Source organism: Mycobacterium sp. 852014-52450_SCH5900713 (genome assembly GCF_001667075.1).
Lineage (GTDB): Bacteria > Actinomycetota > Actinomycetes > Mycobacteriales > Mycobacteriaceae > Mycobacterium.
Genome location: NZ_LZIL01000078.1, coordinates 288007 through 344101 on the forward strand (window position 1 = coordinate 288007; position 56095 = coordinate 344101).

The 56095-nt window shown below is 66.5% G+C and carries 58 protein-coding genes and 1 riboswitch (2 of these 59 running past the window's edge); of the genes, 24 read left to right on the top strand and 34 right to left on the bottom strand.

The window, feature by feature from the left end; genetic code table 11:
* The 7 genes from A5773_RS24380 to A5773_RS24410 all read right to left on the bottom strand — a co-directional run.
* A protein-coding gene (locus A5773_RS24380) for an aldehyde dehydrogenase family protein (protein WP_066947960.1) crosses the window boundary here: on the bottom strand, window positions 1–552 show its 5' portion. It extends 933 nt beyond the left edge of the window; 552 of the gene's 1485 nt are visible here — the first part of the coding sequence; its start codon is at window positions 550–552; its stop codon lies beyond the left edge, outside the window.
* A gap of 90 nt (window positions 553–642) precedes the next feature.
* Window positions 643–1857: a cytochrome P450 gene (locus A5773_RS24385; RefSeq protein WP_066947963.1), complete on the bottom strand. Its 1215-nt coding sequence runs from the start codon at window positions 1855–1857 to the stop codon at window positions 643–645.
* Between the two features lie 8 nt (window positions 1858–1865).
* On the bottom strand, window positions 1866–2867 hold the full coding sequence (locus A5773_RS24390) for an SDR family oxidoreductase (protein ID WP_066948259.1): 1002 nt from the start codon (window positions 2865–2867) through the stop codon (window positions 1866–1868).
* The gene (locus A5773_RS24395; RefSeq protein WP_066947966.1) at window positions 2860–4002 is read right to left on the bottom strand and encodes a spirocyclase AveC family protein; all 1143 of its coding nucleotides are present in this window, start codon (window positions 4000–4002) and stop codon (window positions 2860–2862) included. Before A5773_RS24395 ends, A5773_RS24390 begins: the two co-directional genes overlap by 8 nt.
* A gap of 7 nt (window positions 4003–4009) precedes the next feature.
* Window positions 4010–5122 carry an ABC transporter substrate-binding protein gene (locus tag A5773_RS24400; protein ID WP_066947969.1) on the bottom strand — a complete coding sequence of 371 codons (1113 nt, stop codon included), beginning with the start codon at window positions 5120–5122 and terminating at the stop codon, window positions 4010–4012.
* A gap of 33 nt (window positions 5123–5155) precedes the next feature.
* Window positions 5156–5998: a CbbQ/NirQ/NorQ/GpvN family protein gene (locus A5773_RS24405; protein WP_066947972.1), complete on the bottom strand. Its 843-nt coding sequence runs from the start codon at window positions 5996–5998 to the stop codon at window positions 5156–5158.
* Between the two features lie 108 nt (window positions 5999–6106).
* Window positions 6107–7756, bottom strand: a complete 1650-nt coding sequence (locus tag A5773_RS24410; protein WP_156659234.1) for a nitric oxide reductase activation protein NorD — start codon at window positions 7754–7756, stop codon at window positions 6107–6109.
* A 153-nt stretch (window positions 7757–7909) separates the two neighbouring features.
* Here A5773_RS24410 and A5773_RS24415 point away from each other — a divergent pair, with 153 nt between their 5' ends.
* The 8 genes from A5773_RS24415 (at window position 7910) to metE (ending at window position 17568) form a co-directional block, all read left to right on the top strand.
* On the top strand, window positions 7910–8875 hold the full coding sequence (locus tag A5773_RS24415) for an SDR family NAD(P)-dependent oxidoreductase (protein ID WP_066948262.1): 966 nt from the start codon (window positions 7910–7912) through the stop codon (window positions 8873–8875).
* 64 nt (window positions 8876–8939) lie between these two features.
* Window positions 8940–10094, top strand: a complete 1155-nt coding sequence (locus A5773_RS24420) for an acyl-CoA dehydrogenase family protein (protein WP_066947980.1) — start codon at window positions 8940–8942, stop codon at window positions 10092–10094.
* Window positions 10091–11185 carry an acyl-CoA dehydrogenase family protein gene (locus A5773_RS24425; RefSeq protein WP_066947983.1) on the top strand — a complete coding sequence of 365 codons (1095 nt, stop codon included), beginning with the start codon at window positions 10091–10093 and terminating at the stop codon, window positions 11183–11185. The genes A5773_RS24420 and A5773_RS24425 overlap by 4 nt, the downstream gene beginning before the upstream one ends.
* Window positions 11185–11832, top strand: coding sequence for a nitroreductase family protein (locus tag A5773_RS24430; RefSeq protein ID WP_066947987.1), 648 nt, complete (start codon window positions 11185–11187; stop codon window positions 11830–11832). Before A5773_RS24425 ends, A5773_RS24430 begins: the two co-directional genes overlap by 1 nt.
* A 139-nt stretch (window positions 11833–11971) precedes the next feature.
* Entirely contained in the window at window positions 11972–13252 is a 1281-nt protein-coding gene (locus tag A5773_RS24435) for a TetR/AcrR family transcriptional regulator (RefSeq protein ID WP_067261214.1), read from the top strand.
* Between the two features lie 77 nt (window positions 13253–13329).
* Window positions 13330–14172: an SDR family oxidoreductase gene (locus tag A5773_RS24440; protein ID WP_066947994.1), complete on the top strand. Its 843-nt coding sequence runs from the start codon at window positions 13330–13332 to the stop codon at window positions 14170–14172.
* Window positions 14173–14258: 86 nt separating this feature from the next.
* Window positions 14259–14900, top strand: a complete 642-nt coding sequence (locus tag A5773_RS24445) for an NAD(P)H-binding protein (protein ID WP_066947999.1) — start codon at window positions 14259–14261, stop codon at window positions 14898–14900.
* Window positions 14901–14965: 65 nt separating this feature from the next.
* Window positions 14966–15161: riboswitch (cobalamin riboswitch) on the top strand.
* Window positions 15162–15297: 136 nt separating this feature from the next.
* Window positions 15298–17568, top strand: a complete 2271-nt coding sequence (gene metE / locus A5773_RS24450; RefSeq protein ID WP_066948002.1) for a 5-methyltetrahydropteroyltriglutamate--homocysteine S-methyltransferase — start codon at window positions 15298–15300, stop codon at window positions 17566–17568.
* A gap of 75 nt (window positions 17569–17643) precedes the next feature.
* Here metE and A5773_RS24455 read toward each other — a convergent pair whose 3' ends face one another.
* A complete protein-coding gene (locus A5773_RS24455; RefSeq protein WP_066948007.1) occupies window positions 17644–19392 on the bottom strand; it encodes a DUF3556 domain-containing protein in 1749 nt (582 codons plus the stop codon).
* Between the two features lie 124 nt (window positions 19393–19516).
* On the opposite strand from A5773_RS24455, the gene A5773_RS24460 reads away from it, so the two are divergent.
* Complete coding sequence (locus A5773_RS24460) at window positions 19517–19735, top strand: hypothetical protein (protein ID WP_066948010.1); 219 nt, start codon at window positions 19517–19519, stop codon at window positions 19733–19735.
* A 91-nt stretch (window positions 19736–19826) separates the two neighbouring features.
* On the opposite strand, the gene prpD is transcribed toward A5773_RS24460, so the two are convergent.
* On the bottom strand, window positions 19827–21335 hold the full coding sequence (gene prpD, locus A5773_RS24465) for a 2-methylcitrate dehydratase PrpD (RefSeq protein WP_067261217.1): 1509 nt from the start codon (window positions 21333–21335) through the stop codon (window positions 19827–19829).
* A 117-nt stretch (window positions 21336–21452) separates the two neighbouring features.
* On the opposite strand from prpD, the gene A5773_RS24470 reads away from it, so the two are divergent.
* Window positions 21453–22817: a flavin monoamine oxidase family protein gene (locus A5773_RS24470; protein WP_066948013.1), complete on the top strand. Its 1365-nt coding sequence runs from the start codon at window positions 21453–21455 to the stop codon at window positions 22815–22817.
* 16 nt (window positions 22818–22833) lie between these two features.
* On the opposite strand, the gene A5773_RS24475 is transcribed toward A5773_RS24470, so the two are convergent.
* A complete protein-coding gene (locus tag A5773_RS24475) occupies window positions 22834–23343 on the bottom strand; it encodes a DoxX family protein (protein WP_066948016.1) in 510 nt (169 codons plus the stop codon).
* 111 nt (window positions 23344–23454) lie between these two features.
* Here A5773_RS24475 and A5773_RS24480 point away from each other — a divergent pair, with 111 nt between their 5' ends.
* The gene (locus tag A5773_RS24480; RefSeq protein ID WP_369817403.1) at window positions 23455–25128 is read left to right on the top strand and encodes a pyruvate, phosphate dikinase; all 1674 of its coding nucleotides are present in this window, start codon (window positions 23455–23457) and stop codon (window positions 25126–25128) included.
* Window positions 25125–25739, top strand: coding sequence for a hypothetical protein (locus tag A5773_RS24485; protein WP_066948022.1), 615 nt, complete (start codon window positions 25125–25127; stop codon window positions 25737–25739). The genes A5773_RS24480 and A5773_RS24485 overlap by 4 nt, the downstream gene beginning before the upstream one ends.
* Here the strand turns inward: A5773_RS24485 and A5773_RS24490 are convergent, their stop codons facing one another.
* From A5773_RS24490 to A5773_RS24500, 3 genes are all read right to left on the bottom strand, one after another.
* Window positions 25740–26981, bottom strand: coding sequence for a WS/DGAT domain-containing protein (locus A5773_RS24490; RefSeq protein WP_066948025.1), 1242 nt, complete (start codon window positions 26979–26981; stop codon window positions 25740–25742).
* The gene (locus A5773_RS24495; protein WP_066948028.1) at window positions 26982–27887 is read right to left on the bottom strand and encodes an alpha/beta fold hydrolase; all 906 of its coding nucleotides are present in this window, start codon (window positions 27885–27887) and stop codon (window positions 26982–26984) included.
* 111 nt (window positions 27888–27998) lie between these two features.
* Window positions 27999–28472 (bottom strand): VOC family protein, encoded by a 474-nt coding sequence (locus tag A5773_RS24500; protein WP_066948031.1) that lies wholly within the window; start codon window positions 28470–28472, stop codon window positions 27999–28001.
* Window positions 28473–28594: 122 nt separating this feature from the next.
* Between A5773_RS24500 and A5773_RS24505 the strand changes: the two genes are divergently transcribed.
* Window positions 28595–29461, top strand: a complete 867-nt coding sequence (locus A5773_RS24505; protein ID WP_066948034.1) for an alpha/beta fold hydrolase — start codon at window positions 28595–28597, stop codon at window positions 29459–29461.
* Between the two features lie 17 nt (window positions 29462–29478).
* Here A5773_RS24505 and gnd read toward each other — a convergent pair whose 3' ends face one another.
* Together gnd and A5773_RS24515 are read right to left on the bottom strand one after the other, a co-directional pair.
* The gene (gene gnd, locus A5773_RS24510; protein ID WP_066948037.1) at window positions 29479–30501 is read right to left on the bottom strand and encodes a phosphogluconate dehydrogenase (NAD(+)-dependent, decarboxylating); all 1023 of its coding nucleotides are present in this window, start codon (window positions 30499–30501) and stop codon (window positions 29479–29481) included.
* Window positions 30502–30516: 15 nt separating this feature from the next.
* Window positions 30517–31920 carry a glucose-6-phosphate dehydrogenase gene (locus tag A5773_RS24515; protein WP_066948265.1) on the bottom strand — a complete coding sequence of 468 codons (1404 nt, stop codon included), beginning with the start codon at window positions 31918–31920 and terminating at the stop codon, window positions 30517–30519.
* 124 nt (window positions 31921–32044) lie between these two features.
* Between A5773_RS24515 and A5773_RS24520 the strand changes: the two genes are divergently transcribed.
* Window positions 32045–32869 carry an adenylate/guanylate cyclase domain-containing protein gene (locus A5773_RS24520; RefSeq protein WP_067261228.1) on the top strand — a complete coding sequence of 275 codons (825 nt, stop codon included), beginning with the start codon at window positions 32045–32047 and terminating at the stop codon, window positions 32867–32869.
* On the opposite strand, the gene A5773_RS24525 is transcribed toward A5773_RS24520, so the two are convergent.
* Entirely contained in the window at window positions 32821–33030 is a 210-nt protein-coding gene (locus A5773_RS24525) for a hypothetical protein (RefSeq protein WP_066948043.1), read from the bottom strand. The two genes, A5773_RS24520 and A5773_RS24525, sit on opposite strands and share 49 nt — an antisense overlap.
* A gap of 101 nt (window positions 33031–33131) precedes the next feature.
* Here A5773_RS24525 and A5773_RS24530 point away from each other — a divergent pair, with 101 nt between their 5' ends.
* Window positions 33132–33821, top strand: a complete 690-nt coding sequence (locus tag A5773_RS24530; RefSeq protein WP_066948048.1) for a guanylate cyclase — start codon at window positions 33132–33134, stop codon at window positions 33819–33821.
* On the opposite strand, the gene A5773_RS24535 is transcribed toward A5773_RS24530, so the two are convergent.
* The 7 genes from A5773_RS24535 to A5773_RS24560 form a co-directional block, all read right to left on the bottom strand.
* Window positions 33818–34141 (bottom strand): putative quinol monooxygenase, encoded by a 324-nt coding sequence (locus tag A5773_RS24535; protein ID WP_066948051.1) that lies wholly within the window; start codon window positions 34139–34141, stop codon window positions 33818–33820. The two genes, A5773_RS24530 and A5773_RS24535, sit on opposite strands and share 4 nt — an antisense overlap.
* Before the next feature lie 321 nt (window positions 34142–34462).
* The gene (locus tag A5773_RS24540) at window positions 34463–35074 is read right to left on the bottom strand and encodes a peptidoglycan endopeptidase (RefSeq protein WP_369817400.1); all 612 of its coding nucleotides are present in this window, start codon (window positions 35072–35074) and stop codon (window positions 34463–34465) included.
* Between the two features lie 32 nt (window positions 35075–35106).
* Entirely contained in the window at window positions 35107–35352 is a 246-nt protein-coding gene (locus tag A5773_RS24545) for a hypothetical protein (RefSeq protein WP_066948059.1), read from the bottom strand.
* Between the two features lie 93 nt (window positions 35353–35445).
* Window positions 35446–36117 (bottom strand): DUF998 domain-containing protein, encoded by a 672-nt coding sequence (locus A5773_RS24550; protein ID WP_082948383.1) that lies wholly within the window; start codon window positions 36115–36117, stop codon window positions 35446–35448.
* 97 nt (window positions 36118–36214) lie between these two features.
* On the bottom strand, window positions 36215–36613 hold the full coding sequence (locus A5773_RS24555) for a VOC family protein (RefSeq protein ID WP_066948068.1): 399 nt from the start codon (window positions 36611–36613) through the stop codon (window positions 36215–36217).
* A 101-nt stretch (window positions 36614–36714) separates the two neighbouring features.
* Entirely contained in the window at window positions 36715–37098 is a 384-nt protein-coding gene (locus A5773_RS25815) for a hypothetical protein (protein WP_197505336.1), read from the bottom strand.
* Between the two features lie 58 nt (window positions 37099–37156).
* On the bottom strand, window positions 37157–38173 hold the full coding sequence (locus A5773_RS24560) for a hypothetical protein (RefSeq protein ID WP_066948072.1): 1017 nt from the start codon (window positions 38171–38173) through the stop codon (window positions 37157–37159).
* 155 nt (window positions 38174–38328) lie between these two features.
* Here A5773_RS24560 and A5773_RS24565 point away from each other — a divergent pair, with 155 nt between their 5' ends.
* A complete protein-coding gene (locus A5773_RS24565; protein WP_066948075.1) occupies window positions 38329–39264 on the top strand; it encodes a metal-dependent hydrolase in 936 nt (311 codons plus the stop codon).
* A 69-nt stretch (window positions 39265–39333) separates the two neighbouring features.
* Window positions 39334–39996: a TetR/AcrR family transcriptional regulator gene (locus tag A5773_RS24570; protein WP_066948080.1), complete on the top strand. Its 663-nt coding sequence runs from the start codon at window positions 39334–39336 to the stop codon at window positions 39994–39996.
* A gap of 102 nt (window positions 39997–40098) precedes the next feature.
* On the opposite strand, the gene A5773_RS24575 is transcribed toward A5773_RS24570, so the two are convergent.
* The 7 genes from A5773_RS24575 to ychF form a co-directional block, all read right to left on the bottom strand.
* Window positions 40099–40704 (bottom strand): cysteine hydrolase family protein, encoded by a 606-nt coding sequence (locus tag A5773_RS24575; RefSeq protein WP_066948083.1) that lies wholly within the window; start codon window positions 40702–40704, stop codon window positions 40099–40101.
* A gap of 5 nt (window positions 40705–40709) precedes the next feature.
* Window positions 40710–41132 (bottom strand): hypothetical protein, encoded by a 423-nt coding sequence (locus A5773_RS24580; RefSeq protein ID WP_066948086.1) that lies wholly within the window; start codon window positions 41130–41132, stop codon window positions 40710–40712.
* A 64-nt stretch (window positions 41133–41196) separates the two neighbouring features.
* Window positions 41197–42552 carry an MFS transporter gene (locus tag A5773_RS24585; protein ID WP_232001985.1) on the bottom strand — a complete coding sequence of 452 codons (1356 nt, stop codon included), beginning with the start codon at window positions 42550–42552 and terminating at the stop codon, window positions 41197–41199.
* A gap of 74 nt (window positions 42553–42626) precedes the next feature.
* On the bottom strand, window positions 42627–43064 hold the full coding sequence (locus A5773_RS24590; protein ID WP_066948092.1) for a MarR family winged helix-turn-helix transcriptional regulator: 438 nt from the start codon (window positions 43062–43064) through the stop codon (window positions 42627–42629).
* A gap of 203 nt (window positions 43065–43267) precedes the next feature.
* Window positions 43268–43819 (bottom strand): VOC family protein, encoded by a 552-nt coding sequence (locus tag A5773_RS24595; protein WP_066948096.1) that lies wholly within the window; start codon window positions 43817–43819, stop codon window positions 43268–43270.
* Between the two features lie 84 nt (window positions 43820–43903).
* Window positions 43904–44386 carry an SRPBCC family protein gene (locus A5773_RS24600; RefSeq protein ID WP_066948099.1) on the bottom strand — a complete coding sequence of 161 codons (483 nt, stop codon included), beginning with the start codon at window positions 44384–44386 and terminating at the stop codon, window positions 43904–43906.
* 551 nt (window positions 44387–44937) lie between these two features.
* Window positions 44938–46011 carry a redox-regulated ATPase YchF gene (gene ychF / locus A5773_RS24605; protein ID WP_066948102.1) on the bottom strand — a complete coding sequence of 358 codons (1074 nt, stop codon included), beginning with the start codon at window positions 46009–46011 and terminating at the stop codon, window positions 44938–44940.
* A 131-nt stretch (window positions 46012–46142) separates the two neighbouring features.
* Here ychF and A5773_RS24610 point away from each other — a divergent pair, with 131 nt between their 5' ends.
* A complete protein-coding gene (locus A5773_RS24610; protein WP_197505740.1) occupies window positions 46143–47309 on the top strand; it encodes a DUF6542 domain-containing protein in 1167 nt (388 codons plus the stop codon).
* Between the two features lie 22 nt (window positions 47310–47331).
* Here the strand turns inward: A5773_RS24610 and A5773_RS24615 are convergent, their stop codons facing one another.
* Window positions 47332–48330 carry a 4-hydroxy-3-methylbut-2-enyl diphosphate reductase gene (locus A5773_RS24615; RefSeq protein ID WP_066948109.1) on the bottom strand — a complete coding sequence of 333 codons (999 nt, stop codon included), beginning with the start codon at window positions 48328–48330 and terminating at the stop codon, window positions 47332–47334.
* A gap of 89 nt (window positions 48331–48419) precedes the next feature.
* On the opposite strand from A5773_RS24615, the gene A5773_RS24620 reads away from it, so the two are divergent.
* From A5773_RS24620 to A5773_RS24640, 5 genes are all read left to right on the top strand, one after another.
* Window positions 48420–49007, top strand: coding sequence for a lipid droplet-associated protein (locus A5773_RS24620; protein WP_066948112.1), 588 nt, complete (start codon window positions 48420–48422; stop codon window positions 49005–49007).
* A complete protein-coding gene (gene xseA / locus A5773_RS24625) occupies window positions 49004–50254 on the top strand; it encodes an exodeoxyribonuclease VII large subunit (RefSeq protein WP_067793047.1) in 1251 nt (416 codons plus the stop codon). Before A5773_RS24620 ends, xseA begins: the two co-directional genes overlap by 4 nt.
* Entirely contained in the window at window positions 50244–50480 is a 237-nt protein-coding gene (locus A5773_RS24630) for an exodeoxyribonuclease VII small subunit (RefSeq protein WP_066948115.1), read from the top strand. The genes xseA and A5773_RS24630 overlap by 11 nt, the downstream gene beginning before the upstream one ends.
* Window positions 50481–50541: 61 nt before the next feature.
* Window positions 50542–51642, top strand: coding sequence for an NAD-dependent epimerase/dehydratase family protein (locus A5773_RS24635; RefSeq protein ID WP_066948118.1), 1101 nt, complete (start codon window positions 50542–50544; stop codon window positions 51640–51642).
* A 53-nt stretch (window positions 51643–51695) separates the two neighbouring features.
* The gene (locus A5773_RS24640) at window positions 51696–52058 is read left to right on the top strand and encodes a VOC family protein (RefSeq protein ID WP_067261252.1); all 363 of its coding nucleotides are present in this window, start codon (window positions 51696–51698) and stop codon (window positions 52056–52058) included.
* A gap of 17 nt (window positions 52059–52075) precedes the next feature.
* Here the strand turns inward: A5773_RS24640 and A5773_RS24645 are convergent, their stop codons facing one another.
* Genes A5773_RS24645 through A5773_RS24655 form a run of 3 tightly spaced genes read right to left on the bottom strand, consistent with a single transcriptional unit; the run spans window position 52076 to window position 55142 of the window.
* Window positions 52076–53617, bottom strand: coding sequence for a carboxylesterase/lipase family protein (locus tag A5773_RS24645; protein ID WP_067261255.1), 1542 nt, complete (start codon window positions 53615–53617; stop codon window positions 52076–52078).
* Between the two features lie 15 nt (window positions 53618–53632).
* Window positions 53633–54430: a dienelactone hydrolase family protein gene (locus A5773_RS24650; RefSeq protein WP_066948127.1), complete on the bottom strand. Its 798-nt coding sequence runs from the start codon at window positions 54428–54430 to the stop codon at window positions 53633–53635.
* A gap of 13 nt (window positions 54431–54443) precedes the next feature.
* The gene (locus A5773_RS24655) at window positions 54444–55142 is read right to left on the bottom strand and encodes a DUF4245 domain-containing protein (protein ID WP_066948130.1); all 699 of its coding nucleotides are present in this window, start codon (window positions 55140–55142) and stop codon (window positions 54444–54446) included.
* Between the two features lie 55 nt (window positions 55143–55197).
* Between A5773_RS24655 and glpX the strand changes: the two genes are divergently transcribed.
* Window positions 55198–56095: the 5' portion of a class II fructose-bisphosphatase gene (gene glpX, locus A5773_RS24660; protein WP_082948385.1), read on the top strand. The gene runs 155 nt beyond the window's last position; 898 of the gene's 1053 nt are visible here — the first part of the coding sequence; it begins with the start codon at window positions 55198–55200; its stop codon lies beyond the right edge, outside the window.

Here is a 56095-nt window from a genome sequence, read left to right on the forward strand (position 1 = left end):
GGTGTTGCCGGTGCCGAGCGCCTGGCCGAGCTTGTTGAGGGTGACCTCGAAGGGGAAGTTCCACGGCACGATGGCGCCGACCACGCCCACCGGTTCGCGCCAGACCTTGCGGGTGGTCAGCGTGCCGGTCAGGCTGATCACCTTGTCACCCAGGTCGGTCTCCCAGGCGTACTCGTCGATCAGCCTGGCTGGGTACTTCAAGCCGTCTTCCAGTGGGGCGTCCAGCTGCGGGCCGAACGTGATTGCCCGGGGCGAGCCCACCTCCAGGATGAGCTCCTCGCGCAGCTCTTCCTTTTCCGATTCGATCGCCTCGTGCAGCTGCAATAGGCAGCGCTTCCGCAGCTCCCGGTTGGTCGACCAGTCGCTCTCGTCGAAGGCGCGCCGGGCGGCGTCGATGGCCCGGAGCATGTCCTCCTTGGATGCGTCGGCGACCTCCCCGAGCGGCTCCTCGGTCGCCGGGTTGATGTTCGTGAAGGTGCCGGCCTGCCCGTCGACGAGCTTGCCGTCGATCATCATCTTCGGCTCGAAACGAACCTTTACAGCCTCAGTCATATCTGTCACTCTCTTTTGAATCGCGGAGGGGCTATGGAGAGCCTTACCGGAAACTAGCCGATTGGCAAGGCGCAACCTTTTCGGGGCTGGTTATTGAGGGTCGAACAGCACCGGTACCGACGTCGGCGAGCGGAAAACCTGCCCGCGGATATGCGGGTCGTCCGCGTCGGGATCAAGCCGCAGGTTCGGTAGCCGGTCGAGCAAAAGATTGATGGCGGTGCGCATTTCCAGCCGGGCCAGGTGCATGCCGAGGCAGACGTGCACGCCGTGCCCCCAGCCCAGGTGCGCCCTGGCTTGCCGGAAGATGTCGAACGTGTCCGGATCGGGGTAGCGGTCTTCCTGCCGGTTGGCGGATCCCAGCATCGGCATCACCGTCGAGCCTGCGGGTATCGGAACCCCGCCGAGTTCGGTGTCTCGGGTGGCCACCCGGGTGATGGTCAGCAGGGGCGGTTCCCACCGCACGCCCTCCTCGATGGCTTGCGGCAGCAGCGACCGGTCCGCGCGGATGGCAGCGAGCTGCGCGGGATCGGACAGCAGCGCGAGCAGCAGGTTGCCCAGGGACCGGTAGGTCGTTTCCACCCCGGCGGGCAACAGCAGGCGGAGGAACGAGTAGATCTCCTCGTCTGCGAGCTTCTCCCCGTCGATCTCCGCCTCGGCCAGCGCGCTGATCAGATCGTCCTTGGGCTCGGCGCGGCGGGATGCGAGGATCGGCGCGAAGTAGTCGCACAGCGCGGCCGACGCGGCAAGACCGCGTTCGGGATTCAGGATCCAGCTCAACAACGAGATGGACCACCGCTGGAACTGGGGATAGTCCTCCTCCGGCAGGCCCAGCAGGCCCGCGATGATCTGACTCGGATAGTCGAAGGTGAATTCCTTGACCAGATCGGCCTTGCCGTTCGCGGCGAACTTGTCGATCAGGCTATTGCCCACCCGCCCGACCAGCTCGTCTTGCCAGCGGGCCAATGCCTTCTGCGAAAACGCCTTTGACACCAGTGACCGCAACCGTCCGTGCACCGGTTCATCCATGCCCAGCATCACCCGCTCTCCCAACACGGGGCCGAACGCGGCGATGACGGCCGCCGACGAGAAGGTCTCGTTGTCGCGCAGCATCTGCTGGGCATCCTCGTGGCGGTAGACGATGAAGACCGGCTTGGATTCCTCGTGCGGCATCCCGGAGACATCCAACCGTTGAATGGGCTCCTCGCGGCGCAGCCGCGCCAGTTCGGTGTACGGGTCGCGCACATCGCCGGAGACCGCATCGTCGAAGGCGCCGAAGTCCTCCAGGTCGTCGAAAAGCTGTTCCATAATTCCCCTCAGCCCCCTTGCCTTCCCTTGCGTTTCGCCGCCAGCGCGGCCAAGCGCTGCAGTAGCGGCTGCGGCAGGACACGTGCCGCGAACACCATCGCCTTCTGACCGCCGGTCAACGGCCACGCCCCGTCCCGCATCGACCCCTGTCTCGGTATGCCCAGCACGATCCGTGACATGTGGTGCATGCCCGAGGCCGGCAGGATCCTGTTGGCGACCAGCAGCATTGCGGCATCGGGGCCGATACCGCGGCGGCGGAACGGCTCCCGGTCATTGAGCGCCTTGAGCAGGCCGTCGGTGAACCGCTCGGGTGGCCGGGCCAATTTCATCGCAGCCCTGCCCCGGCTGTCCATGGTGTTGTGCAGCCGGGCGTACGGGCCGCCGAAGTCGCGATTGTCGATCGTCCCCGCGTCGGTGATGATCTCGGTGTCGTACATGCCGGCCACCAGGACGGTGACACCCAGGCCGAAGGGCGCGATCTCGCACCCCATCGACTCACCCCACCGCTCCAGCGCCCCCTTGGCCACCGAGTACGGCGCGGTGCCCGGCTGACCGCGCACCCCGGCCGCACTGGATACCAGAACAATGCGACCCTCGCCCGCCGCCCGCATCGACGGCAGCAGAGCCTGGGTGAGCGCGACGGGGCCCAAGACACTGGTGGCAAACATGTTCTGCCACAGCGCCATATCGGTCTCTTCCACCATGCCGGCGGCGGAGATCCCGGCGTTGTGCACGATCGCGTAGGGCGCGCCGACGGCTTCCTCGATGGCCTTGGCCGCCGCGGAGACCGACGCGGGATCCAGCAGGTCGAGCTGCACGCCGATCAGCCGGTCGTCGTCCTGGGCGGCCCCCTCGGCGTCCTGAACAGCGTCCCGCAGCAGCGGCAGCGCGCGATCGGGCGTCCGCATCGCCGCGACCACGCGCCAGCCTTCGCGGTGCAGGCGCACGGCCGAGGCGAATCCCAGTCCGCGGGACGCACCGGTGATGACGACGGTGCGCGGCTCAGCCATGCGCGCTCGGGGTTGCGCAGGCACCTTCACCCGGCGGCGGCGGATCGACATGGGGCCGCCCATGAGGTTCCCCGCTTGCCCAGGTCGACCAGATGCCGACCGAGTAGGGACCCTGCGCGCCGGCTTTCTCGTAATAACCTTGCGGGTCATATACTTTCGCCTCTGGGTAAGGCCACGGGCACGCGACGGAGGTCGCCGCATGGCTGACCTTGATGGCCCAGAACCACGCCCCGTAGGCGAAGTAGGACACGTTGATGATGGCGAACATCACCAGGAACGTGCCGAGCACCGGGCGCGTCGGGAAGATCCTTGCCTTCGCGGCCAGCTTCTCGGCCACCGATTTGCCGGTGTCGTCGCGGTAACAAAGTATCGCCGCGGGGACCATCACGAAGGTCACCGAGAACGATTCCCAGATCAGCGGGAACTGGAACGTCGTGCCGGTGAACACCGAGCCCCACGGAATCACCTGGGAGTAGATGTACATGCCCATGTGGACGAGCTGGATCTCCAGCCAGGCATCGAAGACGAAGCCGATCGCACAGGTGAGCAGTCCCAGGCTGACCAGCGGGTGCCGCGACACGAACGCCGTCGGGCCGTACTTGGCCTGCAACTTGCGCAGAATCCAGATCGCCGGAAAGTAGGGTCCGAAATAGAAAGTGACGTAACCGAATACGACGAACGGCTCGACGGTCGGCGACAGCGACACCAGCGGCCAGGACTCCGGCCAGTGGATGAGGTCGGGGTTGTACACCGCGAACGGGGACCAGTTCATGATCGGGTCCTGCCACACGATCAGCGTGGTGCACAGGAACATCAGCATCACCGGGCTGCCCGGGTTGCGGCGCCAGCCCCTGATGAACACCACCAACAGGACGAGCAGCATGATGAGGGTCGAGATGTGCAGGAAGGTGATGTAGTCCAGGCCGAAGATGAATTTCACCGGGCGGGGACGGCCTTGCACATTCGGGTTGGCGACACGGGGATCGAGGGCCACGCGGCAGTTCGCGATGAAGAAGATCGCGAAGGCGGCGAGGGCGGCGCCGGCGATCCAACCGCCCCAGCCGCGCTTTTCCGAGCGCTGTGAAGACGCCGGTTTCTGTTGTGCGGCAGGCGGTACCGATTGATCGGTGCTCATGACAGCCTTACTCTCCGAAGCGATCGACGAGATGCGAGTTGGTGCCGTCGGAATCCAGAGTTCGGGCCACCAGGTACCCCGCGCCCATCCACGCGCGGCGGGTCCATTTTCCGAAGGAGACACGGGTGCCGGGGGCGCCCGACGCGGCGGGCATCATCTTCACCCGCTCCAACGCCTCCTTGACGCCGCGCGGACTCAGCGGGTGCGCATCGGCGAACGCGCGGACCAGAGTCGCCGCGACGTCGTGGTTGACCACCGACACGCAATATTCGGGACGGCTCCCCTCATACTTCTGCGCATACCGGTCGAGGAACTCCTGGCCGAGCCGATTCTCCTCGTCGTACTGGTCGACCCCGACCCACCCCATGAACGCGTTCCACATGATGGGATTCACCCAGGCGTTCTGGAAAGCCGTGGTGGTGAAACGCGGCGGGTCCCAGTTGACGGCTTCCAGCGCGGGGTTGATGAACACGATGCCGAAGCCGAAGCCCAGATGCACGATCGCCTCGGACTTGGCTTCGTGCAGCGTGCGGACGGCGTCGTTGATGTCTTGCGCGGTTTGGGCGATCGCCGCTTCCGCGACAATGCGAATCCCGTTGCGGCGGCATGCGCTTCGCAGGTTCTTCAGGTAGCTTTCGCCGATCAGGTTCTGCTCCACGAGAACTCCGATCTCGGAGAGTCCTCGTTTGGCGACGAGGTCGGCGATGAAGATCGGCTCGTCGGTCATCGAGCCCTGCGGGAAGGCGAAGGTCCATTCGCCCAGCCAGTCGTCGGTGCCGGTGACGCTGATCGCCGGTACCTTGAACCGCTCCTCGATGGCCTCGCGGGTCGGCACGCAGTTGTCGGTGATGTGCGGCCCGAACACCACCAGGCAGCCCTCGTCGACAAGCTCGCCGAAAGCGTCGATCACCGCCTTGACCGAACCTTTAGGTAAACCCTCGACCTCGCGGTAGATCATCTGCACGGGGCGATCGATCAGGCCCTGTTCGACGGCTTCTTCGAAGACGAGGTCGAAGCACCGCGTGAAACTCGCCATCAGTTCTTCCGGGAACCCCGGCGGCAGCCTGAAGTCCATCAGGTAGCCGACCTTGATCGGTTCAGCGCTGCTTTCGTAAGACATCCAGCCTCCCGGTGACTAGCTCACTGCCGCAATTCATTTCGCCGCCCCGCCCAGATAGATCTCGATCATCTCGCCCAGGGCCCTGCCCACCGCCACGTCGTCGGTGAGCGGTCCCGCGATCGCGGCGCGAGCCGCCTCGCGCATCGTCAGCCCTTCCGCGACAAGCCGGCCCGCCGCGATCAGCACCCGGGTCGACGCCACCTCGCGCAGTCCGCCGGTTTCCAGCCGCCGGATGGCCTGTCCGAACCGCACCAGCTCGGCGGCGGTGGCAGCGTCCACGCCTGCCTCGTGCGCAACGATGCCCTCTTCGACATCGGCTGCGGGGAAATCGAATTCGATCGCTACCATCCGCTGCCGGGTGGAATCCTTGAGGTCCTTCAGCACGCTTTGGTAGCCGGGGTTGTAGGACACCACAAGGCCGAATCCAGCCGCCGCGTCCAGCGTGACCCCGAGCCGCTCGATCGGCAGCTGCCGCCGGTGGTCGGCGAGCGGATGGAGCACCACGGTGGTGTCCTGCCGCGCTTCCACCACCTCGTCGAGATAGCAGATTGCGCCCTCGCGCACCGCCCGGGTCAGCGGGCCGTCCACCCACACCGTCTCGTCGCCCTGCAGCAGATACCGGCCGACGAGATCCGCGGTGGTGAGGTCGTCATGGCAGGCGACGGTGATCAGCGGCCGCCCGAGGTCGTGGGCCATCGCCTCGACGAATCGGGTTTTGCCGCAACCCGTCGGGCCCTTCAGGACGACGGCCAGCCCCTGGCGGTGCGCCGCCTTGAAAATGGCTTCCTCACCGCCGATCGCCTTGTAGTAGGGCCGCGCCCCCTCGGCCTCGGGGATCGCGCCGTTGCGGTACGCAACCCCGGACTCGTTGGCCATGGCTTCCCTTCTGCTACCGACGGTGAAGTGAGCCTAGCGCGGAACAGATGTTTGTTTCAAGTTCTCTGAAGAGCACGTTTAAGTTCGACAATGCAATTCGGTGGCGCGTCATGACACCCTGCGGCGGACCTCGGCCGAACGCAGCGCGGACCGGAACAGCGGCCCGATCACGCCGGCGAGTTGGTCCGGACGCGCGATGGTGGCATGCGCGGCGCTACCGAAGACCCGGCGCAGTGACGCCACGTCGGTGCCCGCGCCAACGGTCAGGCAGACGCAGCCGGTGCCGCGATGGCGGGCCTCGCTCAAGGCGCGGCGCGCGTCGGCGGCGCCGTAGGCCCGCTCGTACCCGTGGTCGTAGGCGAGCCCGTCGGAAAGCACCACCAACAGCCGCCGCGACGTGCCACCGCGCGCCTCCAGCACCGCCGACCCGTGCCGGATGGCCGCGCCGAGGCGTGAGTACGCGCCGGGTTCAAGGCTGTTTAGCCGTTTCATGACTCGCGTGTCGAGGTGGTCGTCGAACCGCTTGACCGGCACCACGCTCACCGCGCGGCGACCCTGCGAGTAATAGGCGTAGAGCGCAACCCGGTCGCCCAGGTCGTGGAGCGCGACGGTGAGATTGGCGGCCACCGCGCGCTGCTGCTGATGCACCGTCCGCCCCACCGTGCCGGGCTCCGCCGCCGATCCGGACACGTCGAGCAGGAGCAGCACCGACAGATCCCGCCTGCGGCGGAGGCTGTCCAGGTACACCGCCTCGTCGGGCACCGACCCCGCCAGCACCTCGACCCGGGCCTCGACCGCCGCGTCGATGTCGATGTCGTCGCCCTGCGACTGCCGATGGCGGCGGTGCAGGCCCATCCCGAGCCGGGACAGTGGGCGGCGCACGCTGATGGCGGCCTCGATCGCGTGCGTCGCCGATCGTTTGATCTCCGCCTCGACCTCGCGCACCGTGCACCACGCCCGCCGGTACTTCCCCCGCGAGACGTCCCATTCCGGATACGTGAAGCCGTCCGTGGGCTTCGGCTGGTCTTCGCCGCGCTCGCTCGACGTGGCGGCCAGCGACGTCACCGCATGCAACCCGCGCCTGGCCGAGTCGGTCCGATGTGTCGGGGTGTCCGCGCCGGGCGGTCCGCCGCCGCCACCGGTCTTGCGCGCCGAGGACAGCATCTTCTTCAGCCACTTGCCGATGAAACCGCCGCCACCCACCGGGCTGGTGAACATGTCCGGATCGTCGGAGTCGTCGGTCTCGCCGTCGCCGAGTTCTTCCAGAGCCATCGGACCTCGGTTCGTGGGCACGTGTCCGGGTTTTTCGCCTTCCCGTTGTTCGGCCGCCCGGTCGGAAGCGGCCAATACCTTCGCCGCCCGGATGACGCCGAATTCCCTTGGCGGATCGTCGATCACAGTCCGTCGCTCGGCGATCCGCAGCGAAGCGGCGGGCGAATCGCTGCGACGCGCGATGTCGCGATCGCCCCGCGCTGCCAGGATGCCCGGCAGCAGGTGGCCATTCGCGACCAGTGCGCGGTGTCCCTCCACCGCCAGGTAGCGCCTGGCCAGCCGAGGGTGGCGGAGCAGCGGGCGCACCACGTCCGGGTCCAGGCTGCCGGCAGCGATCAAGGAGGCTTGCACGGCGACGGCTTCGAGCCCCCCGCGAGCGCTCGCCCCGGCGTCGACGTGAATCGTCTGGCCGTCGGTCCAGGAAAGTTCACCCGGCGGCAGCTCGGCCACCGCGACGGCTCGGCCAGCCAGCGCGGAGGCGAGCATGCCGAGGCCCGGCAGCCGGTCACCACGAACGTCGGTGGACACGCGCAATCTCCGAACAGGTTGGACTTCGTTGACCAAATATCTGTTCCACCGTAAAGTCCGGTGCCACCGCAGTCAATCGGGACGACGACGCATTCGGGCAAGGAGCACATGGTGATTGACTTCACCGGCCAGGTCGCCGTGGTCACCGGCGCCGGCCGCGGGCTGGGGCGGCTATACGCGTTGGACCTCGCGCGCCGGGGCGCCGGTGTGGTGGTCAACGACGTCGGCGGCTCGATGCGCGGCGAGGGCAGGGACTCCGGCGTCGCCGACGACGTGGTCGACGAGATCAGGAAGGACGGCGGCACCGCCATCGCCTCCTACGATTCGGTCGACAGCCCGGCCGGCGGCCGGGCGATCATCGACGCGGCCATGGGGTCGTTCGGGCGGCTGGACGCGGTGATCAGCAACGCCGGCATCTTCGGCAGTGTGCCGTTCGAGGACCTCTCGCCTGACGACTGGGCTCGAATGCTGCGCGTGCATCTCGACGGCGGCTTTTACCTGTCGCAACCCGCGTACCGCGTGATGAAGAACAACGGGGGCGGGCGGTTCGTGTTCATCTCGTCGTCCGCCGGGATCTTCGGTCAGCCGATGGAGGCCCACTACGCCGCGGCGAAGGCCGGCCTGGTCGGGTTGACGAACGTGATCGCGATCGAGGGCCAGGCGCACGGCATCGTCGCCAATTCCGTTATGCCGACCGGCTTCTCGCGGATGGTCACCGAGACCGTCGGCGACGAGAAGTTCCTCGCCGAATCCGGCTTCATGCAGGCCATCAGGCCCGAGCTCGTGGTTCCGCTGGTGACCTTCCTCGCCAGCAGCGCCTGCACGTTCACCCACCGAAACTATTCGGCGGCCGCCGGCCGCTACGCGCGGGTGTTCGTCGGCCTGAGCGAAGGGTGGCTCGCGGACGCCGGCAGCCAACCGACGGCCGAAGACATCCAGACACATCTCGAGGAAATCTCGTCGACGGAAAGGTTCATCGTGCCCACGTCGATCGTGGACGAGGTGCTGGAAGTCTGTGAGCGACGCGGCGTCAGCGCGATGCCGGGCAACGCCGAGGTCGCCTTCCCCGAACATTGACCAAAGATCTGCCCAACCGTAAAGTCCGGCTTGGTCGCAGTTGAAGGGTTTAAGACAAGCAAACGTGGACTTCTCATACCCGGCGGAAGTCGAACAGTTCCGCATCGAGCTGCGCGACTGGCTGTCGCAGAACCTGACCGATGAGCTGGTGGCCGCTCGTCGACCCGCCGGACGCGATGACGCCGCCATCGAGATGTTGCGCGCGTGGAGCGCGACGATGGCCGACGCGGGCTGGGCCGCGGTGTCTTGGCCCCGCGAATACGGCGGCCGCGGCGCAACGGTTCTCGAGCAACTGGTCTACACCGAGGAGACCACGCGCGCTCGAGCCCCGATGCCGCTCAACGTCATCGGGCTGAACAACATCGCGCCCGCGATCATGCAGTACGGCACCGAAGAGCAGAAGCTCACAATGCTCCCCCGCATGATGCGCGCCGACGACATCTGGTGCCAAGGGATGTCGGAACCCGAAGCGGGGTCCGATCTCGCGGCACTGCGCACCCGCGCGGTGCGTGACGGTGACGACTTCGTCGTCAACGGCCAAAAGATCTGGACCTCGCTGGGACATCGGGCGGACTGGTGCCAGCTGTACGTGCGCACCGATCCCGAGGCGCCTAAGCACAAGGGCATTTCCTGTCTGATTGTCGACATGACGCTGCCGGGCATCGACGTCCGCCCGCTGGTGACTCTCAACGGCGAGACCGATTTCGCCGAGGTCTTCTTCCACGATGTGCGGGTCCCGGCGGACGCGCTCCTCGGACCGCTGAACGCGGGCTGGCAGGTGGCCACGACGACGCTCAGCCACGAGCGCGCCGGGGCCGCACGGCTGTACGCCGAGATGCAGGTGCGGCTGGAAGAACTGGTCGACGACATCGCCGCGCACACCGCAGCTCTCCAAGACCCGGTGACGCTGCGGCGCCTCGGCGAAATCGCGCTCCGCATCAAGTATCTCGAAGTCTTGTGTCAGCGGTCGATCTCGGCGACGCTGCACGGCGGCTCTGAAACTACGGCGTTCGCCTCGGCAAGCCTCGCCAAGACCGTGTGGGGAGAGATCGGGCAGGACATGGCCGCCCTGGCGTTTGACGTGCTGGGCACCCACGGTGCCGGTGCGCCGTGGGCAAACTACCGTCTGACGTCGCGCTCGTTGACCATCGCGGGCGGCACGACCCAGATCAACAAGAACATCACCGCGCAGCGGGTACTCGGGTTGCCGCGCAAATGAACCTCGAATTCACCGACGAGCAGGTCGCACTGCGCGACACCACCCGGCGCTTTCTGGCCGAAAAGGCCCCTATCTCGGGGCACGTGCGCCCGCTGCTCGACGATCCGATTGGCACCAATGAGGCGGTGTGGCTCGGCCTTGCCGATCTCGGGACCACCGGCCTGCTGGTGCCGGAGGATTACGGCGGCGCCGGGATGACGATGGTCGAGGCCGGCATCGTGGCCGAAGAGCTGGGCGCCGCCCTGCATCCGGGGCCGTGGCTCTCGACCGCGGTCGCCGCCGCGCGGACGCTGACGCGGTCCGGCGCGACCGACAATGCGGCCGGGCTGTTGAGCGGGATCGCCGATGGGACCACGGTCGCCACTGTCTGCTTCCCGGATGCCGAGGTTGCCGCGAGCCCACGGGGCCCCGACGTCGAGTTGCGGGGGGAGATCGCGTGCGTGCCCGACGCCGCCGCCGCGGACGTGTTGTTGGCCCTCGCCGAGGATGAAGGCGGTCCAGGGCTTTTCGTGGTCCGGGCCGACGCGCCGGGCGTGTCGATCGCGCCCGAGCGCGGTATCGACCAGACCCGCAAGCAGTTCCGTGTCACGTTCGAGGCGGCGCCCGCACACCGACTGACCGCGGCGTCTCCCGATGACATTGCGGCGGTGCTCGACGACATGCTGATCGCTACTGCCGCGGACGCTCTCGGCGCCGCACGCGCGGTCATGCATATCGCCGTCGAATATGCCAAAACCCGAACGCAATTCGGTCAGCCGATCGGCTCGTTCCAGGCGGTCCAGCATCTGTGCGTCGACATGTTCGAGACCGTCGAGTTGGCCCGGAGCGGGGTGATCCACGCCCTGTGGGCCGCCGACAACGCCGACCCCGACGAGCGGCATCTTGCCGCGCTGCGCGCAAAGGCGTTCGCCGGGCGGCTGGCCACCGTGGGTGATACGGCCATCCAGGTGTTCGGCGGGATCGGCTACACCTGGGAACACGACGCGCACCTGTACCTCAAGCGACTGCTGAGCTGGAGCGCGTGCCTCGGCAATCCCGACCACTACCTCACCGAACTCGGTGCGCGCCTTGCGAAGAGAGACCGGCCGTGATGGACATCGAGTACCTGCTCACCGCCACCCGCTCGGCGCGCAAGACGCTCGACCTGGACGCCCCGGTCGACATGGTGGACATCCGGGAGTGCCTGCGCATCGGTTTGCAGGCGGCCAACGGCTCCAATCAGCAGTCCTGGCGCTGGCTGGCGGTCACCGACCCGGCATTGCGCACCCAGATCGCCGAGCTGTACCGCGAGGCCTACCTGCTGCGCGTCGGTGGCCGGATGATCGCCGACCTGGTGCCGGCCGAAACGCCGGAAGGCCGGATCATGTCGTCGACGGAGTGGCTGGTCGAGAACATGCCGAGGGTGCCGATGTTGGTGATTCCTTGCTATCAGCCATACCTGCCGCGCATCGAGGGCGACGAATCGTTCCATCAGGCGACCCTGTACGGGTCGATCTTCCCCGCGGTGTGGAATCTTCAATTGGCGCTGCACACCCGGGGATATGGGACCTGCATCACCACGCTGCATTTGCATCGCGAGGAGGAGGTGCGCCGGCTGCTCGGGATTCCCGAAACCTATGTCCAGGGCTGTCTACTCCCGGTGGGCCGGCTTCGCGCCGGTCACACGTTCCGGCCCGCCCGGCGACGGCCGCTCGACGAGGTGATAGCACGCGACCGCTGGGACGGGCCCGCGCTCTAGAATGGGATCCGTCACCGCTGCTACGCAGCGCATTCGTCGGTCCCGGTCTGATAGCCTTTAACAAACATTTGGTTCGGCGAGAGGGACGAATGCGAATGTATGCCAGTCCGCAGCCGTCCGGACGCGCGCACCGCTGATCATGCCGCGAGCGGAGTCATTGCGCGCCGGCGCCCCAGCCGATTTGGGCACGCGCCGGACTGAGATCCTGACCACCGCAGCCTCGTTGATCGCGCAGTCCGGATTGCGGACCTCGTTACAGGAGATCGCCGACGCGGCAGGCATTCTTCCCGGCAGCCTCTATCACCATTTCGAGTCCAAAGAGGCGATCCTCATCGAGTTGATCCACCGCTATCAGGAGGATCTGGACCGCATCGGGCAAGCCGCGCAAGCGAAGTTGGACAAACCCGACCCCCGCCCGGTTCCCGAGCAGATCGTCGAGCTGGGCTCGGCCATCGCCGACTGCGCTGTGCGGCACCGGGCGGCGCTGCAGATGTCGTTCTACGAGGGGCCGAGCACGGATCCGGAGCTGATGAAGCTGACGCAGCAGCGGCCCGTGGCGATTCAGGAGGCGATGCTGCAAGCCCTGCGGGCGGGCAGGTGGAGCGGCTACATCAAACCCGACATCGATCTGCCCACGTTGGCGGACCGGATCTGCCAGACCATGCTGCAGGTTGGCCTCGACGTCATGCGCCATAAGTCCCCCGCCGACCAGGTGGCCGCGCTGCTGTGCCGAATCATGTTGCAGGGATTGGCAACCCGGCCGCCCACCGACCCGGAGCTGGACGGGTCCAACGCCTTCGCCGCCGCCAGAGACGTCATCGAGACCTGGTCGGACGACAGCGACGCCGATCCCAGCGACAAAGCGGCACACGTTCGTGCGGTGGCGCGAACCGAATTCGGCCGTAAAGGCTACGAGGCCACCACCATCAGGGACATCGCATCCGCGGCCGGTCTTGGCACCGGAACCGTCTACCGGGTGATCGGGTCGAAGGACGAGCTACTCGCATCGATCATGGAATCGTTCGGCCGGAAGGTCGAGGCGGGCTGGGTGAACGTCCTGCGCTCGGATGCCACGCCCATCGAGAAGCTGGACGCACTGAGCTGGGTCAACGTCAATGCGCTCGATCGGTTTTCCGACGAGTTCCGGATTCAGCTCGCCTGGATGCGTCAATCACCGCCGGACACCCCCAACCCGGGGTGGTTGTACGCGACCCGGCTCCGGCAGATGAAAACGCTCCTTTCCGAGGGAATCCGATCGGGCGAGATCAGTGTGGACGGCGCGTCCACCGCGATGCTTGCGCGCTGCGTCATCGGCTTGCAGTGGATACCGGAGAACATCCTTGCCGAGGTCGGCAAGCGCGCGGCGTTGGTGCACGTGCGGGACACGGTTTTGCGTGGTGTCGCGGTTCGCGCCGGGTAGGTGTTGAACCAAAAAACTGTTACCCATACAGTTGGGCAATTAGAATCGCGTTGGCGGTGAATGAGAAGGGGATTTCCATGACTGTTGTCGATCGGTTGCGTTACGACGGCAAGCGGGCTCTCGTCGTTGGCGGCGCCACCGGCATGGGTGCGGCGGCGGCCAAGTCGGCCGCCGAGCTGGGCGCCGAAGTGATCGTGATGGATTACGCGCCGGTCAACTACGACGTCGCCAAGTCCATCCAGGTGGACCTGCGCGATCCCGCGTCGATCGACGCCGCGGTCGAGCAATTGGACGGTCCGGTCCACGCCGTGTTCTCGGCCGCCGGCATCGCCGACGGCACCACCGACCTGATGGCGATCAACTTCATCGGCCACCGCCATCTCATCGACCGGCTGCTCGAGAAGAACCTGCTTCCGCCGGGCTCGGCGATCTGCTTCATCTCCTCGGTCGCCGGCATGGGCTGGGAAAACGACCTGGAGCTGCTGACGGAGTTCCTCGCCACGCCGGACTTCGCCTCGGCGCAAGAGTGGGTCAAGGCGCACGAATCGGAAGGCATCATCCACTACGGCTTTTCCAAGAAGGTCGTCAACGCGTACGTGGCGACCCAGGGCTATCCGCTGCTGAAGAAGGGCATCCGGATCAACGCGATCTGCCCGGGTCCCACCGACACCCCGCTCGCCCAGGCCAACGCCGACCTCTGGCTCACCTTCGCGCAGGACTATCGCGAAGAGACCGGTTCCAAGGTGCACACGCCGGAGCAGATGGGCGACGTGATGGCGTTCTTGAACAGCGCCGCCGCCTTCGGCATCAGCGGAATCACGTTGCTGGTGGACTACGGCCACACCATGGCCTCGCTGACCAACGCCTACCCGCCGGGCAAGCCGATCATCGACATCATCATGGGGCGGGTGAAGCTCTAGCGGGTCGCCACCGCCCGGCTGGCCGGGCGCCGAGCCGCGAGCGCCCCGCCGGCCGGGCACTCGGCTCGGAAGCTACCGTCGGGTGCATGGCACGGATCATCGTCATCGGCGGCCACGGCAAGGTCGCGCTGCAACTTGCCCGCATCCTGACCGAACGCGGCGACGAGGTGAGTTCGGTGTTCCGCAACCCCGACCACTCCGATGACGTCGCGGCCACCGGGGCCAAGCCGGTGGTGGCCGATATCGAACAGCTCGACACCGACGCGCTGGCCGGGTTGGTGGCCGCGCACGACGCAGTCGTCTTCTCCGCGGGAGCCGGCGGCGGCAACCCGGCGCGCACCTACGCCGTCGACCGCGACGCCGCCATCCGCGTGATCGATGCCGCCGCGCGGGCGGGTGTCACGCGATTCGTGATGGTCTCCTACTTCGGTGCGGGGCCGGATCACGGTGTATCGCAGGATGATTCGTTCTTCGCCTACGCGGAGGCCAAAGCGGCCGCCGATGCCCATCTGCGGGCCAGCGATCTTGGCTGGACCGTGCTGGGACCGGGCCGGCTCACCCTCGAGCCTGCCACCGGCCACATCGCGCTCGGGCAGGGCAAAGGGGAAGTGTCCCGCGCCGACGTCGCGCTCGTCGTGGCCGCGGCGCTGGCGGACGACTCGACCGTCGGACGAACGATCGACTTCAACAATGGCGAGACTCCCATCGCCGACGCGCTGGCAAGCTAGCCCGAAAGACCGGAGTAAGCTCCGCTACGCAGCTGGTCTGCCGTCGCCGCACCACGCGACGCCGGCATCGAGCGAGGCAGGTTAGTAGCGCTTCGCGAGAGGGAACCCGGTGAGAGCCCGGGACTGTCCCGCAGCGGTATGCAGGAACGACCGCCGTCACACAAGCACTGGTCGCAAGGCTGGGAAGCGGACGGCCATTAGGAGCACCACCGGAGTGCGTGCCTGCGAGTCCGAAGACCTGCCAGCCGTGCCGGGCGCGCCGCGTCCGGCGGCTCATCGCCTCGTGGAATGGGCGTTTGGCTGAGCGCGTTGCGATTGTCCGCAAAGGTGCACACCGCAACGGATCGGCTACGCGTCCTCTGGCGGTGACCACCCCGCTGATTGATAGGACCAGACCGTGACCGCTCAACCATTCACCGCCACCGTCACCGGCTCCCCCCGTATCGGGCCGAAACGCGAACTCAAGCGCGCCACCGAGGGCTACTGGGCCGGACGCACCAGCCGATCGGAGCTGGAATCCGTTGCCGCCACGCTGCGCCGCGACATGTGGACGGGCCTCGCCGCCGCCGGCCTGGACTCGGTACCCGTGAACACGTTCTCCTATTACGACCAGATGCTGGACACCGCGGTGCTGCTGGGCGCCTTGCCCGCGCGTGCCGCGCAGGTCGCCGACGATCTGGACCGCTACTTCGCCGCCGCGCGCGGCAACTCCGACGTCGCGCCGCTGGAGATGACCAAGTGGTTCGACACCAACTACCACTACCTGGTTCCCGAGATCGAGCCCGCAGCCACGTTCTCGCTCAACCCCGACAAGGTACTCTCCGAGCTCAAAGAGGCGCTCGGACAAGGGATTCCCGCCCGTCCCGTCGTCATCGGACCGATCACCTTCCTGCTGCTGAGCAAGGCGGTCAACGGCGGTGGTGCGCCGATCGAGCGGCTCCAGGAGCTGGTACCGATCTACTCGGAGTTGTTGTCCCTGCTCGCCGATAGCGGCGCGCAGTGGGTGCAGTTCGACGAGCCGGCGCTGGTGACCGACATCTCCCCCGACGCCCCGGCGCTGGCCGAGGCCGTCTACAACGCGCTGGGCAAGGTCAGCAACCGGCCGGCCATCTACGTCGCCACCTACTTCGGTGACCCCGGCGCCTCCCTGGCCGGGCTGGCCCGCACCCCGGTCGAGGCGATCGGCGTCGACCTGGTGTACGGCGCCGACACCGCGCTGGCGGGCATCCCGGAGTTGTCCGGCAAGACCCTGGTGGCCGGCGTCGTCGACGGGCGCAACATCTGGCGCACCGACCTGGAGTCGGCGCTCGGCAAGTTGGCCGCGCTGCGGGGTTCCGCTGCGTCAGTGGCGGTCTCGACCTCCTGCTCCACGATGCACGTGCCGTACTCGCTGGCGCCGGAAACCGATCTGGACGACGCGCTGCGCAGCTGGCTGGCGTTCGGCCAGGAGAAGGTCGCCGAGGTGGTGACGCTCGCGCGCGCACTGCGCGACGGACGCGATGCCGTCGCCGACGCGATCGCGGCGTCCAATGCCGCGGTGGCCTCCCGCAGGAACGATCCGCGGCTGCACAACGACCGGCTACGCGAACGCATCGACTCGATCGTCGCGTCGGGCACCCATCGCGGTGAGGCCGCGGGGCGTCGCGCCAGCCAGGAAGAGCGGCTGCACCTGCCGCCGCTGCCGACCACGACCATCGGCTCCTACCCGCAGACCTCCGCGATCCGTAAGGCGCGCGCCGCGCTCCGGGCCGGCGAGATCGACCAGGCGGAATACCAGAACCGGATGAAGAAGGAAATCGCCGACGTCATCAAGCTGCAGGAGGAGCTCGGGCTCGACGTGCTGGTGCACGGCGAGCCGGAGCGCAACGACATGGTGCAGTACTTCGCCGAGCAGCTCGAGGGCTTCTTCGCCACGCAGAACGGATGGGTGCAGTCCTACGGCAGCCGCTGCGTGCGCCCACCGGTCCTGTACGGCGACGTGATTCGCACCCACCCGATGACCGTCGATTGGATCAGGTACGCGCAGTCGTTGACCGATAAGCCGGTGAAGGGGATGCTGACCGGACCGGTCACCATCCTCGCTTGGTCGTTCGTCCGCGACGATCAGCCGCTGGCCGACACCGCCAATCAGGTTGCGCTCGCCATCCGGGACGAGACCGTGGACCTGGAATCCGCCGGCATCGCGGTCATCCAGGTCGACGAGCCGGCGTTGCGCGAGCTGCTGCCGCTGCGCCGCGCCGATCAGGAGGACTACTTGCGTTGGGCCGTTCGGTCTTTCCGGTTGGCCACCTCCGGCGTCGCCGACTCCACGCAGATCCACACCCACCTGTGCTATTCGGAGTTCGGTGAGGTGATCGGGGCGATCGCCGACCTGGACGCCGACGTGACGTCCATCGAAGCGGCACGGTCACACATGGAGGTGCTGGACGACCTCAACTCGATCGGCTTTTCCAACAGTGTCGGCCCCGGCGTCTACGACATCCACTCGCCGCGGGTGCCGACCACGGCCGAGATGGCAGAGTCGTTGCGCGCGGCGCTGAGAGCCGTTCCGGCGGAACGGCTCTGGGTCAACCCCGACTGTGGGCTGAAGACGCGCAACTCCGACGAGGTCACCGCGTCGCTGAAGAACATGGTCGCCGCGGCGCAGGAGGTGCGGGCGGGCGCCTAAGCGTCGGGGGTCGCCCGAGCTGGGGGCACCTCCCGCATGCGGGGGACACGCCAGCGTGGCGCTCGGGCTCCACCGTCACTCTGGCCTGACGTTCGGCGCGTTATCCGAGAGCACCTCGACGGGGACGTCGTCGGCCCACGGCTGCCGGGTCACCATGTCGGCCACCCGGACGATGCCGCGCTCGAACTCGCCTGTCGCCGCGTCCACCAGCCGATAGGCCTGGGTTTGCTTGTGGATTGGCTGCGCGTCGAGCAGGATCACCCGCACCTCCCCCGGCTCGAAGTGGCAGCGCTCCTGCAGTGCGGCGATCAGCTGTTCGTTGTGCATGTGGCCGTCGCCGAAATTCCACCCGATAGCGGTGCTGCAGATGCGCTCGCCGTCGGTGAGGACGTAGTCGTCCTCGTTCTGGCCGACCATCGCGCGGTGCGCGAGCGTGAACAGCGCGCGGCCGTGAGTGTTGAACCCGCGGAACGCATATCCCATATAGAGCGGGATTTGCGCGGCCTCCGGGCTGCCGTAGAACCGCTCCAGCTGCGCCTGCGGCATGCTCGCGATCGCCACGATGCCCCGGGTGATCCTGTCGGTGGCCGACGGCTTGATGCACCACAGCGTGGTGTCCCAGTTGCCGGCGTAATACCGCATCCCCGGCAGGAAGGAAATCTTGCGCGGAAACATGTTGCCCAGCAGAACGATTCCCGCGATGACGACGAACAAGATCGCCACCACCACCGGGTGCCTCAGGTCACGCAGGCCGAGGCGGGCGTGCGCGACGAACAAGGACAGCACCCCGAAGATCATGAAGACGTTCCACTCCAGCGGCACGCCCATGGGGATCGACACGAGGATGCCCAGGTGGAAGCAGACCATGACGATGGCGGCAACCGTGATGGGCCAGCCGCTGTGGCAGAAGAACAGCGGCAGCGGCACCAGCATCTCGATGGCGGTGCTGATATGCGCAAGCCACCGCGACAGCCGCCCGGGCCGTAGATCCTCCGGGAACTTCTCGAAGAACTGTCGCTTCAGCCACCGGGGCCGCACCAGCGGGTTGTTGGACATCATCGTGGAGATCACGAACGGGAAGTGCTTGTTGAGCTTCGACGTCGCGGCGCCCATCCAGATGACCAGGAACACCACCTTGGACCCGACGATCATGTCGGGCGCACCGAATAGGAACGTGACCGCCATGGTCGCGTACACCTCGCCGCGGGCGGCCAGGAAGATCACCTTGTCGCGCAGCCCGAGCACGCCGAGCAGCAGCAAGATGAGCACGACCTTCCAGGACGGCAGCAGCCCGATCGCGGTGCCCAACTCGGGCATCGGTCCGGTGCCGTCGGCGAACAGCGCCGCGAATGTCACCAGCAGGAACAGCGCGTACAGCGCGACGTCGACCGGCTTGCGCTTGGTTCCGCTGGTGAGCGGGACCCGGTCCGGCCATGGTGGCAGCCGGATGGTGCCGAATCGCATCCAGTACAGGATCGAACCCATCGGCGGGAAGAACCGGTTGTTCAGCGGCCCGAAGCCGCAACCCAGCCCGACCACCTCGAACAGCATCGTGTAGAGCACGACCTTCTCGAACACGATCGGCTCCGACCACCACGACGCGACGTGGGTGAACCCACCGAGGCCCCTGGTGGCCGACGCGAACAGCCACGCCCCCAGGATGTAGAGCAGGATTTTGACGACGTAGAACAGGTGTAGCGCGACCGGCGTGCCGAAGCCGACCTCGGCCCAGTGCTTGGCCATCGGACGGATCTTTTCGCTACGGGTGCCCTTATTCCACTCGGCCATGTCGAGCTGCGGCAGCTCGGGCTTGAGAAATCCCATGGTGGTCAGATTAGAACGTGTTCTAGGCGCACGGGACCCAAGCCCGGCAAGAAAGCTTTGCTTTGCGACTACGCCGCCGGATAGCGTAAAACCGGATCGGCGCGGTCCCTAGGAGGCGTCCACCATGACCAGTTTCAAACTTCTCATACCGGCGGCGGCGCTGGCGGCGTTCGTGACCGTCTCGCCCGTCGCCCGAGCCGACGCGCCCGCGCCCGGCGATGCCTGCAAGGTCCTGCACGCGACCACCCAGGATGCCAACAACAGGACGATGTGGTGCAACCCCACGATGACGGGCGCCCACGACCTGGTGTGGCAATACGGCGGGCCCGCCCCCAGCCCCTAGTTCGCCCGCGCTTTCAGTGTGAGCTGAGGGCGGGAAACCATGAAATTCCCGAGCTCAACGCACACTGAAAACCGTGTGTGCACCCGCGATTTCACTCACCAAAGATTCCCGGCGGAATCACCGGCGCCCGCCCGAGTGCCCGCGGATCAACCGTTACGTTGAGCGCGTCGAGGTCACCCGCCCGCAGATCGGCGAGCGCATCCACGGTGGAGAAAAACCGTTCCCGCTCAGCCGAATCCACGACGTCGCCGGCGAGCTCGGTGAACTTCTGCACGTACTGCGGACGCCGGAAGGGCCGGGTGCCCAGCGGATGCGCGTCGGCGACGGCCAGCTCGTCGACGATCACTTCCCCGCTCTTCAGCGTGACCTCGGCGCGCGCCCCGAACGCCTGCTCGGCCGGATCCGTCGCGTGGTAGCGGCGGGTCCACTCCGGATCCTCCACCGTCGAGATCTTGTGCCACAGTTCGACGGTGTCGGGCCGGTGGACCCGCTCGGGGGCGTAGGAGCGTTCGTGGTGCCAGCTGCCGTCCTGCAGCGCGACGGCGAAAATGTAAGGCAGCGAGTGGTCGAGCGTTTCCCGCGACGCGTCCGGATCGAACTTCTGCGGATCCCCGGAGCCCGTTCCGATCACGACGTGGGTGTGGCGGCTGGTGTGCAGCACGACGGTCGCGATCTCACCGGGGTCGCCGATGCGCTCGCGTAGCCGCACGGCCAGGTCGATCGGTGCCTGGCTCTGGTATTCGGCGGAATACTCCTTGGTGTAGCTGTCCAGAATCGCGCGCTTCGGCTCGCCGGAAGTGGGCAGCGGCACACGGTATTCGCGTTCGGGGCCGCCCAGCAGCCAGGCGATCACCCCGTCCTCGCCCTCCCAAATGGGCGCCGGAGATTCTTCGCCGCGCATCGCCCGATCGACCGCCTCGATGGCGACCTTGCCCGCATGCGCCGGGGCGAAGGCCTTCCAACTGGAGATCAGCCCCTTGCGGGATTGGCGGGTGCTGGTGGTCAGGTGCAGCGCCTGCCCGACCGCATGGTAGATCGTCTCGGTGTCCAACCGCAGCATGGTGCCGATGCCGGCGGCCACGGACGGCCCCAAGTGCGCGACATGGTCAATCTTGTACTCGTGCAGGCAGATTCCGCGGGCCAGGTCGATCTGGATCTCGTAGGCGGTGGCCAGGCCGCGGATCAGGTCGGCCCCAGGCAGGCCCAGTTGCTGGGCGACCGCGACCAGCGGGGGGATGTTGTCACCCGGGTGGGAGTACTCGGCGGCCAAATACGTGTCGTGGAAGTCGAGTTCGCGCACCGCGACGCTGTTGGCCCAGGCCGCCCACTCGGTCGAATAGGTTCCGTCGACGCCGAAAACCCTGGCCCCGCAGCGCGCGGGATGGGCCAGCGCCTGTTGCCGCGCAACCGTGACCGGCCGGCGCAGCACGGCGGCGGCACTCACCGCCGCGTTGTCGATGATCCGGTTCGCCACCATCTCGGCAGTTTCCGGTTCGACGGCAACCGGGTCGGCGGCGACTTCGGCGATCTTGGCGGCCAGGTGTTCGCGGCGGGGAAAGTCGTCGGCGCTGCGCCGCGTCCGAACCGTATGCATCAACACAATCCGCACCCTATGACCGGTAAGAACGCGTGCAGAAATCTCCGTTAAGCGGCCGCCACCGGTGCCGACCGAGGTGTAGTTTGCTGCTGGGGCGGGACATAGGTTGAGGAGCCAGCCATGTCAGAGGTCGACTATTGCGTGGTCGGAGCTGGGTTCGCGGGTTTGACGGCCGCCTTGCGGTTGAAACGGGCGGGTCATTCGGTGGCCTTGCTCGAGGCGCGCGACAGGGTCGGCGGCCGCACCTTCACCGAGTACCGCCCCGACGGGATGTGGATCGACCGCGGCGGTGCGTGGATCGGACCGGGTCAAGACCGGATCTACGCGATGATGGACGAGTTCGGTGTCTCCGAGTACAAGCAGCACAACGACGGCGACGCCATGATGATCGTCGACGGCAAAAAGCACCGCTACGGCGGCACCATCCCGTGGACCATGAGCCCGTGGGCGGTCGCCAACCTCGGCGTCGGTTTGCTGTCGATCGAGAAAATGGCCAAATCGCTTCCGCGTGAGGCACCGTGGGACGCCAAACACGCCGACGAGTGGGACCGCATCAGTCTGGGCGAATGGATCGAGCAGAACACGATGTCCAAGCAGGCCCGCGAAATGCTGGACATGGCTTTTGCCGGCCTCTATACCTCGGCTGCGTCAGAGACGTCGTTGCTGTGGGGTTTGTTGCAGACGGCGTCGGCGGGCGGACTGACGTTCGCGATCTCCGGGGAGGGCGGCTCCCAGGACGCCCGCCCGGTTGGGGGAATGGGCGCGATTTACGGTCCCATCGCGGCCGAATTGGGTGACGCGGTGCACCTTTCGCAACCGGTCCGGCAAATCGCGCAGGACTCCGACGGTGTGACGGTGACCGCCGCCGACCTGACGGTGCGCGCCCGGCGGGTCATTGTGGCGATCCCGCTGGCGATCGCCTCCTCGATCGTCTACGACCCGTTGCTACCGGTGGATCGGGCGATGCTGCACCAGCGCATGCCGAGCGGCGCGGTCGTCAAGACGTCGATCATCTACGACGAGCCGTTCTGGCGCGCAGACGGGCTGTCGGGTCAATCGGCCGCACCGGGATCCCCGGCCACCCTGACGATCGACGCCTGCACCGAAACCGGCGACCCGGGCGTCATGTGCGTCATCACCGAAGGGCCCGCGGCGCGGCGGCTGACGAAGCTCAACGAGGCCGAGCGCAGAGCGGTGCTCGTCGGCGAGCTGATCGACCGGTTCGGCGAGAAAGCGAGGACGCCGCAGGAATACCACGAGCAGAACTGGACCATCGAGCGCTACTCCGGCGGGGGAATGATCAGCCATGCCCCGACCGGCGTGCTGACCGAATTCGGTTACACCCTGCGCGAGCCCTGCGGTCGCATCCACTGGGCGGGGACCGAAAGCTCGGCCGTCATGTGCGGGTGGATCGACGGCGCGATCCGCTCCGGTGAGCGCGCGGCGACCGAGGTCCGGGAGGCCGAGACCGCCGCGGTCGCCTGACGACGACGACCCCTAGCTAACCAGTCTGCTTAACGGGAGGCCGGTAGAAGATCACCAGTTGGCCGATCGCGCCGACGAGCCCGAGCACCACCGAGATCAACAAGCCGCGCCAGCCGTCCATCCAGTTGTGCCCGAACACGACGTAGTCCAGGCTCAGTTTTCCGGCGCCCAGGGTGGCGACGGCGATGGCGCTGACCGCCAGGACCAGGTTGTACTCCCAGCCCTCCTTGACGATGAAGAAGCCGTTGGCGCGATGCACGGTCCAAGCCGCGACCAGCATCAACGACACGAAGCCTGCGGCGGGGATTGGGGTGAGCAGACCGGCGGCCAAGCCCAGCCCGGCGGCCATCTCAGTCGTCGCGGCGACGGTGGCATGGAACTTGCCCGGCTTCATGCCGATGCTTTCGAACCACCGTGCGGTGCCCGGGATGCGGCCGCCGCCGAAGAATTTGTTGTAGCCATGCGCGGCCAACGTCACGCCCAACACCAGCCGCAGGATCAGTAACCCAACGTCATAGGGAGTCATACCTGCAAACCTAGATCATCGGGCGGACCGGATGACAGGACCCGCCGAACAGCTAACTCTCATGGCGCGTGTGGGAACATTGCGGACGTTCCGACGTTCGCGCATCAGCCGCTGACCAGAAGGGGGTGCACCACGGCTCGTATCGCACGAGGCAGCGGCGCTCCCCGTAGCGCGTCCGGGGCCTCGCCTGACGGGCATTCCGTGGTGCTACTCGACGGCACAGCGAGTCATCCCCGGGCGCTGCTGGGCAACAAGGGCCAAGGCATCGAGATGATGCGCCGCCACGGCCTGCCGGTGCCGCCCGCCTTCTGCATCACCACCGAGGTGGGGCTGCGGTACCTCGCCGAGCCCGGGGCAACGATCGACGCGATCTGGGACGACGTGCTGGACCGGATGAGCTGGCTGGAGGCGCAGACTTCGCGCACGTTCGGTCGGGGCCCGCGTCCCCTGCTGGTCAGTGTGCGCTCGGGGGCCACCCAGTCGATGCCGGGCATGATGGACACGATCCTGGACCTCGGCATGAACGATGATGTCGAGCAAGCGCTGGCCGCCGCCGGCGCCGGCGCATTCGCCCGCGACACGCGCCAGCGGTTCGACCGCATGTACCGGCGCATCGTCGGGTTGGACGAACAAGAATCGCCGCCCGCCGATCCGTATGCGCAGCTACGCGCCGGCATCGAGGCGGTGTTCGCCTCGTGGAACTCACCCCGCGCGGTCGCCTACCGCGCCCACTCCGGCGGCGTCGACGATCGGAGTGGTACGGCGGTCGTCGTGCAGGCGATGGTGTTCGGCAACCACGGCCCCGATTCCGGTGCGGGCGTTCTCATTTCGCGCAATCCCGTCACCGGCGACCGCGCACCGTTCGGCGAATGGCTGCCCGGAGGACAGGGGGACGACGTGGTGTCCGGATCGGTCGACGTTGAGCCGGTCACCGCCCTGCGCGACGAGCAGCCGGCTGTCTACGACGAGTTGATGGACGCCGCCTGCAAATTGGAGCGACTCGAGTCCGATGTTCAGGAGATCGAGTTCACGGTCGAAGGCGGCAAACTCTGGCTGCTGCAGACACGGGGCGCGGAGCGGTCGGCGCAGGCAGCGGTGCGCCTTGCATTACAGCTGAGGCACGAGGGGCTCATCGACGACGCCGAGACGCTGCGACGGGTGACCCCGGCACACGTACAGACCCTACTGCTGCCGGCGTTGCAGCCCGAAATACGTTTGGCGGCAAACCTTCTGGCCAAGGGATTGCCGGCCTGCCCGGGCGTTGCGTCGGGGCGGGCATACACCGACGTCGACGCGGCGCTCGATGCGGCGGAGCGAGGTGAGTCGGTGATCCTGGTGCGCGACCACACCCGGCCGGAAGACGTCTCCGGCATGCTTGCCGCGCAAGGCATCGTCACCGAGGTGGGAGGGGCGGCCAGTCACGCGGCAGTGGTCAGCCGCGAACTCGGCCGGGTGGCCGTGGTGGGCTGCGGACAAGGAGTCGCCGCATCCCTTGCCGGCAAGTTGATCACCGTCGACGGCGCCGAAGGCGAAGTGCGCGAGGGCAACCTGAACCTGTCCGCATGGTCGGAAAGCGACACACCCGAACTGCGGGAGCTGGCCGAAATCGCGCGACGGCTCAGCCCACTGCGTGCCCACACCTCCGGTGGTCACCTGCGGCTGGATGACGCCACCCAGGACGCGGTGGCGGAGGCGATGAAACGCGGACACGCCGACGTCGTCTCGGCCACCCCTCTTATCGTTATGCTGACCGCTCTGCGGCTCGCGGGTGGGACCACGTCATGACCGAATTGGCGGTGTTGCAAGCGGTTCGGCTGAAAGGCCGGCTGCGTCCCGCCGAGCTCGCCGAGACACTGAACGAGGAAATTGCCGACGTGACGACCATCGTCGGACAGCTGACCGCGGCAGGCCTACTGGTCGACGGTGCGACCGTGCGGATCACCCCCGCCGGGCGTGAGCGGCTCGCGGCGCTGCTCGACGAGGAGCGCAGGGGCGCCGATCGGGCGGCGCTGGCCGCCGCCTACGACGACTTTCGGCCCGTCAACGCCGATTTCAAATCCCTGGTCACAGACTGGCAGCTGAAGGGCGGCCCCGGCGGCACCCCCAATCCGCACGATGACGCGGAGTACGACGCCGCGGTGCTGGCCCGCCTCGACGATGTGCATGCGCGGGTGCTGCCCATCATCGAGTCGGTTGCGGCGCAGCTGCCGAGGCTGAACGCGTACCCGGCGAAATTGGTTGCGGCCCTGAGCAAAGTGCGGGCAGGCGAGACCGCCTGGCTGACCAGGCCGCTCATCGACTCCTACCACACGGTGTGGTTCGAGCTGCACGAGGAGCTGATCTCGGCCGTCGGCCTTACCCGGGAGGAAGCGGCCCGATCCGGCGACGCGCAGTAGCTACAACACCGCGTCGAGGAGCCGCACATAAGCGTCGATGTCAGGAACGGCCGACTCGGCCGCGTGCACGCTGACCGCGATGGTGTCCCCGATGCCGTGCACGCCGTGAGTCAGCCCCATCACCGGCGACAGCCCCGGGTAGCCGGCTGTGAGGACCACCCCGGCCCCGCCGAAGCTGAGGTCGGCCGGCCCGCGGTAAACACTGGACACCACGGTGTTGCCGGACACCTGCTCGGGGCGAACATCGAAATCGAATTGTGCTACACCCCAACGCAATAGGGCTGCGGGTATCGCGGCAAAAGCTCGGTCGGCGTAGCGCGTGGCCGGATGTGCGAAGCGGCGCCGGCCGTTGGCCAGCTCCGCGGCAATCCGCTCAACGCGTGGTTCCCACCCCAGCTTCGGATACAGACCCACGGTGACGTTGCCGAAGTGGTTATAGGCGTGCGCGACACCGGGTTTGGCCATCGGGACCTCGGCGCCCAGCGTATCGGCGGCGTCGCCCAGCAACTCGGAGAGCGCCGCGGATATCGCCGTCAGCGCTCCCACCGTGACGGTAGGGCCGCGTAGCTGCGAGCGGTGTCGCACCAGCGTGCGCACCGAGCGGGACGCGCCGGGGCGCGCATTCGTCGGCAGTAGGGGCCGGGGACCGGCCCCAGGGGCCAGCAGCCCCGCGCGGGTGTCGCGCTCCAGCTGCCGATGGGCGCGAGCCGCCTGCGCGGCTCGCCACGGCAGGAACCCGGCCCGTAGCCGGCGCGCCCCGGGCACGGGATCCGGCCGGCCGAACAGCCAACCCGCCATCGCGGATGCTCGGCCCCCGTCGGCCAGCGCGTGCGCTATCTGCATCACCGCAACGGTCCCCGGCCCGGTCACGCCCGGGATGCCCAACACCCCGCTGAAGACGTGCAGCCGCCAGGGCATCCGGCACACGTCCAGCTGGTCCCGGGCCAGAGCGACGACAGCGGCCAGGCAGCCGGCCCAGCTGGGGTCGTCGAGGTCGTGGCGGACGAGCTGGTCGGGCGTGACGGCCGCCGGAACCCACTGCGGATACACCAGCGGTCCGCGATCCCGCACTCGCAGCGCCAGCTCCGGGTCCTGGTTGGCCCGCCGGCGGAGTTGCTCGATGACTTGGGCGTAGTCGACGGGCTCCCCGTCGAACGCGTAGAGCAAGAACTCGTCGTTGGGAATCTTGGCCGACATCCAGTAGAACTGCGCATCGACAGCGGCCAACCGCTGCGGGGCCATTCAGCCGGGTGAGCCGATGAACCCGAGGATCAGGTCGGCGACCTTATCGGGCTGCTCGAGCTGCAGGAAGTGCCCAGCGTGATCCACGATGGCCATCTCGCTGCCCGGCGGCAACACCTTCTCCGCCCAGCGGGCGAAAGCCGGTGTCATGCAGCCGTCGTCGCGGCCATGCAGGTACAGGCACGGCCACACCGGCTCTTCGGTCCAAAGCTCGTTCAGCTCGGCATACTGCGCCGGCGGCCGAGTGTTGCGGATCGTGGCGCGGTACGGTCCGAGTGCCGCACGCCAGCTCTCCGGCGTCCCGATCGCCGCGTCGACGTGGCGCAGATCCTCGTCGGCGCGATAGCCCGGTGACCACCGCCGCCACAGCAGCGGTAGCACCCAGGAAGCGGAATGTTCTGGCAGCAAGGGCAATTGGAAATACATGATGTACCAACTGCGCAGAAGTTGGCGCGCCAGGTGGCCGGCCAGCCGTCCTCGCTCCGCCGCGCCGGCCTTGCGACGGAACGCCGCCGACGGCGGCACCGACATGATCACGGCCTTGGTGAATGGGCTGTCGGGCATGGCGGCCAGACCGGTGGTCGCGATCGCACCCCAGTCGTGGCCGATCACCACGTCACCGTCGGTGCCGCCCGCTGCCGAGCGCACCCGCAAGGCGTCGTCCATCATCGCGCCGACGTGATAGCTACCGTCGGCCGGGATCGACGACGGCGCGTATCCGCGCATGAAGGGGGCCACCACCCGCCAGCCGGACTCAACGAGCCGGGGAGCGATCTTGCGGAACCCGTAAGGGGTGTCGGGGAAGCCGTGCAGGCACAAGGCGATGGGGCCACCGCGTGGCCCCCAGGTGAGTGCCTTCAGGTCCCCCGCAGGGCTGGGCACGTCGATCCAGCCTGGTTCACCCATATTGACTCCCTGCTCGGCGCGTCCGCACGGACCAACCTAACGCGTGCGAGCCAATCACGCACCGACCGCATGCCCCAAGCGGTCAAAGCGGTGTTGCCACAGGGAGTTTCGTTACACCTGCGCGGCAGCCCGGTCCAGGTCGGCGATGACGATCTTTCGCATGCCGTACATCGCTTGAGTGGCGGCCGCCGCGCGTGCCCGGTCCGGGTCGCTGATCAGCTCGTAGAGCCGGTCCGGGACGATCTGCCAGCTCAGGCCGAAGCGGTCCTTGCACCAACCACACTGCGATTCCTCGCCGCCGTCGGTCAGCCGCTCCCAGTAGTAGTCGACCTCGTCCTGGTCCTTGCAGTGGATGGTGAAGGACACCGCTTCGGTGAAGTGGAAGTGCGGGCCACCGTTGATGCCGATGAACCGGGTGCCGTCCAGCACGAAGCTGCCGGACAGGACGGTGCCCGGCTCGCCCGGTCCGGCCTCCGTGGTTCGGTTGAGGCCCTCGATGTGCGAGTTCGGGAAAATCGAGGTGTAGAACCTGGCCGCCTCCTCCAGGTTGTGGTCGAACCACAGCGACGGGGTGATCGATGGCATTGGCCACGGCCTCCTATTGGCTCGTTGGTGTTGTCACTGGATAGACCGCGGCCAGGGTGAAAACTCATCGCGTCGCCGACCCGCGCGACGGTGCTTAAGCTCCCTATGTAACGTCAGGTCGCATGAGCACCGTCAGCAGCCTCCCTCAGACGGTCGAGTTTTCCGGTGTCGGCGGCATCACCCTGGTCGCCGACGAGTGGAACGGCGGGACCGACGGCGCGGGACGGCCAAGCGTCCTCATGCTGCACGGTGGCGGCCAAAACCGGCATTCCTGGAAAAACACCGGCCAAATGCTTGCCGACCAGGGCTTGCATGTCGTCGCGCTCGACAGCCGGGGACACGGTGACAGCGATCGCGCACCCAACGCCGACTACGACGTCGAGACCCTGACCGCCGATGTCTTGAAGGTGATCGAGGCGATCGGCCGGCCGGTGATGATCATCGGCGCGAGCATGGGCGGGCTGACCGGAATCCTCGCCGCCCACCGGGCGGGGCCCGCGGTGGTGACCCGACTGGTCCTCGTCGACGTGGTGCCCCGATTCGAGAAAGGCGGCAGCGCCCGTATTCGCGATTTCATGATCAGCGGCCTCGACGGTTTCGACTCGCTGGAGGAGGCCGCCGACGCCGTCGCCGCCTATCTCCCGTACCGGGACAAGCCGCGCAGCCCCGAGGGCCTGAAGAAGAACCTGCGGCTGCGTGACAACGGCCGCTGGTACTGGCACTGGGACCCGGCGTTCATGACCAAGCCCGGCGACGATCCCGAGCTGCGTACCGAGAAGTTCGAGCAGGCCGCGAAGAGCCTCTCGATTCCTGTCCTGCTGATCCGCGGGAAGCTGTCAGACGTGGTGAGCCCCGAAGGCGTCCGGCATTTCCTGGCCAGCGTGCCTCGCGCGGAGTTCGTCGAGCTGTCCAACGCCGGGCACACCGCGGCCGGCGACGACAACGACGCGTTCAGCGACGCCGTGGTGAAGTTCGTCAAGCGGCACTGATTGGCCGCGATCCGCCGCTAGTTAGCCGGCTTCTCGGCGTGCCCGCCGAACTGCTTGCGCATCGCCGACAGCGCCTTGTTGGCGAAGTCATCGAGTGAGCGCGAGGCGAAGCGGGACTGCAGCGCGGTCGTCAGCACCGGCGAAGGCACCCCCTCGTCGATCGCCGCGATGGCGGTCCACCGGCCCTCCCCGGAGTCGGAGACCCGTCCGGAGAACTCCGCGAGGTCGGGCGAATCGTGCAGCGCGATCGCGGTCAGATCCAGCAGCCAGGAGCCGATGACGCTGCCGCGGCGCCACACCTCGGCGACCTCGGGGATGTCGAAGTCGTACTGGTAGAACTCCGGATTCGACAGCGGTGCCGTTTCGGCGTCGCCCTCTTGCACCTGCTTGCCGATGTCGGCACCGCGCAGGATGTTCAGCCCTTCGGCGAGCGAGGCCATCATCCCGTACTCGATGCCGTTGTGCACCATCTTGACGAAGTGCCCGGCGCCGGACGGCCCGCAGTGCAGGTAACCCTTTTCCGACCGGGCGACCTCGCCGTCACGGCCCGGCGTGCGCGGCGCCGCGTCCACCCCGGGAGCGACACTGGCGAAGATGGGTTCGGCGTGCAGAAAAGCCTCGTCGTCGCCGCCGATCATCAGGCAGTAGCCGCGTTCCCGACCCCACACGCCGCCGCTGGTGCCGCAGTCGAGTAGGTGAATGCCCTTCTCCGACAGCATCTTTGCGTGGCTGATGTCGTCGCGGTAATACGAGTTGCCGCCGTCGATGACGATGTCGCCGGCCTCCAGCGTCTCGGCCAACTCGTCGATGACCCCCGTCGTGATGGTCCCCGCCGGCACCATCACCCAGACCACCCGCGGTGCGGTCAGCTTGGCGGCAAGCTCCCGCAGGGATGACGCCCCGGTGGTCCGCTCCTCCCCCGCCATCGCCTTGACCGCGTCGGGGTTGTGGTCATAGACCACGCATTCGTGTCCATCCTTGGCCACGCGGCGGACGATGTTCGCGCCCATCCTGCCGAGGCCGATCATCCCGAGCTGCATCTCTTCCTGTTCTCCTTACTGTGACGTCTGCTTTGGCAGCCACGGCTCTTGCCAGCTGCGGTGACCGTGCAGCAGCGACTGCGCGGCCTCGGGTCCCCACGAGCCCTGGTCGTAGTGATGGATCCGATCCGGCTTGTCCAGCACGGGCTGCACGATCCGCCATGTCTCCTCGATGGCGTCTTCCCGGGCGAACAGCTGGCGGTCGCCGGTGAGCGCGGCGTAAAGCAGCCGTTCGTAGGGACGCACGGCTTCCCCGAGATCCTCGGCGAACGACGAGTCCATGTGTACGTCGTGCCATCCGTCGCCGACTTGGGCGGACAACTGCAGCCGCATCCCCGGATCGGGATCGATGCGCAGCACGATCTGATTGGGCGCGGGCGGCCGACGGTTGGGCAAAAACGAAAATCCCGGAACGTGGTGGAGGAACATTCGCACCTCGGTGACCTTCTCCGGCAACGCTTTTCCTGCGCGCAAGAATATCGGCACGCCCGCCCAGCGCCAGTTGTCGATCTCGGTCCGCAGCGCGATATAGGTCTCGGTTTGGGAATCCTTCGCCACCCCGTCCACGTCGGTGTAGCCACGGTATTGGCCACGCACGCAACGCTCGGGATCCAGCGCCGGCATCGCGCGGAACACCTCAGCCTTCTTGTCGTTGAGGTCATCGGCGCTGGGACCGACGGGGGGCTCCATCGCGACCAGTGCGAGCACCTGGAGCAGATGGTTCTGCACGACGTCACGCAGGGCACCCACCGCGTCGTAGAACTTGCCACGGTCCTCGATGCCGAAATCCTCGGCCATGGTGATGTGAATTTCGGAAATGCTGTCCCGGTCCCAGAGCTTGGCCAGGCCGTTGTTGGCGAAGCGCAGGTATTGCAGCTCTTCGACGGGTTGCTTGCCCAGGAAGTGATCCACCCGCAGGATCTGGTCCTCGTCGAGCACCGCACGCAGCCGCGCGTTCAAGTCGCGGGCGGAGGCCAGGTCGTGGCCGAACGGCTTCTCCACCGCGACGCGTGCACACTCCAACAGGTCGGCCTTGGCGAGGTTCTCCACGATCGGCGCGAACAGGGACGGCGGCATTTCCAGGTAGTACAGGGGCCGGCAGTCCTTGCCGATCTTCTTGGCGAGCTGGCCGTAGAGCTTGTCGTCGGTGACGTCACCGTGCAGATAGGACAGCCGGCCAGCGAACCGCTCGAACACCGCGTCGTCGAACTTCTCTCCCGACGCCTTGATGGCGTCGCGGGCACGCTCGACCAGCTTCTCGAGGGAGATGTCGTCGCTGGCCACGCCGACGATCGGGATGTCCAACATGCCGCGCGCCTCGAGCCGGTACAAGGCGCGGTAGGTCATCTTGCGCGCCAGGTCCCCGGTGATGCCGAATATCACCAGCTTGTTCGAAGAGTTGTCCCCGCCGTCAGCCAAGCCCGCACCTCCGAAAGTCATCGGCTCTTCCAGACTCACTACCCGCGGCGGTCGGACCTAACACTAGACACCGCACACAGACCCGACAACCTCAAGCCATCGCGGCCTTTGACAGGATGCTTGGGTGGGTGACGCGCTGCATATCACGGTCTACGTCCTGGCCGGCGTAGCCGCGACCGAAGCCATCGCACTTGCCGTGCTGGCGCGGCTACTGGTCCGCAGCCGCCAGGAGATCGACGAGTTGCGGCACCGCACCGACACCCGCAATTGGTTGCTGTCGGGTGGGCGCGAGGCCGTCAAGACCGTGTGGCAGACCGCAAACCTGGTGCGCAAAGAAGGTTTCGGCGGCGCCATCCGCAGTTCGATCGAAGACCTCGCCGACTGGGCGGAGGTGGAGCGTCCCGACTTGGCGCGCGTCACGCCGGACGGCCGGGTGGTGATCCTGTTCTCCGACATCGAGGAATCCACCGCGCTCAACGAGCGCATCGGTGACCGGGCCTTCGTGAAGCTCATTGCCGCACACGACAAGCTGGTGTCAGAGCTCGTGCAACGGCGGTCCGGTCACGTGGTGAAGAGCCAGGGCGATGGCTTCATGGTCGCCTTCGCCCGCGCCGACCAGGCGGTGCGGTGCGGCATGGACCTGCAGCGTGCGCTACGCCGGGATGCAAAGCGCAAGCGGCACGCGGAAATTCGCGTCCGCATCGGCATCCATATGGGCCGCTCGGTGCGGCGCGGCGAAGATCTGTTCGGCCGCAACGTCGCGATGGCGGCGCGGGTGGCAGCGCAGGCCGTCGGCGGCGAGATCTTGGTGAGTCAACCGGTGCGAGATGCCGTTTCCGACTGTGACGACATCCGTTTCGACGAGGGCCGCGACGTCGAACTGAAGGGATTTTCGGGCGACTATCGCTTGTTCGCCGTCGAGGCCCCGGCCGATCCCGATTCGGACTGAAAGCCCTCGCCGTCATTTTCGGCCAGCCGCTGGTGCAGGCGGGACCGTACCTCGTCGGCCGTGTAGGCGCGTCGCTTGCGTTGGTCGCGGACCACCAGCGCACCCCCGGCGACGACACCCGCGACGCCGGCCAGCCCAAGCCATTTCCACACATTGCGCATGAACCCAGGGTATTCGCGCTGCGACTGACTTGTGTGCTCTTGCAACTCCGAAGCCCAAGGGCCGGACGTGTTGGTGACAGACGCGAAGTACTCTCCTCATAATGCTCACCCTCGATCAAGCGCTGAACGAAACGCGCACGGGCGATCTCTGGCTGTTTCGCGGCCGTTCCAGGCCCGACCGCGCGATTCAGACGCTGACGAACGCACCGGTGAACCACGTCGGCATGACGGTGGCTATTGACGACCTGCCGCCGTTGATCTGGCACGCCGAGTTGGGTGACAAGCTCGTCGACATGTGGACCGGCACCAACCACCGGGGCGTGCAACTCAACGATCTGCACCAGGCCGTCCTGCAGTGGACCCAGCGGTACCAGCAGCGGTGCTGGCTGCGCCAGCTGACGCCCAATCCCACCCGCGAGCAGGAGAACAAACTGCTGCGGGTGATCGCGCGGATGGACGGCACCGCGTTTCCCACCACCGCGCGGCTGACCGGTCGCTGGTTCCGCGGCCGGCTCCCGACCATCAACGACTGGGTCCGGGGAATCCCGGTGGTGGACAAAAAGGTTCGCGAGCAGTCCCGGCGTCTTCGGGAGGAGCGCAAGATGAGCCTTTCCACGGCATATTGCGCGGAGACGGTGGCGATCACCTACGAGGAAATGGGATTGCTGAACACAGACAAGGACGCCAATTGGTTTGACCCGGGCAAGTTCTGGAGCGGCGACACGCTTCCGCTGGCGCCGGGCTATCAGCTGGGCGAGGAAATCGCCATCACGGTAAGCGAATCCGGCTAGTCGACCGACATCTCACCCAGTTGGGACCATCCCGTCGCATCGATGGTTTGGTTGATTATTTTCGGGGTGGACGTCAGCGCCTGCGGGAGTTCTTCCATGGCCCGCTTGAAGTGGTCGCTGTTCACGTGGATGCCGCCCGCCTCACCGTCACGGAAGGCCTCCACCAAAACGTACTCAGCCGGGTTGTCCAGGCTGCGCGACCACTCGAACCAGAGATTGCCTTCCTCGGCACGGGTGGCGGCCGTGAAGGATGCGACGAGTTCTGGCCAGCGGTCCGTCCACTCGGGCTTGGTATCGAACTTCACGACGACGAAGATCACTTGCGGTCCCGCCTAGCTCGCTCCTGGATGCTGCGCCTCGCCCGATCGCGGCGAGCAGCGCCAGCATATCCGCCCGCCGGCGTCGCCGATGGGCCGGCCTCCAGCAAAGTGCGCCCCGGGGGTTTAAATTAAACGCCCGGGCCCACCCTCGCATTGATTCTGTACGAATCGCGGACCGCTTACCCTCGCCGCGAGTGGCCTGCCTCACAAACCTTGCGCAGGCCGAGCTATTTCACTTTGCACTAGCTCCTGTTCTGCTTGCGTGTCCTATATGCGTCAAATAGTGGCGCGAAAGATCGAGGCTTTCGCGAAATGATTTCGTTAAGGATTCGCAATTCCCGGGTCGCCGGGCGGCGGCATTTCGGGCCCCGGCGGGGCCGGGGCTGCGGGCGGCGCGGGGGCCGTAGCGTCGACCAGGACGGGCGGCGCCTCCGGCGGTGGCGGTGGCGCGTCCGGTGGCGGCGGCGGTGCGTCGGGCGGCGGGGGAAGGGCACCTTCGCCATCCGGCGGCATGGGCAGGAACATGTGGTGCGTGAACCCGGCCTGGTAGGCGCCGGCACCACCGATGTGCACTCCGCCGTGCTCACCGCTGGATACCGGGGTCCCGTCCGGCAGCGTCGCGGCCGTGTGGCCGCCGTTCCACCCGATCACGAGGGCGTTGGGGGCGGTTCCGTATTGAAACCCGCGCGCCAACAATGCCGCCTCTTCATTTCCGGTGTTGAACCGGTTTCCGAAGACCGGCCTGTCGGATGCCGCGTTGGCAACCCAGGAAACGAGTCCAGAGCAATCCGTCCCGGAGGGAGAATCCCCACCCGCAATATAAGGCGTCCCGGATACCTGATTGATCAATGACATCAATGTTGCAAGAACTACCATGGCCGGGGACGCTAGCAATAGCGGATATTGTTCGCCAAAATTTGTGGCGCACGTCATTCGCAGGCGGGAAAATGGCGCTCACCGCACGTTCAGCAAACCTGCTGCGGCGGTAGGTGCGGCCACCAGCAAACGGCCGCGCGCACGATCAGGGGGTCTTGGGACCCGCGTTCGGTACCCGCAATCTCCCGGTCGTCGAGCGTCTCGGCCCGGCGTTCGAGCTCCTCGGGTGTGCCAGGGCAGTCCTGGGAGACCACGACGAGGTCTTCACGCCGCGGCGGCCCACCACGTATGAGTGCCTGCGTGCCCTTGGGCGCTGGCGCGTCCGCGCGGGTCATCAATGAATTCGTACCAAGTAGCGAGATTTCGCAGAAAGCAACGCGCCAGTTCATCGGCCCCCGTCGCATCGGTAGCGGTCCGGCGAGGGTTTGTCATTGCCAGAGGCCACGAAGCGACAGCGAGCTCAGCCAACCGAGCCCGATTGCGATCGAGATTCTTTGGGTGATACCGCTTTTGCCGCCGAGGCGGGATCGACCCCTGATCGCGGCGCCCAAGAGAAGCAGGCTGCCCGCCATCACCGTGCTCGATCCCGCCGAATAACAGGCCCATCGGTAATCGCCGCTCCGAACCGCGGTGGCCGCGCTGGCCAGGCCAGCGGCGGGTATGCCCACAAAGACCGGGATTCCGCAGAGGTCGTGGATCCGGCCCGCACGAGTGGGCCGGGCCGGGGCGGCCACCCGGCTCGTCACGTCGGGGCGCTCGCCGAGAAGGTCACCAACGTAATCGGTGACGAAGACTCCCGAGCCGATCAGCCCAATGCCCGCTCCTGCGACGAGCGCCGGAACGGCGCGGGGTCCAATGCGCCGCCGATCGCAATGTGCGAGACCGGCGGCCGCGCATGAATATAGGGCTCCGGCAAGGATGAAATTGATGCGCTGGTACCAACCTTGACGACCCACCGCAAGCGAACTGACCGGGTAGCGCCGCCAATCGTAACCCCGACGCGCGGCTCCGATCACGGTGAAAGCCGTAACGAAGAGCGGCCCGGCAAGGGCACCGCAGAGGAGCTGAACAGAATGCACGCGTGGCAAGCCGGCTGACACCTGACTAGGTTACTCAAACGTGTAGCCGTATAGCGGTTACACCGCGCCCCTTACAGCTCCACCGAGATGCGGTCCGTCCAAATTCTTTGCACACCAGTCATATTCCGAACTTGGCGCGGGCCTCGTCCGTCACCGGGGTGAAGAGGTTGACAAGATTCCCGTCGGGATCCCGCAGGAGCAGCGCGCGATTACCCCACGGCATCGTGGTCGGCCTCGTCACGACCTCCCCGACGCGCTCCTGCAGCCGCTCGTATTGCGCGTCAACATCGTGGACTATGAACTCCACGATCGCGCTGCGGTTGGCGGCCGGCTCGGCCGATCCAGCCGCGAACAGCGGCACGGTCTTGTCGCTGCCGATGGCCAGCGTGCCAACCGGCGTCGGAATTTCGGCGAAAAGCTCGTTGCCCCATACGGCGGGGGTCTCGGTGACCGTCTCGTAGAAATCGACGAGCCGCTTGACGTCGGCGGTGATGATACGGGTGGAAACGAACTTCATGGAGCCCTCCTGGCGGCCGTGACGGTGCAACTAGTGCGACCAGGGCATGCTAAGGAACGCCGCCGACAAGATGGCGGTTGCGGGCACTGCAGCACGTTCGCTTAGGCCGGAGTCCAGATTCCGTTGTTCCAGAACCCCCAATTGCCCGGGCCAGTCGGATTCCACATCAGCTGAGCCCCCGGCGCCCACGCCGGCTGGGGTGGCGGCGGAGGCGCCCAGACGGGCGGTGGCCCCCAGGGTCCCGCGCCCGCCGGGTAACTCTGGCCCGCCGGACCTTGCCAGTCGTGGCAGTGATTCCAGTCCCAGTCGTAGACCCTGCCCCAGCTCGCGTCCCACGGATTGCCCGGGCACCAATGCGAGGTCGGGGCTGGGACGGCCTGGGCCACTCCACCCGTCAGCCCTAGAGCGGACAACACCAACCCGCAACCCACCACGATCCTCGTAGACCGCCGGACCGACGCCTCCGCCTGCTTGACAGTCGCCATCTGTCAAGCATGGTCGACGTGAGACCTGTCCGCTAGACGGCGCGGCGAGGTTTTGACATCAGGCCGCGACTTGCGCCGGCTGCTCTGCCGGTTCACGGGAACCTCGCCGGGGGGCAATCCATGGGAACAATGCAAGACCGCTCACCACGATCAGGCCCACGGCCTGAACCAGGATGTACTGGGTAAGACCGCGTTCGTAGACCACGTTGGCGATCACCATCGCCCCTAGGCTTGCCACGTATAAGACGACCAGACCGAGGGTGAACGGTTCGAACGATGGATGAGATTTGACGGAGCGCAGTGCGGTCACGGTGACCGCGCAGTAGCCGACCACGAGCATCACGACGACCGGCCACTGAGGTCCGCCGAGCGCGGTGACGACGGTGACCGGCGACATCAGGATGGGCCCGGTTAGCAGGACCACCAGGGCTGCGAGCGGTGGAAACGCGCCCATTGCCTTCGCATTCGACCATCGTGCGATACCACTACTGGCCAAACCGTCGATTCGGGGCGCGGCCCAAAGCATGATGAAGATGAAGACGGCGTCCCAGATGCCCTGCCAACAGAGATCGAGCAGCGGCCAGCCGACCCAGAACTGGAAGTACTCAAAGTTCGGATTCCAGGTCCACCACACGACGTGGCGCAGATTGCCCTCAATGATGTAGGGGGCGTCGAGCGCGATCATGAATAATCCACCGGTAACGGCTCCCTGCCAACGCTTTTCGATCCCGATCGCCTCGACGACCTTGAAACCGGTGAACAGGAAAACCGGATAGAAGATCACAACGTACGCGGGCATCATCGTGGTGCCGTGCCACAAGGGGAACGCAGGCCAGTTGATCATCACCATGAAGTCGCCCTGCTTGTACATGTTGAGTGTGGCCATCCCGGCCAATTCCAGCACGAGTCCGTAGATTGTCGCTGCTGCCAGCAATGCGCAGTAGATGCGCCGTCCGCGGCGGAGCTGGACGACGCTGTATGCCACTGCGGCCACGAACATGGTCAGCAGCATGACGTCGCACAGATTCGTCTGCCAGGGAAGACCTGCGGGGTTGTTGAACACAATCAGGTTCATCTGCGCACACCTGCCATTTGACTAGACATTTCTGCCTTAACGTATGTCTCCTCGGGCCTGCCGTCAAGAATAACCAGCGGCGATCCAGATCTCGGCCATACAAATATCGGTCAGTCGTCTTGTCTCCAGCGAACTTGGTCGCTAACGTCGACGGCATGACGGACCTACAGGTGAGACGCGTTCGCTTTGACTTCGCGAGCGCCGATGTCCCGTTCAACTGGCAGCCGGAGCGGCCCGCGTTCGCAATGCAGTGCAATGCCATTTCGTTCTTTGCGCCCGGGTTCGAGAAGCTCATCGTCGACGCGACGCGGGAGGCCATCCCGCTGATGCGGGACCCGGCGGCGGCCGAGGAGGCAGAGTCCTACTTGCGTCAGGAGGCACAGCACTCTGCCGCTCACCAAAGCCATATCCGTGCGCTAATCCGACGTTGGCCCGGTTTGCAGGAAACGATGGACGAGGTCGTAGCCTCCTACGACCGTCTCACCGCCACCAAGCCGCTCGCCTGGCGCCTCGCTTATCCCGCAGTTGTCGAAGCCACGTTCACGCCGTACTTCAAGGTCTTCCTCGACCACGAGGACAAGCTGTTTCGGGCCGGGGATGAGCGGGTAGCGTCGCTGTTCCTCTGGCACTTTGTCGAGGAAATCGAGCATCGCAGTTCCGCGCTCATCGTCTACAACGCCGTGCACGACAGCTATCTGTATCGCGCAAAGACGATAGTCGGCGTGCTCGCGCATATGAATGAAATTCTGGGGATCATCTCCCGCGGCTTTCAGCAGCATGTACCGAAGGAGGACGGCGGCGAACTCGGTCAGCTATTACCAAATGGGCTCTCTGCGAGGGCAGTTCGGGCCGCGCTGCGAGCCGCGCATGAGCTCACTCAACCGGGTCAGTCGACCTACGCCGGAGTGCCCAGGGGGGAAGTCCTCGCCATGATCGCCGGTCTGATCCGCTCGCAGGGTCCGCGGCATAACCCTGAACACGAGATCATTCCCGAATTCGCCAGCAAATGGATACAACGCTACGCGGAGGAACCGAAGAGCGCCGCGCGTTGGTACTCCGTCGGAGCCGTAACGGGCTCGGACGGTCGATGACGGTTAACACGTTTCGCCCCAACGCATCCAGTGCTCACGCGGCCACCAGCCTGCCCCTAGAGTTCAACCATGCGTAGCCACGGATGGGCGGGCAACGCCCCAGCGACTGATGAAGAGGCCATCGACAGGATCCTCGACGCGGCCGACGACATCATCGCCGAACAGGGATCCTCGATGCGGCTCACCGACGTGGCGCGCACCTTGGGCGTCACCAGGCAGACGGTCTATCGCTATTTCCCGGGAACCGAGGCTCTCATGGTCGCCAGCGCAATGCGCTCGGCCCACGGCTTCCTCGACCAGCTCGCCGAGCACATCAGCGGACTCACAGAACCCGCCGCGGCGCTCGTCGAAGGTGTCGCATTCGCCGTCGAAAGCCTTGCCGGAGAACGCCAAATCGATCGTCTGTTGGGAAATGGAGCACCAGAAGGTCAGACGGTTTCCCTGACCTCCGACACGGCTCGTGCGTTCTCCCGCTCGATGCTGCATCGCCTCGACGTTGACTGGGAAATGTACGGCTTCGACGAAGCCGCGCTCGACGAGCTGGCCGAAATGGGCCTACGCACTTTGCATTCGATCCTTGTCGACCCGGGGCAGCCGCACCGAGACGGCGTCGCGTTGCGCAGGTTCATTGCCCGCTGGCTCGGCCCCGCGGTCATCTACCCGCGCCTGGCCCAAGCGATGGATGCACTGAGCTATCGTGCCGCCCCGATTCGGCAGCCGTGGCGATCCTGACGGCACCCCTTTCGCCCTATTTGTCCTAGACCGAACGTAATCCGGGCAAGAAACGCACCATGCCGAGCTCGCACCCCACTCCGCCCGCGCTGCTTCACCCGTTCAGATCACGCGCTGTTGTGTCCATAGCCTCGACAAACTGTCGACATTGATGACCGACGCGTGCCTCGGAAATATCTTGCTGATCAGGAAGTCATGGGTCCCGCGATCGGGATCGGCGCTCGCGTCGTTGAGGACGATGATCCGATAGTCGCGATCGAGTGCTTCGCGCATGGTGCTCAGCACGACGCCGGCGGTGCTGATTCCGCCGAGGATGACTGTTGTGACCGCAAGGTCATGGAGTTGACGGTCGAGGTCGGTGGTGGTGAACGCCCCCACCCGGGTCTTGCGGACGGTGATGTCGTGCGGCTGCGGGCTGAGGCGTTCATGAATCTGACTGTCCGCGGCTTGGGCGTGCAGGGTGGCACGGAGTTTGGCGTCTGCCACGTGCGCCATGGCGCTGGTGGATGGGATTGCGGCGAAGTCGTTGTCGTCGAGGCCCATTCGGACCCAGCCGATGTGGCCGCCGCGAGCGTCGACTTCGGCGACGGCGGCGTTGACCCGATCGAGCAACGTTGATACGTCGCGTATTCGCCGCAGCAGCCCGACCTGGTAGTCCATCACCAGTAGCGCGGTAGCGCTCGGATCGAGCTTTGGGTGGTTTGTCATTGCTCTCAATTCGGTTGGTACTGAGTACTTTCCTGTTCGGACGCTGACGACGGCCTGCGATTACGCATGCTCACCCACCCGAGGACCACCACCCACACCAGAGGTAAGGCAACGGTCGGCCCGAATCGACTTACCGGGAAGGTGCCGTCAGCTATGAACACCATGATCGCGACGAAGTCGACCACCTGAATACCCAACATCGTGATGATCCACAGTTGGTGACGCCGAGGCGCCCATGCCGCGGCAACCATTCCGATCCCATAACCGATGAAGCGGGCACCGGCCGTAGCCAGAAGGAAGTGCACCCCGGGCGAGCCCGCCGGCGCCCCGTACATCTCGGCCACGACAGAGGGAGCGACCAGAGATACAGCCCCGTTGGCGATCTGGATCAGACCGAGAACGGCAAGCGCGATGCTAAGGACTCGCATAGTGGTCACCTTTCGTGTCAGAGGTACTGGCGGCATTGAAAGCCTTGAAGACTCCGCACTGCAGTCATCGAAATTGTTTCTGCCGCCGAAGGATTCCGGGTAGGCTGCCTGAACGAGTGATCGGATCGGTGGCCAACGCGATGACGCCAATGATGCTGACACCGATCATGATCCAGGCGATCAGGTGTAGCCCATGATCATTGACGGCGCCGTGGAACACCACCGAAATGATCGCCGAGGATGCGATCGACCCGATGTAGCCGAAGGATCGCAGCAAGCCTGACGCAGTGGCGATCTGCTGTTGCCCAGCTTGGGTGTAGACCGCGGTCTGGTTCGCACTTGCCGTCGTGGCCAAGGTGACCCCGAAGACAAGGGTGATCAACAGGATCCACAAATCTGGGCTGTGGGTGTTGACCAGCAGCACACCGATCGATCCGGCCAGGCATGACACACCCGCGGCGATCAATGGTGCCCGCAGCAAGTTGCGGGCAGAGATCGGCTGAGCCAGCAGTGCACCCACCGCGGTCAGCGGGAGCATAAGTAGACCGGCGGTCCTCGCTGAGAGCGCGCGGCTGGCTTGCAGCCACTGGGTGACACCATAGAGAACGGTGTACATGCACAACGTCGTCAATGCGTAGCGCAGGTATGTACGAGTCAACGCGGTATTGGTCTTCAGCAGGCGTACGTCGATGAAAGGACTGCGCGCCCGCAGTTCCCAACCGACCCAAATGGTTCCGAGCACAACGGCGAGAACCAGGCCGATCCACACCGGATGCGGTAACGACAGCAAAAAGACCAGCACTGCCGCCAAAGAGCCGGCAAACCCAGCCATACCCACCACATCGAGTTCGATCAGTGTCCGCCAAAACGTCCGGTGCTCTGCCGTTTTCGGGTCCGCAGGGATCCAGAGCAGTGCCATGGCCAAAGCGACCAACCCGACCGGGACGTTGATCAAGAAAGTCGCGCGCCACCCCCAGGTATCGACCAGCACGCCGCCGAGCGGAAGTCCGGCCGCCGCGGTCACCGTCCCCGCAATCACCAATCCACCCAGAACGCGGCCGGGCGGCGCGTCCAAGCCAGCCTGCGTGGCGCGTCGCCGAATGAGAAGCATCGCCGAGGGATACGCGCTCGAGGTTCCCGCACCAATGAGCACCCTTGCGACCACCAGCATGGCCAAGTTCGTTCCGGCACCGCCTACGACGCCACCGAGAATGACCAACACCATTCCGGCCACCAGAATGCGGCGTGCCCCGAATACCTCGGCAAGCTTGCCCGCAGTTGGCTGACCGATCGACGTGGCGAGATACAGCGCCGAAATCAATATCGCGCTGCCGCCCACCGACACACCCACGGCGTCCGCGATCGGCACGATTGCGGTCGCGATCACCGAGGTGCTGATGGGATTCAGCGTGGCGGCCACATAGAGCGGCGTGCTGAAACGCCACCCGAAGGCCGGCCCGGCATCGAGATCACGAGGCGCCTGAGCCTGTCGCATCAAAAACACCCACCTAACCGTTCGATGAGCGGTGCCGCCTGCGCCAGGATCTCCAACTCAGTGGAGCTGAACTCCTCGATGAGGACCTCAGCGAAACGACGCGCCCGCGCGTCGCGGTCATGTCGCACAACGTCGATTCCTTCGGGCGTCAACGACATCACCTGCCGCCGACCATCTTCGGGATCGGTGGTGCGCTGAACCAAGCCCTGAGACTCCAACGATCCGAGAGTCACCCTCATCGCCTGCGGGCTGATCTGTTGCATGCGGGCCAGTTGCGCCGCCGACGACGGACCGCCGCGATCCAGTTTCGCCAGCACCACCCGCTCGGGCATCGTCAGCTCACCCGGCAGCTGCAACTGCTTGGCGCGCCGCGAAAAAAGCGAATTCGCTTGGTAAAAAACGGCGGCCAACTTGTCGACATCAACGGAACGTCCCACAATTGACAACCTAGATTGCGCAATCTAGGTTGTCAATTACGGTCAAGCGATTCCAGGGCAGTGTCCTTCAGACGGGGGTGGCAACAGCACGGTCCTTTCGGTGCCGATCAAACTGTCCGGATGCCTTGACGACCTCTGGCCGCTGCCTACTTCTTGGTTGGCCAGACGTTGCTGGCAGCCGGATTCCACCAAGCCAGGCGGAGTTATCGGGCCGGCAGGATTCTCCTCGCCTGCGAGACGACGCCTGGCACGGTGTTCGCCAGGTCTGGCCGACTCCTGGCGAAAGCGTGAATCGTGCGATAGAACGACCAAAGTTGGCGTGGAGTAGGAACTTTCGGTACCCACGCCAACTCCCAGTGGATCCCGTTGATCGGGTCGTCGAAGAACACCGCGTAGTAGCCGGGCCAGTACTGGGGGTACTCCTTCGGCTCGTCAGTGACGGGAATATCCCGCCCGATCAAGAATTCACGATGGAAGCGGTCGACCTCTCCCCTGCTCCGCGCCCACAGAGCGATGTGGTTGATTCCGACCGCCTGGTCGCGGTGTGCCAGCTTCGCTCCGGTACGCGCGGGCTGAATACCGATGTAGCTGTGCGGGTTGACGTGCCGCGTCATGTAATACGTCGACTGGTACTCCATGTTCAGCGACGAGAAGCTGCTGTAGCCGAGCCAGCCGAACAGCGAGTCGTAGAACGTGATCGAGTCGTCGTAGTCCAACACCGCAAATTCAATGTGACAGACGCCACGCCATCGCATCGTGCCCCCTCAAGACCGCTTACTACGCAATGTAGTACCTGCGGCGCTCACAATGAAGCCTCTTCTCCTGTTTCGACGTCGCCGTCAATCTCGATCGGCCCGACTCCCCGCGAGGTAGGCCGCGAGATTGGCCAACGACGATCGAAGACCCTCGATATGGTCGTCCGCGGAAATGCCCGGCGGAACGTCATCGGCCCGGATGTCGACTCGGGTGCTGCCGGCACTCAGCGCGGTCACCGCCCAGGTCATGGTCATCGTTCCCGCGAACGAGGGGTCATCGGATTCGAAGTCGACGGCCTGCACGACCCGCTCGTCGGGCGTGATCTCGACGAACCGAGCATCTACGACATCGGAGTCGCCGCTTGACTTGCCACCCGACTCCGGCGGCTCGGCGTAGGTCAACCTCATCCGGTAGGACCCGCCGGGGCGGGCGTCGAAATGTTCGAACTCTCCGGACATACCTTGCGGCGGAAGCCATTCGACGAGCGCCTGCGGCGCCACCAGCGCGGCGTACACCCGACTCAGCGGAGCGGCAATCACCAACGAGGCGGTGTCAGTTCGTCCCATAACGCCCATGTTTCTAGACGTTGAAGCAGAACTCCACCGAGTCACGTCATCGACGTCTGCGCCATGACGTGCTCGGTCAGGTCTCCCCATGTGATCGACACTGCTGACGGCGCCCAAGCTATCGCCAGCGCACACTTCGGGTATGAATCAGCCAAACGAGTCACTCCCTACTCTTCGCGACCGAGTATCAGAGCTGACCGATGTGACATACGGAGACCTGGCATTGATAGGTGCGGCGTTGTTGTCAACCGTGACGTCAGTAGCCCAGCTCGGTTGGACTTCGCCGGGTGGTAGCAGCCTTGACTACACCCCTATGGAATCGGATACCCATGCCATGATCGTCCGCGACTTCGTAGCCTGGACATCCCACCGAGAGTCCCTAGCCGATGGATGTGAAGAGCGGCTACGCGCGTTTGTTGACGAGAGCGGTTGGACTAGGCACGTAGTTCACCAAATGGGTCGGCTGTTCGAGTCTGGGAACTAACCAAGGTCCCGCCAACCCGCTGATTTCCCTACATACAGCGCGTTAACATTCGGCCCACGGAACTCGACTAGACGTTGAAGCGGAACTCCACCACATCGCCGTCGGCCATGACGTAGTCCTTGCCTTCCATCCTGACCTTGCCCGCCGCCTTGGCCGCGGCCATGGAACCGGCGGCGATCAGGTCGTCGAATGACACGATCTCGGCCTTGATGAAGCCCTTTTCGAAATCGGTGTGGATCACCCCGGCGGCCTTCGGCGCGGTGTCGCCTTGGTGAATCACCCACGCGCGCGCCTCTTTTGGGCCGGCCGTGAGAAATGTCTGCAGCTTGAGGGTGTGGAAACCAGCGCGGGCCAGTGCATCGAGGCCGCGTTCGCTCTGCCCGATCGACTCCAGCAGTTCGGCGGCCGACTCGTCGTCGAGCTCGTTCAGCTCCGCTTCGATGGCCGCGTCCAGGAACACCGCGTCGGCGGGCGCCACCAGCTCACGCAGCTCGGCGGTCCGCGCCGCATCGGTCAGCACGGCCTCGTCGGCATTGAAGACATACAGAAACGGCTTGGTGGTCAACAGGTTCAGCTCTCGCAGCAAGGACGCATCCACCCCGGCGCCGAACAGGGTCCTTCCGCCGTCGAGCGTCTCCTGGGCCGCGGCCGCCGCGTCGTACACCGGCCTGCGCTCCTTATTGGTGCGGGCCTCCTTCTCCAGCCTCGGCAGAGCGCGTTCCAGGGTCTGCAGGTCGGCCAGGATCAACTCCGTCTCAACCACCTCGATGTCCGATCGGGGATCCACCTCACCGGCCACATGGGTCACATCGTCATCGGAGAACACCCGGACCACCTGGCAGATGGCGTCACATTCGCGGACGTGGGCCAGGAACTTGTTGCCCAGCCCCGCCCCCTCGGACGCGCCCTTGACCAGGCCGGCGATGTCGACGAATGTCACCGGCGCCGGCACGACGCGCTGGGACGCGAACAACTCGGCCAGCCTGTCCAGGCGCGGATCGGGCAGCGGAACGACGCCCTCGTTCGGTTCGATCGTCGCGAACGGATAGTTGGCCGCCAGTACGTTGTTGCGGGTCAGCGCGTTGAACAGCGTCGACTTACCGACGTTGGGCAGACCGACGATTCCCAGGCTCAGGCTCACAGGGACCCAAGTCTAGGGGTCGCCGGGGGCACCGGCCGCTGTGGACCATTCGTGCGCGATCGGCATGGCACGCCCGGGATCCCTACGAGGTATTTACGGGGCTTTCGGCCCATTGCCGGTACGGTCTACATGTGTCAGGACAGCGGGCAAAATCGACGGTGGAGGCCTCCCACCGCTCGATCCACCCAGATATCCCAGGTGTGCCGTGGTACGCCGCTCTGCTTCTCGCCGTCACCGCCACCGCCATCGGTTACGGAATCGACGCCGGCCAGAAGGAGCTGACGCATGTCTTCGCCGGCTTCTATATAGCCGGTTGCGTGGCCGCGGTGCTGGCAGTGCGCCAGGACGGGCTTTTCACCGCGATGATCCAGCCTCCGCTGATACTTTTCTGCGCGGTACCCGGCGCCTACTGGTTGTTCCACGACGCCAAGGTCGGCCACCTCAAAGACCTGTTGATCAACTGCGGCTATCCACTCATCGAGCGCTTCCCGCTGATGCTGGGAACCGCCGGCGTGGTGCTGCTGATCGGGCTGGCCAGATGGTACTTCGGGATGTCGCACGGGACGACCGCGACGCCGAAGAGCTCCGACGACGCGGAGCCCACCGACGCCAAGTCCGTCGTTAGCGGCATTGTCGCCAAACTGCGCGCGATCGTGCGCCCGGAATCCGATGAGGACGACGGCGACGAGGCAATCTCGGCCAAGGCGCGGCGCACCCGCGGGGCCGGTTCCGCGTCGCGGGCCCGCCGGACGGCGCGCAGTGATCGGAGCCCCACCCGCTCCACCCGAACCCGTTCCCGCCGTACCCGGGAACCGCTCGACGACGCAGGCGAACCCGGCGAGCGGCGCTCGCCCCGGAGAGGTTCGACGACCGCCCGGGACTACGACGCCGCGGAACCGCCCCGCCGGCCACGCCGCCGCCCGAGGCCGGATGCCGATCCCGATGCGCGCGGTCAGTCCCGGGAAGGCCGTCGGGAGCCCCGCAGCCGCCGCAGCCCCTACGAGCGGCCGTACGAGCAGCCGAGGTCGCGTTTCGAAGGCTCGGATCGGTACGGGGACCCGTTTGACCCGCCCGGGTCCTCGGAGCGTTTCGGCCGCTACGACAGCTACGAGTCCCCCTACGAGCCGAGGCGACGCCGCCCCGCGCCGAACGGCAACAACGGGACGCATCACCCCATCTCGCAGGCGCGCTACCGGGGGGCCGGTGCACCAGACGAGGCCGCGCCCGAGCGGCGGAACCGCTCACGGACGTATGGCCGGCCTCAGCGACCCCCGACGGAATGGGAATACGACGGCTGAGCACCGGCCGGCGCCCGATGTGTCAGAGCAGTGACCGGATCTCGCGCGGCAGCGCGAACACCAGGGTTTCCTGTGCCGTGCTGACCGGTTGCACCACGTCGTAGCCGTAGTCGGCGAGCCGCTCCAGCACACCGCGCACCAATACCTCGGGGACGGACGCGCCGGACGTCACGCCCACAGTGGTCACCCCTTCCAGCCATGCCGGCTGGATATCGTCGGCCCAGTCGACCAAGTGGGCGGCCGCGGCCCCGCCGCCCAGCGCCACCTCGACCAGCCGCACCGAGTTCGAGGAGTTCCGCGAACCGACGACGATCACCAGCTGGCACTCGGGGGCCATCGCCTTGACGGCGACCTGCCGGTTCTGCGTCGCGTAGCAGATGTCGTCGCTGGGCGGATCCTGCAGCTTCGGGAAGCGCTGGCGCAGCCGGTCGACGATCTCCATGGTTTCGTCGACCGACAGCGTGGTCTGCGACAGCCACACCAGCTTGTTCTCGTCCCGGACCGTCACGTTGTCCACGGCGGCGACTCCGTCGACCAGCTGCACATGGTCGGGCGCCTCGCCCGCGGTCCCGATGACCTCCTCGTGGCCCTCGTGGCCGATGAGGAGGATGTCGTAGTCGTTGCGCGCGAACCGCCTGGCCTCGTTGTGCACCTTGGTCACCAGCGGGCAGGTGGCGTCGATGGTGTGCAGGTTGCGTGCGGCGGCCGCGGCGTGCACGGTGGGCGCGACCCCGTGCGCGGAGAACACCACGATGGAACCCTCGGGGACCTCGTCGGTCTCCTCGACGAACACCGCACCGGCCTTTTCCAAGGTGGTGACCACGTGCCGGTTGTGCACGATCTCGTGACGCACGTACACCGGCGCGCCGTGCTTTTCCAGCGCGCGTTCGACGGTCTCGACGGCTCTATCCACGCCCGCGCAGTAACCACGCGGCTCGGCCAGAAGCACTCGCTTGCGGGCTGGATCGCTGGCTACCGAGCTGGACGCGCCGGGAATTCCCATGTCGACAGTCGGCGGCATGACACCCAGGGTACGTTCTGCGGACACGGGCTTGCCAGCTCGCGCCGGCGGGCTTGGAGTTAGCGGTCGCTTAAGGCAATCTTGGACCCATGGCTACTGCACCGTATGGAGTTCGGCTACTGGTCGGCGCGGCGACAGTCGCCGTCGAGGAGACCATGAAGCTGCCGAAAACCATCCTGATGTACCCCATGACATTAGCCAGTCAGGCGGCGCACCTTGTGATGCGATTTCAGCAGAACCTCGCCGAACTGGCGATCAAGGGTGACAGCACCCTGGAGAACATCTTTCCGCCAAAGGATGAGCAGCCGGAATGGGCAACGTTCGACGAGGACCTGCCCGAAGCGGTCGAAGCGCCCGGCCCCGCCGACGACGGTATCGGCGAGGGCGATCGGCGAACCGAGGGGAGGTTCGCGTTGTACTCGCTCGCCGACGCCGCGTCCGATGCCGCCCCGTTGAAGCAGGGCAGGAAATCCGCGGACGCGCCGGCGGTTCCGCAACCGTCGGTGGTGACCGAGCTGGACTACGCGGCGCTGACGCTGGCGCAGCTGCGGGCCCGTCTGCAATCGCTGAGCGTCGACGAACTCGAAGCCCTGCTGGCATACGAGCAGGCCACCAAGGGCCGCGCGCCTTTTCAGACGCTGCTCGCCAACAGGATCACCCGCGCGAACGCGAAGTGACCCCGGCCGCACAATCCGAACCGAACTCCGCCGAGAACCCATTTCCGGTGCGCGCGGTGGCAATTCGGGTCGCCGGCTGGATCGACAAGCTCGGCACGGTATGGGTTGAGGGCCAGCTGGCCCAGATCAGCGCGCGGGCCGACTCCAAGACGGTGTTCATGGTGCTGCGCGATCCGGCTGCCGACATGTCGCTGACCGTGACCTGTTCACGCGACTTGGTGGCCAACGCGCCGGTGAAACTGACCGAGGGCACGCAGGTGGTGGTGTGCGGGAAGCCGTCGTTCTACACCGGTCGGGGCACGTTCTCGCTGCGGCTCAGCGAGATTCGCGCCGTCGGGGTGGGCGAGCTGCTGGCACGGATCGATCGGCTGCGCCGGCTGCTGGACGCCGAAGGGCTCTTCGACCCCCGGCTCAAGCGACCAATCCCCTTCCTGCCCAACATGATCGGCCTGATCACCGGCCGGGCCAGCGCCGCCGAACGCGACGTGACGACGGTGGCCACCGGACGCTGGCCCGGGGCGCGTTTCGCCGTGCGAAACACCGCGGTCCAGGGACCCAATGCGGTGGCGCAGATCGTCGAGGCGCTATACGAACTCGACCGCCACGTCGAGGTCGACGTCATCGTGGTGGCCCGCGGCGGCGGTAGCGTCGAGGACCTGTTGCCGTTCTCCGACGAGACGCTGTGCCGCGCCATCGCGGCGTGCCGAACCCCGGTCATCAGCGCGGTCGGTCACGAACCCGACAATCCGCTGTGCGACCTGGTTGCCGACCTGCGCGCCGCCACCCCGACCGACGCGGCCAAGAAGGTCGTGCCCGACACCGCTGCCGAGCAGCGCCTGATCGATGATCTGCGCCGGCGAAGCGCGCAGGCGCTGCGCAACTGGGTGGCTCGCGAACAACGCGCGCTGGCCCAGGTCCGCAGCCGCCCGGTGCTCGCCGAACCGCTGACGGTCCTGACGGCGCGCGCCGAGGAGATTCATCGCGCCCGGGTGGCGATTCGCCGCGACGTCACCCGCCTGGCCGCCGCGGAGACGGAGCGCGTCGGTCACCTGAGCGCGCGGCTGGCGACGCTGGGCCCGGCGGCCACCCTGGCCCGCGGCTATGCCGTGGTGCAGGCGGTGCCGGACTCCGGGGCCCCGGTGGTGCTGCGGTCGGTCGCCCCGGCGCCCGCCGGCAGCCGGCTACGGGTGCGGGTGGCCGACGGCGCGATCGCCGCGGTGAGCGAAGGGCAGACCGATGGCCGGTGAAGACGAGCAGTCAATGACGCCTATTAGTAACCTCGGCTACGAAGCGTGCCGGGACGAGCTGATCGAAGTCGTCCGCCTGCTGGAGCAGGGAGGCCTGGATCTCGACGCGTCGCTGAAACTGTGGGAAAGGGGCGAGGAGCTTGCAAAAATGTGCGAGGAACACTTAGCTGGCGCCCGCAAGCGGATTGAGGATGCGCTCGCGGCCGGCCAGGCGGACGACGCCTGATCTCGGCCAATTTGCGAAACGCAAACCATGATCATTTTCGAAATTGGAACACGTTTCAGTTATGCTGCGGCCCATGGCTGATGCATCACTGACCACCGAACTCGGCCGCGTCCTCGTCACCGGCGGCTCCGGGTTCGTCGGCGCCAATCTGGTCACCACCCTGCTGGACCGCGGCCACCACGTGCGCTCGTTCGACCGCGCGCCGTCGCCGCTTGCGCAGCACCCGCAACTGGATGTGCTCGAGGGCGACATCACCGACACGGCGATCTGCGCCCAAGCGGTGGACGGCATCGACACCATCTTCCACACCGCGGCGATCATCGATTTGATGGGTGGCGCGTCGGTGACGGACGCATACCGGCAGCGCAGCTTCGGGGTCAACGTCGGCGGCACCGAGAACCTGGTGCACGCCGGGCAGGCGGCGGGGGTGAAGCGATTCGTCTACACCTCGTCCAACAGCGTCGTGATGGGCGGCCAAAACATCCCCGGCGGGGACGAGACGCTGCCCTACACCAACCGGTTCAACGACCTGTATACCGAGACGAAGGTCGTCGCCGAGCGGTTCGTGCTGTCGCAGAACGGCATTGGCGAAATGTTGACCTGCGCGATTCGGCCCAGCGGAATCTGGGGCCGCGGCGATCAGACGATGTTCCGCAGGCTGTTCGAAAGCGTGATCGCCGGCCACGTCAAGGTGCTGATCGGCCGCAAGTCGGCCCGACTGGATAACTCCTACGTGCACAACCTCATTCACGGTTTCATCCTGGCCGCCCAGCACCTCGTCCCCGGGGGCGCGGCGCCGGGTCAGGCGTACTTCATCAACGACGACGAACCGATCAACATGTTCGAGTTCGCGCGGCCGGTCGTCGAGGCGTGCGGCGTGAACTGGCCCCGGGTACGGGTCAACGGCCCCCTCGTCCGCGCGGCGATGACCGGTTGGCAGCGGCTGCATTTCCGCTTCGGCATACCCGCGCCGCTGCTCGAGCCGCTGGCCGTGGAGCGACTGTATCTGGACAATTACTTCTCGATCGCCAAGGCCCGCCGCGACCTCGGCTATGAGCCCCCATTCACCACCGAACAGGCGATGGCGGAATGCCTGCCCTATTACGTCGACATGTTCAATCGCATGAAATGCCAGGCGCAGCAGGCTAAGCCCGCGGGGTAGCACGGCGATTCCCCATTGCGACATCGGGGATACCAATGCGACAGACTGAACCCATGACGCTCCTCCGCGCCGATCCCGTCCTCGCGGTGCACGACCTTGACCGTGCGGCGGAGTGGTTCACCCGAATACTGAATTGCACGGTGACGGAGCCCGACCCGGGCAATTGGGCATTCTGCTCGGCCGGGTCGGTGACGTTCAGGCTCGGCCGCTGCCCGGAGTCGTTGCCGGCGTCGGACCTCGGGGACCACAGCTACATCGCGTATTTGACCGTCGCGGGCATCGACGAGTACCACAGGCGCGCTCTCGCTGAAGGAGCCGACATTCTCAAGCCCCCGACGATCGAACCCTGGGGCCGCCGCGAGATGGGTCTGCGATCGCCCGACGGACACCGGTTCATGCTCTCGGAGCCGCTGTAGCTTCGGCCTTGGCGGACCTACCGGAAACCCACCATCTCGCTGCCCCAGGCCGCGCGGATGTTCGCATCGACATCGTGCGCGACGGTGTCGCGCTTGTCGATGACCAGGCAAACGCGATCGGCCTCCCGGTAGGGCCTCCAGTCCGGCTCGCCGGCCGGGCCCGCCGGCTTTGACTGCGCAGCGAAATTGATCCACCGGGTGCGCATTCTCTTGGAGACCGCCTTGGCGGTTTTGCTGCCGCCCAGTTTCAGCGTGGGATCCTTCGGCGCCCCGAGATTGCCCCAAACGTAGGGCAATTCGGTGGCGTGAGCGGCATTGACCAACAGCAGCTTCAGTAGTGGGGTCGCATAATCGAACCGGTACAGGTACACCGGTGCCACGCGGGCGTGGCCCTCGGCCAGCCAGACCGAGGGCATGCGGAACCCGACGTCGGTTGCGATGCTCAAACTCCTTGCCCTGCGCCGCAACCGAGAATACGTCAACCCGATCTGCTCGTCCGTCGGCAATTGCAGGTCGGGTTGCTCGGCGGCGATCTGGTCGAACATCGACGTGATCGCGCGAGGCGTGATCGGCATCAGCCGCGACCGCATCAGCCGGAAGAGCGCCGCCTCGTGCTTGTTGGTCCCGATGACCAAGGGGACCGGCAGCGAGCGGCCCTCCTGCACGCGCTTGACCGGGTAGTCGTCCAGCAACTCGCCGTCGATGATCGGGACGAACGCCAGGAGGCCCGGATTACGCACGGGCACTTCATCGAAGACCTCTTGGGAAGCGGCAAGCAGCACCGCGGTCGGCACGTCGGGCAACCGGTCCGCGTCGACGTCAAGCCTGTCGAGGACGGTCTCGGCGACGCGCTCGGCCCTGCGCCGGTCGTATACCGACGTGGCCGGTGAACTCTGGGCGATCGCGCGGGCGAACAGCCCCCCGGCCGACGGGCTGGCCAGCAGGGTCGTCACGATCCCCGCGCCGGCGGACTCACCGAATAGCGTGACGTTGCAAGGATCGCCGCCGAACGCCGCGATGTTGTCGCGCACCCAGCCCAGTGCGGCCAGCACGTCGCGCAGCCCGACGTTGGAGTCGAACCGCCGCCGCGAACTGCTAAACGACGACAGGTCCATGAAACCGAGCGCTCCCACTCGGTAGTTGACCGTGACCACGATGACCTCGCCGTCGCCGGCCAGCCGCCGCCCATCGTAGAGCGCCTGACTGCCCGATCCCAGGACGTACGCGCCCCCGTGGAGCCACACCATCACGGGCTTTCCGTCGCCCGGCTGGGTGCCAGACGACGCCCAGACGTTCAGCCGCAGGCAGTCTTCGCCCTGCGGCGCGCCCAAATCGAGCGGCATGTTGGGGAAGACCGGCTGCGGGCAGGCCGGCCCGTAGCGGGTGGCGTCGGCGACCTTCTTCCACCGCTCGGGGGGCTGCGGCGCCCGGAAGCGCAGCGCGCCGACGGGCGGGGCGGCGTACCGGATGCCCTTCCACGAGCTGACGCGGCCGTCGTCGGCGCCGCGGACGGGGCCGAAGGCGGTTTCGACCACCCGGTCACTGGTCGTTGTCGTCATGCGTGTGGAACTTTCCTAACCAAGGCGCTCGGTGAGGAACTCGACTACCCGCTTGCGGGCCTCGTACGCCGGCTGGCCGTCGACTTCGCGGACCTCGTCGGTCAACACCGAGTGCGCCAGCTTGCCGAAACCGCCCACATTGCCCGGCCGCGAGTCGATCTCGATCACCTCGAACGCGTCACCGAGGCGCTCCTTGAGCACCGCGAACCGTTCGCGCGGCACGGCGCTGTCCTCGCTGAACCGCAGACCCATCGCGCATAGGCCGTCGTTGGCGCAGCGATCGGCCACGGTGGCCAGTTCTGATTCGCTCAGGCCGGGATCGCGGCGCCGCGCACGCCCCAGCGGCAGCGGTACCGACGGCTGCGAAAGCACCGGGGCCAGCACGGCGTCGTCGACCGCGACGGCCAGCGCGAAACCGCCCGTGAAGCATTGGCCGATCACGCCGACACCCTTGCCGGGGGTCGACGCGTTGAGGTCACGGGCCAGCGCGCGCAGGAACATCGACACCGGCCGCTGCTTGTTCGTCGCGAAGGCCGCGAATTCCTTTGCCACACAAGCCCGGCTGATCGAGGAGGCGATGTAACCGACCGTCTTGGGTTTGCCCGGCTCACCGAACAGCGACGGCATGGCGACGGTGAAGCCGTTGTCCACCAGGTGATTGCCCAGGGCCAGCACGCCGGGGTGGATCCCGGGTATCTCGGGAATCAGCACCACCCCCGGGCCGCTGCCCTTGCGGTAGACGTCATGGGTGTAGCCGCCTCCGCTGAACGGCGCCGCCGACCATCCGGATAGATCTGCTTGGGGTGCAGTCACGCTCGGCCTTCCTTCAGCGCGCGGGTAACGGCGGCTGCGATTGCGTCGCCGACGCCAGCGTACGGAACTGATCGGTGTTGCCGGCACCGGTTATCGCGATTTGGGTGGCCCCGGTCGGGCCGGTGAGCCGGGTGGTCCACACCGGCTCGGCGTCCGCCCCGCTCTGGCCGGCGCCGTTGTAGACCACCCAGTTGGTCCCGGCGACGTCGACCGTTCCGCCCGGATACGCCGACGAATGGATCGAGCCCACCAGCTTGTCCTCGTCGGCGTTGCTCTGGGTGAGGCTCAGATACATCCCGCTCGGGCTGATGTAGCCGACGACCGAGATGGCCGCGTTCACCCGTTGACCGGTCGAGGGATCGGTGCGCCCGCCCTGGATGCCGCCGCGACTGCCGGAGTTGGCCTGCCAGCCGGCGGGCAGCTTGGGCAGCCGAATGGGGAAGCCGAGCGTCGCGGCGTCGGCCCGCAGCGCCGCCGGCGCGTCGTAGGACGGGACGGCGCCCTGGTGACTGCCGGGCTGGAACGAGCACATCCCCACCAGACCGGCCAGCAAAATGCACCCGATGACCAGCGGCATCAGTGACCAGAACATGTCGCGGCCGTCCTGCAGCAACCGCGGTTTGGCCGGCCTGGCAGCCGGTCCGGCCGCGCGGGCCGGCTCGCCGGCTACCTGGCCCTCCGAGCTGGCATTCAGCGGCGGCTCTTCGGTCATCCCCCGAGTATCCCAGTTCCAGCAGACCGATCAGCTTCTGGGACAATCTCCAACCATGACAGTTGAGGGCAACCGCCCATCTGGACGGCCACGTGGTGAAGCCCCGGACCGCAACCTGGCCCTGGAACTGGTCCGGGTGACCGAGGCCGGCGCCATGGCGGCCGGCCGCTGGGTGGGCCGCGGCGACAAAGAGGGCGGCGACGGCGCGGCAGTCGACGCGATGCGCGAACTGGTCAACACGGTGTCGATGCGCGGCGTGGTGGTCATCGGCGAGGGCGAGAAGGACCATGCGCCGATGCTCTACAACGGCGAGGAGGTCGGCAACGGCGACGGCCCGGAGTGCGACTTCGCCGTGGATCCGATCGACGGCACCACGTTGATGAGCAAGGGCATGCCCAACGCCATCTCGGTCCTGGCGGTCGCCGACCGCGGCGCGATGTTCGACCCGTCGGCGGTGTTCTACATGAACAAGATCGCCGTCGGGCCCGAGGCCGCCAACGTGCTCGACATCACCGCCCCGATCGCCGAGAACATCAAGGCCGTGGCCAAGGTGAAAGCGCTGTCGGTACGCGACATGACCGTGTGCATCCTGGACCGGCCCCGGCACGCCCAGCTGATCGAGGACGTGCGGCTGACCGGTGCCCGCATCCGGCTGATCACCGACGGCGACGTCGCCGGCGCCATCTCGGCCTGCCGGCCGCACTCGGGCACCGACATGCTGGCCGGGATCGGCGGCACGCCCGAGGGGATCATCGCCGCCGCCGCGATCCGGTGTATGGGCGGCGCCATCCAGGCGCAGCTGGCACCCAAGGACGACGAGGAACGCCAGAAGGCGATCGACGCCGGCCACGACGTCGATCGGGTGCTGACCACCGAGGACCTGGTGTCCGGCGAGAACGTCTTCTTCTGCGCCACCGGGGTCACCAACGGCGACCTGCTCAGCGGCGTGCAGT

What these genes read in the sequence shown, in the direction of transcription:
- A5773_RS24595 (WP_066948096.1), bottom strand. Translation starts at nt 43,819, where the DNA reads ATGCGATGGCGTGGCGTCTGTCACATTGAATTTGCGGTGTTGGACTAC.
- A5773_RS24620 (WP_066948112.1), top strand. Translation starts at nt 48,420, where the DNA reads ATGGCTACTGCACCGTATGGAGTTCGGCTACTGGTCGGCGCGGCGACA.
- A5773_RS24425 (WP_066947983.1), top strand. Translation starts at nt 10,091, where the DNA reads ATGAACCTCGAATTCACCGACGAGCAGGTCGCACTGCGCGACACCACC.
- A5773_RS24435 (WP_067261214.1), top strand. Translation starts at nt 11,972, where the DNA reads ATGCCGCGAGCGGAGTCATTGCGCGCCGGCGCCCCAGCCGATTTGGGC.
- A5773_RS25815 (WP_197505336.1), bottom strand. Translation starts at nt 37,098, where the DNA reads ATGGCGACTGTCAAGCAGGCGGAGGCGTCGGTCCGGCGGTCTACGAGG.
- A5773_RS24655 (WP_066948130.1), bottom strand. Translation starts at nt 55,142, where the DNA reads ATGACCGAAGAGCCGCCGCTGAATGCCAGCTCGGAGGGCCAGGTAGCC.
- A5773_RS24385 (WP_066947963.1), bottom strand. Translation starts at nt 1,857, where the DNA reads ATGGAACAGCTTTTCGACGACCTGGAGGACTTCGGCGCCTTCGACGAT.
- A5773_RS24540 (WP_369817400.1), bottom strand. Translation starts at nt 35,074, where the DNA reads ATGACGTGCGCCACAAATTTTGGCGAACAATATCCGCTATTGCTAGCG.
- A5773_RS24555 (WP_066948068.1), bottom strand. Translation starts at nt 36,613, where the DNA reads ATGAAGTTCGTTTCCACCCGTATCATCACCGCCGACGTCAAGCGGCTC.
- A5773_RS24525 (WP_066948043.1), bottom strand. Translation starts at nt 33,030, where the DNA reads ATGCGCAATGTGTGGAAATGGCTTGGGCTGGCCGGCGTCGCGGGTGTC.
- A5773_RS24560 (WP_066948072.1), bottom strand. Translation starts at nt 38,173, where the DNA reads ATGAACCTGATTGTGTTCAACAACCCCGCAGGTCTTCCCTGGCAGACG.
- A5773_RS24500 (WP_066948031.1), bottom strand. Translation starts at nt 28,472, where the DNA reads ATGCCATCGATCACCCCGTCGCTGTGGTTCGACCACAACCTGGAGGAG.
- A5773_RS24410 (WP_156659234.1), bottom strand. Translation starts at nt 7,756, where the DNA reads ATGCTCGCCTCCGCGCTGGCTGGCCGAGCCGTCGCGGTGGCCGAGCTG.
- A5773_RS24400 (WP_066947969.1), bottom strand. Translation starts at nt 5,122, where the DNA reads ATGTCTTACGAAAGCAGCGCTGAACCGATCAAGGTCGGCTACCTGATG.
- A5773_RS24460 (WP_066948010.1), top strand. Translation starts at nt 19,517, where the DNA reads ATGACCAGTTTCAAACTTCTCATACCGGCGGCGGCGCTGGCGGCGTTC.
- A5773_RS24390 (WP_066948259.1), bottom strand. Translation starts at nt 2,867, where the DNA reads ATGGCTGAGCCGCGCACCGTCGTCATCACCGGTGCGTCCCGCGGACTG.
- A5773_RS24630 (WP_066948115.1), top strand. Translation starts at nt 50,244, where the DNA reads ATGGCCGGTGAAGACGAGCAGTCAATGACGCCTATTAGTAACCTCGGC.
- gnd (WP_066948037.1), bottom strand. Translation starts at nt 30,501, where the DNA reads ATGCAGCTCGGGATGATCGGCCTCGGCAGGATGGGCGCGAACATCGTC.
- A5773_RS24645 (WP_067261255.1), bottom strand. Translation starts at nt 53,617, where the DNA reads ATGACGACAACGACCAGTGACCGGGTGGTCGAAACCGCCTTCGGCCCC.
- A5773_RS24495 (WP_066948028.1), bottom strand. Translation starts at nt 27,887, where the DNA reads ATGGGTGAACCAGGCTGGATCGACGTGCCCAGCCCTGCGGGGGACCTG.
- A5773_RS24405 (WP_066947972.1), bottom strand. Translation starts at nt 5,998, where the DNA reads ATGGCCAACGAGTCCGGGGTTGCGTACCGCAACGGCGCGATCCCCGAG.
- A5773_RS24640 (WP_067261252.1), top strand. Translation starts at nt 51,696, where the DNA reads ATGACGCTCCTCCGCGCCGATCCCGTCCTCGCGGTGCACGACCTTGAC.
- A5773_RS24485 (WP_066948022.1), top strand. Translation starts at nt 25,125, where the DNA reads ATGACCGAATTGGCGGTGTTGCAAGCGGTTCGGCTGAAAGGCCGGCTG.
- A5773_RS24440 (WP_066947994.1), top strand. Translation starts at nt 13,330, where the DNA reads ATGACTGTTGTCGATCGGTTGCGTTACGACGGCAAGCGGGCTCTCGTC.
- A5773_RS24615 (WP_066948109.1), bottom strand. Translation starts at nt 48,330, where the DNA reads ATGCCGCCGACTGTCGACATGGGAATTCCCGGCGCGTCCAGCTCGGTA.
- A5773_RS24580 (WP_066948086.1), bottom strand. Translation starts at nt 41,132, where the DNA reads ATGCGAGTCCTTAGCATCGCGCTTGCCGTTCTCGGTCTGATCCAGATC.
- A5773_RS24530 (WP_066948048.1), top strand. Translation starts at nt 33,132, where the DNA reads ATGCTCACCCTCGATCAAGCGCTGAACGAAACGCGCACGGGCGATCTC.
- A5773_RS24490 (WP_066948025.1), bottom strand. Translation starts at nt 26,981, where the DNA reads ATGGCCCCGCAGCGGTTGGCCGCTGTCGATGCGCAGTTCTACTGGATG.
- A5773_RS24570 (WP_066948080.1), top strand. Translation starts at nt 39,334, where the DNA reads ATGCGTAGCCACGGATGGGCGGGCAACGCCCCAGCGACTGATGAAGAG.
- A5773_RS24505 (WP_066948034.1), top strand. Translation starts at nt 28,595, where the DNA reads ATGAGCACCGTCAGCAGCCTCCCTCAGACGGTCGAGTTTTCCGGTGTC.
- A5773_RS24445 (WP_066947999.1), top strand. Translation starts at nt 14,259, where the DNA reads ATGGCACGGATCATCGTCATCGGCGGCCACGGCAAGGTCGCGCTGCAA.
- A5773_RS24455 (WP_066948007.1), bottom strand. Translation starts at nt 19,392, where the DNA reads ATGGGATTTCTCAAGCCCGAGCTGCCGCAGCTCGACATGGCCGAGTGG.
- A5773_RS24430 (WP_066947987.1), top strand. Translation starts at nt 11,185, where the DNA reads ATGGACATCGAGTACCTGCTCACCGCCACCCGCTCGGCGCGCAAGACG.
- A5773_RS24395 (WP_066947966.1), bottom strand. Translation starts at nt 4,002, where the DNA reads ATGAGCACCGATCAATCGGTACCGCCTGCCGCACAACAGAAACCGGCG.
- A5773_RS24565 (WP_066948075.1), top strand. Translation starts at nt 38,329, where the DNA reads ATGACGGACCTACAGGTGAGACGCGTTCGCTTTGACTTCGCGAGCGCC.
- A5773_RS24475 (WP_066948016.1), bottom strand. Translation starts at nt 23,343, where the DNA reads ATGACTCCCTATGACGTTGGGTTACTGATCCTGCGGCTGGTGTTGGGC.
- A5773_RS24635 (WP_066948118.1), top strand. Translation starts at nt 50,542, where the DNA reads ATGCTGCGGCCCATGGCTGATGCATCACTGACCACCGAACTCGGCCGC.
- A5773_RS24470 (WP_066948013.1), top strand. Translation starts at nt 21,453, where the DNA reads ATGTCAGAGGTCGACTATTGCGTGGTCGGAGCTGGGTTCGCGGGTTTG.
- A5773_RS24545 (WP_066948059.1), bottom strand. Translation starts at nt 35,352, where the DNA reads ATGACCCGCGCGGACGCGCCAGCGCCCAAGGGCACGCAGGCACTCATA.
- A5773_RS24575 (WP_066948083.1), bottom strand. Translation starts at nt 40,704, where the DNA reads ATGACAAACCACCCAAAGCTCGATCCGAGCGCTACCGCGCTACTGGTG.
- A5773_RS24600 (WP_066948099.1), bottom strand. Translation starts at nt 44,386, where the DNA reads ATGGGACGAACTGACACCGCCTCGTTGGTGATTGCCGCTCCGCTGAGT.